This is a genomic window from Paenibacillus sp. XY044 (assembly GCF_002257645.1).
In the GTDB taxonomy this organism is placed as follows: Bacteria; Bacillota; Bacilli; order Paenibacillales; family Paenibacillaceae; genus Paenibacillus_AQ.
In genome coordinates this window covers 57672-115342 of the sequence record NZ_NQMO01000004.1, presented here as the reverse complement: position 1 = coordinate 115342, position 57671 = coordinate 57672, and the positions used below count along the sequence as shown (strand labels likewise).

Sequence of the window (57671 nt, the reverse complement as noted above, 5' to 3'; positions counted from 1 at the left end):
TACTTTTTCATCATCGTACGGCGGGATGAATTCGATCGTACCTTTATCACTCTTCTTCCAGTGCTGACCTTCCACGCCGAAGTTCATCAGCTCATACTTAGCCGGATCAAACTCCGTAGCTTCAAATACCTGCATATATTTGATCAGCTTGTTTTGATCCTGTGCCAGCTGCTTGCCGAACATGATGCCGGAAGCGTAAGCCGGATTGTATTGCGAAATACCGTAGCTGCCATTTGGACCCTTGACGCCGCCCACCGTTTCAAAATTAAAATCCGGGTGCTTCTTTTTGAGCTTGTCATACCATTGTTCGCCGCCCAGGAAAGCATTGCCCGGAAGGAATGACCACCAGTAGAATTCTATGGCGCCGATCTTGTCGGCCAGCACTTTATCCTCAACGTTACTCCCTTTGTTAACGACAAATTCAGGGTCGATCAATTCATTTTTATACCAGCGGTTCAGCACGGTAAGCGCCTCTTTGGCCCCCGGCTCAATCTCGCCGCGGACAATCTTGCCGTCTTTTTCCCGGAAAATATTCGGATACGCATCAAAGGCGCCAAATACGGAACTGAACATCGATTCGACATTATCTGCCGAAGCGGTGATGCCATAGGTGTCCTTTTTGCCATTGCCGTCCGGGTCGTCATTTCGGAATTTGGTAAGCGCTGTTTCCATTTCTTCCAGCGTTTCCGGCGTTTTGGCGAAACCGACCTTCTTCATCCAGTCACTGCGGAAAGCAAGCTGGATCCCGTCGATTCCGATATCCCATATAACCGGCAGTCCATAGATTTTGTCGTCTCTTCTTACATATTTGAAGGGATCGTCGCCAAGATATCTTTTCAACCATGCAACGTATTTGGGCATATACTGCTCTATTAGATTCTGCGGGATCTCAGTCGCAACCCCTTGCTCTATCAGCTTGTCGTAATCCGGAAAGTTCGGTTCCTTCCACCAATCGGGGATCTCGTTGGAAGCGATCATCAGGTTCAGTTTTTCTTTCATTGCATCTCTTGATGAACTAATAAAATCAATATCGATGTTGTACTCCTGTTTCAGCTTCTCAACAATGGGTGAATTCGTGGTTGTCGCATCATCCAAATTCCAGAATGTCAGCTTCATCTTCTCCTCGGCCTTGGTTCCATTCTCCGAGGAGCTGCCGGGATCGGCTCCCTTGGTGGATTCCGTCTTGCTGCAGGCCGACAGGACCGAGATAAGCAGGGCGCCTGCCAATATTCCGTTCAACCAGCTTCTCTTCAATTTAATCATCCCTTTCTTGAAATCGCTTTCAAGCATGATTATTCAACCTTTAACCGCGCCGATCATAACGCCTTTAACGAAATATTTCTGAATAAACGGATATACCACGAGCATCGGAATAATGGAAAGCATGACGACCGTCGCCTGCAGCTGCCTACCGGAGAAGACAGTCTCCTTCCCTATGTTCTGGATCACATTATTGATATCTGTCATATCGTTCTGAATGATGATTTTGCGCAATACAATTTGCAGCACCTGCTTGTGCGGATCTGAAATATAGATCATGCTGTCGAACCAGGCATTCCAGTGCCCGACTCCGACCCACAGAGCAATGGTGGCAAGTACGGGTTTTGAGAGAGGAATGACGATTTGAACGAATATTCGAAGATAGCCGGCGCCATCGACTCGGGCCGATTCTTCCAGTTCATGTGGAATGGATCTGAAGAAATTTCGCATAATCAGTACGTTGAATGATCCGATCATACCGGGGATGACAAGTACCCATAGCGTGTTCAGCATATGAAGTTCTTTGATGATGAGGTAAGTAGGGATCAAGCCGCCGCCGAAGAGCATCGTGAAAAGGATGAAGCTGGTCAGCGTCCGATTGAACGGAAGGTCTTTTTTGGCCAGCGGGTAAGAGGACAGCGCCGTAAAGAATACGGATACAACGACACCTACGGTCGTACGAACAATGGTATTCCAGTACCCTCTCCACAGTTCATCGAACTCCATGGCCAGTTTGTAGCTTCCGAATGTCCATTGCTTGGGGAAGAGAACCAGGCCCGTGGCATAAGCGGCTCCTTCCGTATCCGCTCCGTCAAGCGAAATGACAATTTGCGTCCAGAACGGGTACAGTGTAGCGATCATGATCAGCAGCATAATCAGATACAGCAGGGCGTCCACCACTTTGTCTCCCGTCGTCTTCTTGATGTTCATCATACCGACCGCTCCTTCGTTAGAAACTCTACCATAATGCGTGCTCCTTCCCGCCTAGCCGCTTCACTACAGTATTGACGGTAACAATCAAGAGCAAAGCGATGACCGATTTGAACAATCCTACGGCTGTAGCATAACTGTAGTCCATTTCAACCAGGCCTTTACGGTACACATAAGTGTCGATAATGTCCGCGACGTTATACACTTTGACATTGTACATATTGAAGATTTGATCGAATCCGGCATCCAGTATGCCCGACATGGACAGAATGAGCATGATAGCGATTACAGGAGCAAGCATAGGGATGGAGATGTGGAACATCCGTTGAAAGCGTCCGGCGCCATCCATGACAGCCGCTTCATGCAGTTGGGGATCAATATTCGATAATGCAGCGAAATAAATGATCGAGCCCCAACCAAAGCCCTGAAAGATGGACGTAACAACCAGAATCGTCCGAAAATATCGTTCATCTGCCAGAAAGAGCGCTTTATCGCCGCCAAACAGGTGGACAATCATATTGACCGGACCATCAAGCGAGAAAATCGTAAAGAAAATCCCCCCTAATACAACCCAAGAGATGAAATGCGGCAAATACGATACCGTCTGTACCACCCTTTTGAATTTCGTACTGGTAATCTCGCTTAGCATTAAGGCAAACAGAATCGGAACGGGGAAACCAAAGAGAAGCTTGTATACACTGATAATGAGCGTGTTGCGTAGTACCGTGTAGAAGTAGGGATCTTCAAAAATCATTTCAAAATGCTTGAACCCGACCCAAGGACTCCCTAAAATTCCCTGCGTAATCTTGAAATTCTTAAAAGCCAGCAGCACACCATACATCGGAGCATAGTTGAAAATGATGTAATAAATGACCGCTGGGACCATCATCAGCAGCAGGACACGGTACTGCTTGATCTTTTTCCTGGTATCTTTTGTCAGCATGCGTTATGTACCTTGGATGTACACGATTCTTTCATTGTCATCACCCCTTTCTATAGTGAAAACTATAGCAGAGGCTCAAAGTAAAGAAATTATCAAATATTTTCGAAATGATTCAGTTTTTTACGGACTTCATGGGGCTTGTCAGCTGCCAAAATTCGTATCATCCATCCATGGTATTTTGATGATATTGCGGGACGGTGATGGTCATGATCGTGCCTTGCCCGAGCTGGCTGCTGACGGAAATCCCGTACTCCGGCCCGTATAGAAGCTGTATTCGGTCATTCACATTTTTTAGCCCGTAGCCGGTGGAATACACCGTCAAAATTCTCTCGGCCGTATCCGGCGGCATTCCCGGCCCGTTATCTTCCACGTCAAAGGCAATCGCGTTGTCACATATTCTCGCCCTCACTGTCAGCAGACCGCGTCCCGCCTCCTTCTGGTCAATGCCATGGAGGATCGCATTCTCGACAAGCGGCTGAAGGATCAGATGGATCGTGTGGCAAACGTATACCGCTTCCTCAATTTCATATTCAACGTCAAAGCTGTAGTCACGCATGATCTGGATAATTTCCACATAGGACTTCATATTTTCGAGCTCATCCCTGACGGAGGTAATATTGTTCCCCCGGTTGAGCGCCGTCCGGTAAAACTTCGAAAGAGAGGTCACCACGTGGCTGATCTCATGAGAGTCGCTTTTTATCGCCTGCCAGTTGATGAAAGATAGCGTGTTGTACAAAAAATGCGGGTTGATTTGCCACTGCAGCGCTCTCAGCTCCGCCTCCTTCTGCACAATTTTGCTGCGGTAGGATTCGTCAATCAATTCATTAAGCCTGATCAGCATTCGTCCGAACCGGTTTGTCATCTCTCCGATCTCGTCTCTGGACGTGCTTGCCACCCGAAGGCTCAAATCCCCCATCTCTACCCGCTTCATCATAGAGTTGAGCGCATAAATGCGCCGAATCATCGTTCGGGAGAAAATATAAATAATAACGAGCAGCGCAGCAATGCAGATCAGAATCAAACCCAGGGTAACCCTGATAATTGAGCCGGCTCCATCTGTTAATTTCTTCGTTGGGACAAAGCAATAGAAGGTCCAGTTCGTCTGCTGGATTTCCTTCTTGACCAGAAAAAATGAAGTTTGCCCGTCCCTGATCATACTACCGTCTTCATTCGACAAATCCCCGGACAGCAGGTGTTGATGCCGCTTAGCGTTCGGATTGGCATAGATTAATCGCTGATTCTCATCTGCGATGAAAATAGCATTATCCTGCAGTGTATTCGATAAATTAAACAAATCCTTCGAATTGATCCTCATATAGACGAGGTTCGTATTTCCTTTCGTATAAAAGTTGGGGAACTGCGCAGTCACGATCAATCCGTCGTCGAAAAACCATTGATTCCGGTTCGGAGCCGCCAGAAGGGCATCATGGTACCACCGCTCCTCGCTAACCCGTGATGCGGAGAGAAGAGCATCTCCATATTCCGGAACGGAGCTTTGAGTGTAGAACGTGATCTGTTCAATGTTCTGGTCCATGTTTTTCATCATGTTAAAATACGGCATCAAGTAGCCGTTCAGATCGCGGGACAAATTAACGAGGTCGATATAGTCGTTCGTCACAATTTTCTCAAAGGTCGCATTATAAATAATAGATTGTATCGTATGATTGTACCGTTCCAGAGACTTCTCAATGCTCTCCGTGATCGTGCCCGCGTTCTTTTCAATTCCCTGCAGCGCCTGATACTCCAACATTTGCTTGGACTGATGATAGGCGTATAGCCCGAGCACCAGAATGGGGATAATGATCACCGTCAAATAGGATATGAACAGCTTGTGCTTGAAACGCATCCGGTCAAATAGCCACAGACGCTCCCTCATCATGGCTCACACATCTCCCCGGTATTGTGACGGTGATACGCCGTAATGACTTTTGAACAGCGAACTGAAATAGGGAAAATTGCTGTATCCCACATCTTGGCTGATATCGATAATCTTGCGGTTCGTCGTCAGCAGCAGCTCCTTGGCCTTCTCCATTCGGTACATGGTAATGAATTTGTTGATACTGATCCCTTTTTCCCTTTTGAACAAATAACTTAAGTAGCTTGGAGACAAATAGACCTGCTTCGCCAGCCATTCCAGCGACAGATCGGTTTGGTACTTGGTATGTATCATTCGAACGACTTCCTCGATTGCCTTCGGCATCCCGTCCCTGTAACTTTCGCCAGAGGGGATATGCTCATCCAAAATAGCCTGCACCACTCTGCGCAAATCGTGTAATCTGGCAGCGTTATTAATTTTCTCAAGCTCTTTCTTGAACAAGCCGGGTTGATTGCTCGAAGTTACGTCAGAGATCGATCTGACGATCTCCATGCATACATATTTGATGTAGACGACGGAGAGCTGCTTGCAGTTCTGCACGGTGTCGAACAATTGCTCGAACCTCAGTCTGACAATACTCCAGCGGCTTAGCTGGATATACTGCTTGATTTCCTCCATGGCATCATTGACGGAAGCCATCATATCGCCCTCCCCCGTCAGGAACGTCCGGTTTGCCTGCAGCACGGCTCCTTCCTCCAGAAAAAAAGAAATCTCCAGAAGGGGCTCCAGCTCCTGGTACGCTTGATACAGCTGTTTGGCCTCGTCAATCGGACCGCTAACAGCAACCATCATGTTCTGGCCGTAATCTTCCTTAACCCGATTGATGATTTCCTGACCCAGCTCTGTAAACACCTCCACCGACTCATCAGCAGCAGCTTCAACGAGAAGCAGCCCCTGAAACTCATTCAAATGAATCAATTCAGATCCACGGCCTACCTCCTCCGCTAGCTTCACTTCAAAATCCTCCCGGTCAAACAGACGGCTACGCGAAGTCAGCATCAGCATACGGATCAAGGAATAGTCGCATATGCTGGTGATCGGCATCGGCACCTGGTCCTTCAGGGTTTGCCCTAGAATGAGATTGGTGAGTACCTTCTGCTTCTCATAACGGACCTCCTTCAAATAGGCTTCCTGCATCCGCTCCTGCTTTTCTTTCTGCAGCCGTTCCTGGTCACACTGCCGAATCACATTGGACAATACCTTTATGAACTCCCCAATCTGAACCGGCTTCAGCAAATAGCGTACCGCCTCCAGGCTGATGGCGCGCTGTGCATATTCGAATTCGCCGTAGGCGCTCATGAAAATAACCTTGATAGGCCGTCCGGATTCCCGTACTTTCTCTGCAAGCTGCAGTCCGTCCATTCCCTTCATACGGATATCGGACAGCAAAATATCGACGTCATGGTGATCCAGATAAGAAATCGCCCCTTCGCCGCTTCCCGTTTCGGCAATTTCCAGATCAAATCCATATTTCTCTACCAAAAAACGGACACCATCCCGTTCAAACTTGTCGTCGTCAACAATGAGCATCTTCAGCACATCTTGCACCACCTTATACCCAATCATAATGAATTTAAATGGATGGCATGTACGACCAACTCTGCACGCTCACTCAGCAAAAATCTTCGCGCACAAAGGGCAAAATATAAAGCGTTTACAATTTGAAACAATTCTAACACAAATGTATAGGTTGAATAAGATCCTCGATTATCATTTTGTGCCCTTTTCCCGGAACGAGTGTTCAATCAATTTTAACCCTTGTGTTTGGACTATGTACGCTTTCCGCTAGTTCCCGAACGGTTTGTATGATTGCCCCGTTCTCCGGCCTCCCCTCTCACTTGTGTTGTCATATTTGGTAAGGAAAACCAACGAAAAATGTTGATGCATCAAGGCGTGTTTACATCGATTTTGGAATCAAGTCTCGGCTCGCCAAAAGCGATCTTCTCCTTCCTTAAAACGCTCCGAATCCAGATCCAGAAAGGTCATCCCAGTACCAATTTTCTTGAATACGAAGGAGTTCATCCGTGTCGGACTTTGTTGATAAAGTATACCGGATATCCGCTGGAGTTTCGCATGCTTCTGCCCCATCAATTTCGATTTCGATCCTCGCTCCTCCGAAAGAGGCATATACCAATAAATATACATTTCATGTTTATTCATCCCCAAATCTCGTCATCTTCTGTATACAGAAGACGACGAAAATAACAGAAACTATATTCTGTTTACGAAAGAAGTGTTAAGAAAAAAACCTTCATTCCCTCACAGTAGGAGGTTGAAGGTTTTTACGCGGCTGCATTTTTTATTATTCAACTATCGTTCTCCGTTAGCTTAATCCCCCATTGGTTTCTTTAGAAACTAATTGTTCGAGAGAAGTTGGGTAAATTGATTTGATTATTTCTAAGACAGCCTTTGTGTAGTCCTGTCTTCTTTTTGAGCATCAAACTCTAATCGTTGTACCAAAAAATGAGCAACCGATTGAACGGATGCGGTCCAAGCCATACATCCACCTATCTTATAAACGAACTTTTGAGACGTAACATCAAAAGACAGATAGCACCGCTTTACCAGCAATTCGTCGGTTCAAAAGGCTCTTGGTAACCTCTGCAATTTCGGTCCATGGTGCCTCTAGATCGATTTGCGGATGCAATAATCCCTCGGCAACCATTTGAGCCAATCGTCCAAGATCTTTTGACACACCTTCTGATGGAATTCCATCAAGAACGATCACTCCATCCGGTACCGATTCAAGTCTAGCCTGGAGCGTCATTTCCGGTTCTGTTGCAGCTCCAACGTTAATACAGCTGCCACCTTTTACAAGAAATGTCGAAACGATGTTTAGCGATTTGCCACCCAACGTATCGACGATAACGTCATAAGGGCCGAACGATTGAGCTGCAACAACGTCTTCTCCAACAACTACCTTGTGTACCCCTATCTCTTGAAGACAAGCCGCACGCTCTTCGCGTCGCACAAGTGCGGTAACTATAGCGCCTGCTTGCTTTGCCAGCTGGCAGGCAAAATGGCCCACACCGCCGGATGCTCCAGTAACTAACACCTTTCGATGAAGCAGAACGCCGCCTCTCTCCAATGCAAATAAAGCAGTGAGTCCAGCCACGGGCAAAGTTGCAGCCTGAGCAAAAGTAACATTTTCGGGAATTTCTAATAAGAAATTCGTTGGAACGGCGACAAGTTCCGCCCATGAACCTGAATGAACCATTCCGAAGACTCTAGCCCCGACTGGAGGCCCCGACCCATCGGCAGCCGATTGTTCTACTACACCGGATAGGTCCCACCCCGGGCGCCACCCTGCATTTGCTCTTATTGTAGTACGCACCTCGCCAAGATTGAGCGAGATCGCATAAACGCGAACCAATGCTTCCGACGAGGCTGGATGGGGGGCTTCAACTTCGTCGACCTTTAGAAGTCCTTGTACAGCGGGATCAACAACAATTGCGCGAATCGTACTCATCATGTGTCTCCTTCTTTCCGAGTTTTTCGTCTAAATCATTTATTATGCTTTGACATAGTGTCGCTCGACGTTTAGAGTATAAACTATAAAGTTCACTTGAAGGTCAAGAACATTTTGAGGAGATTTTTATGAAAATCCAAGTATTGGCACAAAGGACCGGTTTAACGCCGCCTGCCATTCGCTTTTATGAAAAAGAAGGACTTCTGGATGCCCGCCATGTTCGACGGGAAGAAAACAATTATCGCGACTATTACGAAGAGGCAGTCGATCATCTTCTGATGATGAAAAAGGTTCAAGCCGTAGGATTTACGTTAGCGGAACTCAAAGAAGTGATCCAAGCTTATGAGGTAAATGATCTTCCCCTTTCAAAGAAAATTGAGCTTCTTAGTCAAAAGATGCAGGAGATCGAAAGAAAAAAAGATGAATTGGAGCAAGTTCAAACACATCTGGCACGGATGCTGGCAAACAAGATGGCATTGTTGGAATCTGCGGAAAAAGAGAGTTAACAAGAATTACATATTGAAAAGCTATTCCTTAGAATAGTTTAGCGAACAGGAGCAGGTCGCCGCGGCGCCTGCTCCTGATAAATTGATCTCACTAACCTGCCCGTTAACTTGGAGTCCAACAAATATGAGCTTCAAGCCCTCTATTTAATCGCGCCGCATGTACGCACACTACATTATTCCCCCATTACGGGTGCTAAACTAGCAGCAACGACCACCAAAACTTCTCTCGCCATGTCTTCCGCCGATCTAAATTCCGGATGTCTGCTCCACTCGAGGGCTGATCCAAATATGCCCCAGCTTGCAATCCGGGCGGCAGTCTCCACCGTCTCTCGTGACACGGATGGTTCCGATTGTTCACTTAACCAGGTAAATAATAGGTCATATAGCTCCTTTTGCATCGCGACCTCGAATAACGGTTCATACTGACGATCAGCTAAAGTCATATACGGACGCGTACAGAAAAGAAAATCGAAAACGATCAAAATAAGCGTTCGCAGGCTCCCTATATCGGATAAAGCAGCGTTAGGCAGCTCATCCTTCAGCTTCTCTAGAAATTTTTCCCTCATCCAGCTCTCAAGAAATGCGAATTTGTCTTCAAAATGCGCATAGAACGTGGAGCGATTTACGGTCGCGTAAGCCGTAATATCTTGTACGGTAATAGAAGAGACATTCTTCTTCTGCTCAAGCAATTCCATAAAAGCTTGCATCATTAATTGACGCGTCCGTTTCACACGGGGATCGTTTGTGTTAGGCAGCATGCTATGCTCCTCCCTCTTTCTTTTGGAAATATTGGTTAGCGTACGTTTTAGGAAAGTTTAAGTCCAACAAATGAGTAGGTGTGTTGGATAAGCCACGAATACGGTTTTTTACTGGTTGTATAACCCAAACCGCTTAGATAAGATTAGCACAGACAGTGTTGTTTTTACTACACTGTTGGGTAATCGTGGGTACAAAGTAAAGGCTTCTTAACCAGCATTTGACCGTTCGTTTAGCAGGATAAACCAAGGGAGGACGATGAAGATGGACAACAATACAGCAAGCAAATACGCAGGCAAAAATGTAGTGATCACGGGAGGCAGCAGCGGGATCGGCCTCGTGACAGCGAAGCTGCTGGCGGATGAAGGAGCACGCGTTCTGATTACCGGTCGTACCCAGGCTAAGCTTGACTCGGCTCGTGAAGAAATTGGCAACAACGCGGTCGCGGTGCTGAGCGACGCCGCATCGTTAACGGATATCGACGAGTTGGCCGACCGGGTAAAGGCCGAGTTTGGAACGATCGATGCCCTGTTCATAAACGCCGGCATCACGCGCTTTATCCCCTTCGAGTCGATGACCGAGGAAGTGTACGACGAGTTACTAACAATCAACACCAAAGGCCCGTACTTCACCGTGCAGAGACTGACCCCGTTGCTAAACGCAGGAAGCAGCGTGGTGTTCACCACTTCGATCGCGAACACAGTGGGCATCCCGATGCTCAATGCGTATGCGGCCAGTAAAGCAGCGCTGCGCTCAATGACTCGCAGTCTGGCCCGTGAGCTGTTGCCGCAGAAGATTCGCGTCAACGCGGTCAGCCCCGGCCCTATCGACACCGGTATCATGGACAGATCGATGCCAGCCGAAGCTGCAGAACAGACCAAGGCTCAGATGAGTCAGCAGATCCCCATGCTGCGTTTCGGTGAACCCCTCGAGGTTGCCAAAGCAGCCGCATTCCTTGCGTTCGACGCGACTTACACAACCGGAGCCGAATTCCCTGTGGACGGAGGCGGCTCTCAGATCTAAGTTCGTGTCCAAGCTCGCAGCTGGTTAAACACTCTGTACCTGAGCACATACCGGACTCATCGCCGACCTTGAGGAGGACCACTACATGACGCAGCAAATTCACCTGGATAAGGTCACCATTGAGTAAGCGTTGTCGTCGGTCTGCTGGGATGCTATGAAACGCTAGTCTTTTACTTAGCATTTGAAATGAACACTCACTCTAGTTTTTCGGATTGAACAGAGGAAGGACGAAACCGCATGACAACAACATGGACAGAAGACCACATGCCAGATCAGACCGGACGAGTGGCCATTGTAACCGGATCAAACAGCGGGATTGGTTGGGAGGCGGCGCGGGCGCTAGCCAACCAAGGGGCGACGGTCATTATGGCCTGCCGCAGTATCGCCAAAGCCAACTCTGCCGTGGACCAGATCAAGGCACTTAAGCCGCCGGGCAAGGTCGTAGTAAGGGCGCTCGATCTAGGCGATCTGGCGAGCGTCCACGCTTTTGCGACGGCCTTTCGCCAGAACTACGATCGGCTTGATCTCCTGATCAACAATGCCGGCGTGGCGAAGCCGCCTTACAGGAAGACAGCGCAGGGCTTCGAGCAGCAATTTGGGATCAATCACCTGGGACACTTTGCCCTGACCGGTTTGCTGCTGGATATGCTGGATGCAACGCCAGGCGCACGCATTGTGACAGTAAGCAGTTTGTCGCATCGGTCGGGAATAATTCAATTTGATGATCTAAACTCGGAGCGGAATTACAAGCCAGCGCGTGCCTATGCTCAGAGCAAGCTGGCGAATCTGCTGTTCACCTATGAGCTGCAGCGTCGGCTTATTACAGCAGGCCAATCAACGCTGGCAGTATCTGCGCATCCAGGCTGGTCAGCGACCAATGCGCTGCGGCACTCCAACATGATGCGACGACTGAATCCGATTTTCGCGCAGGCCCCGAAAATGGGTGTTTTGCCGACCCTTTATGCAGCCACTGCGCCAGACGTCCGAGGTGGAGATTACTTTGGGCCAACGAGTCTCGAATTGCGCGGCTACCCCAAGAAGGTCGTTTCGAGTGCCAGCTCGCATGACGAAGCAGTCGCGCGGCGGTTATGGACGGTTTCCGAGGAGCTGACACAAGTAAAATATGCGCTCGCGCCAGCCGCGGTATTATGAAGATTTACCGTGAGGAATGCTTCCTGATTCCGATCACCAGACCAAGTCGCACCTATGATGGGTGTTCCATACCGCATGGCGTGCATTGAAGATATACCTTAAACATAAATCAGCAATTTTTATATAGCGAGCTGTCCCGTTCCTCAAATAAAACTAATGGCTTCGTCCCTCGTTGGGACGAAGCCATTAACTCAGTTAGGCGCTGTTAGGTTTCCTCCGCCTTACCCCCTGTTCTCTTTTTCTCTTGGAAATCCATGATTTCCAAAGAAACGGTGGGTTCTATTAATTATTTAATCGACCGGGGAATGGGTGTAACCTGATTGTTCTCCCAGTCTACCCTAATCACCACGTAACCGACGGAGTCGAACAATAGCCCTGCTTGTCTCCAAGATTTACGATGATATGCTTCCAACACAAACAACGATTTAGCAAACAGAGCCCGCATAGCCGTGTTATCTACTCCGGTATGTCCTTCAATGCGGATCGCTTCCGGATATTCAGAGAACACATGCGAAACTATCCAACTCAAAGCCATATCCAGGTCCACTACCAACTTCCAATACACTCATACCATTTTGCAATCCGTACCACTGTAAGGTTCGAAACTCTTTCTGCCAACCCATCGTTGCTTGTACTTTCAACCGCTCTATTTCATCTTAAAAATTAAGATAGCATTTTGGATATTGTAAGTCGAACGCTGATCTTTCATACTTTTCCTCCAAATCTTGTTTTGTTGCAGGATTTTAGTTTATTTTTGAATAAGAATGTTGATTAATCCGTTACTCTTTGTATAATGAACTGTATTCCCGTAAGCCTCTGCAATTTCTCTGATTGGCAAATACACACGGCCATTATCCAAAACCGCTTCTTGACGAAGCTCAAAGATCTTGCCGTTATCTATAAATTCTTTTTCCCCGATCTTTATCGCAAATCGCTTCTTTATGTAATCATCCGAATCGGTAAAAGCAATTATCAAAGTTTTCTTCGTATTGTCCCACCAGATCCCTTTACCTGGCACAATAAAAGGGAGTACGCCCGTTATATAAGCGGGATTCACCAAGGTACTTCCATTATTTATCGTGTAATCTCCATTGCTTAATGTCGCCTTACTTCCATCAGGATACCCTACTTGTACAGAATCGGGAAAAGGTACCGCGTTAACGGGAACGTTAAGTGCGATCAAGCCTATTGACAACAAAACAACGGTGAGAATCCCCCGCATTTTCATTAACCAAACTCCTTTTTTATCTTTTTAAGATTACCTATATTAGAACGATAATGTTTGGATATTGTTGCGTTATCCTGCCCGTTAGCTTAATGAAAAAAGCAGCCGATCAGAAAGTCTGCTGAGGTAATAAAAACCGACTGGTATACAAAAATTCAGGTTCGTTACCCCCTAAGGTTTCGAATGATTGATAGCGGTCTCGATGTAAGATCTCAAAGTCTTGATGAACGTGCGCATGGCGTATCCGACATATCTGTCGTTGCGGTAGATCAGACAAAAGTCCTGAGATGGCGTAGGATGCCTCAGGTGTAAAACTTTGATGTCTGAATTATGAAGATTGTCCAGCAGCATTTTCGGCAGAATGCAGGAGCCAACTCCGCTCTGTACCATCTGGAGGAGGGAGGATAACGTTGTCGACACCATATGCGGCTGCAAAGTAAACCCTTGGTCCATGCAAAAGCGGTCAATCAGCATGCGGTATTGATGATCGGGCGGGAACATGACCATCTTAAAGGTATGCAGTTTGTTTAAGGGGATGAAGCACTCCGTGGCAAGAGGATCATTCTTACTTACCGCCAATGAGAACTCCTCGTGATACAGGGGAATTGACGTGATACGTGTATCGATAACAGGGCCAACGGTTACGCCGAAATCGATGCTTCGGTCCAGAACTTGTTCTGTTATTTCCATGGTTTCCAGAAGGGACAGGGAGATGGTGGGATAGGTCTGATGGAAGTTCAGTATAAAGGCTTTAAACATGAATTCCGCGTCACCGGGCAAAACGCCGATGGATAACGCTCCGCCTTGCATATGCTTCAAATCAACAATAGCGTCGGTCGCTTGTTGTAGATGCCCGAACATGGCAGCAGCATGTTTTTGAAGAATCGCTCCGGCTTCAGTTAGTACTATTTTTTTCCCCACGCGATCGAATAACAGCACCCCTAACTCTTCTTCCAATCTCCTGATCTGCTGGCTGATGTTGGGTGGGCTGACTCCCATCTTTTCGGCTGCTCTCGTGAAGTGAAGCTCTTCACAAATCGCCATAAAATACTGTAGTTGTTTTAACTCCATGACTAACACCCGCTCTCCACATTGCATAGCTGAATGAATGTTCAATGATTATTGTCATGCCATCTTATTTGTCTGTCAATGAATCATCGTTAACTCATACTTAACGTTTCGGTAATGCCCACTGAATTGATGGTAAACTCCGTGAGACCTACACTGGGAACGTATCAATCGTTCTCATTATAAAGGAGGGAATCGACGTGTCTGAAATGATTATCAACACGGCAAAAACCGGACGTCAATTGGTGCTGCAGCAGGTAAAAGCTATCCCTGAGGAATTGTTCGACATTCAAGCGGATGGTTTCAACAATACAATCCGTTGGAATCTCGGCCATATGATTTATTGGATGGATAAGTATTCTCCTTTAATTTTTGGCTCCCCGTCGGTCATACCGGACTCGTATGAAACGCTGTTTAACACAGGAACAAAACCCTTGGACTGGACGTTTGATCCTCCATCGAAGGAAGAGTTGATCGAAATGTTAACAGCGCAGCTGTCCCGCATATCTGATCTGACACCTGAAATGCTGGGCGAGAAGCTTTCTGCTCCGTTTTCCTTGGGATCGTTCCAATTCAGCACCCCAGGCGAGTTGTTAAACTTCACTCTGATTCACGAAGCTTTTCACCTTGGAACGATATCGAGCCAGTTAAAGGTCCTGTCGCGCTAACCAAGGAATTTTTCCGTCATTGTTATCCCGAATTTTGGAATCCCCCACCTCTTTACTAACCTATAGGTTGTTGATTGAAAAAAATGTAAGGAGCACTTCACCGTAGCGAAATGCTCCTTACAGATTGAACCATCGTGTTCCGTTAGTTGAATAAAGTAATCAACATTCCCTTTCGACTAATACACCTCTAAACCGACCGTAATAAATACCACTACGGTTGCACCAATTATATGTAAACCGCGGAGTAATATCAGGGCGAGAACAGCTTCCAAAGCCCTTCGGAGACAACTTCGACTGCTCCGTCAATCACTTTGATGGCGGTCTGGTCATCCATCGCATACGATGGCCCTTGCATCCCGGCGGCCCATCTCTCTGCAGCAGCCATAGTGTTGCCCGGCAGCATCACGTGATCCAGGTGCGGAAACATTGCAAAATCAACCAGTCCCAGCGTTTCATCGCCACCGTTGGGTGGAGTCCAGCCAACGAAGTCTTCCCCAATGTTAGGGGACATCACCATGCTCCCCGCACTCATTCCCACATAGACTGCGTGCAGCGACGGCAAGAGGTCTGCCAGCCCGGATTGCCGCATCCAGTGGCACAGGTAGAGGGCGTCGCCGCCCGCCACTAGCAGTACGTCCGTCTCCCGGACCAGCGGCACCCAGCGGTCTTCGGCGATGCTTGGCAGTGCTGTGAGCTCCAGCACGCCGACGGACTTCCAGCCCAGGTCGACCATGGGATTCTCGGAATTCCCGCTGATGAACTGCCAGGCTTTGACGCCGGGGCCGACCCAGGGGTGTCCGTACATCGCGGTGGGAATGCAGAGGGCGCTAGACTCGGCAATGGGTTTGCCCAGCATGTCAACCAGCGCATCGTGTATGCTTTTATTATTGATGCCTGCAGATGTGAGCAGAAATTTCATAACTCCACTCCTTTGTGTATCATCTCACCCCATGCTGCCAAAAGACGGTTCTCCCGCAAGCGCGTAGCGCAATAGAACCGTGCCTTTGGAGAACGTTCTGGATTCAAGCAATTGCAGAGCCGTCGGTATCGTTCCATCGCCGAAGAATCGTTTTCCCTCTCCGAGTATTACTGGAAACTGCCAGATGTTCATTCGGTCAATCAGTTCGTGATGCAATAATGTCTGGACCAGGTCGCTGCTGCCGACGACATGCACCTCCTCGTAACGCTCCTTCAACAAAGGCACACTTGTGGTCACATCCGCGTCGAGCAGTTTTGTATTATTCCAATCGACGCTGGTCAATGTCCGGGATGCGACATATTTCGGTTTCTCGTTCATCAGTTTGGTGAACGGGTTGGTGTCTGGCGCCTGCGGCCAGTACGACGCAAAGATTTCGTACGTTTTACGTCCGATCAACATAGCGTCGAGGCTCGCATAATCAGCTGCGATCAGTTGTCCTGTCACCGGATCTCGATAAGGTTCCTGCCATCCGCCGTAGCCGAAACCGCCTTCACGATCTTCATTGGGCGACCCGGGAGATTGAACTACGCCATCCAAGGTCATGAACATATGCACAACAAGATTTCCCATTTAGCTTTTCATTCCTTTCCAATTAAATTTGTTCATAAGCGTTTTCTATATAAACTACATTTTAGGGCATTTCAGTTCGGGTTGTTTCTTACAGATTGCTAATCTAAACTGCCCGTTAGCTTGATAAAAAATGGAGAAGTTGTATAGCTTTATTTTCATTGAACAACTACTAATGAGGAGCTGCCGAGCAGATCCTTTCATCTATTTCATTTAGCCTAATTTCAACATGTTATTCATCATTTTATCAATCTCAGCTTGTAAATGTATTGGTGCGGAAAATGCATATGTCAATCTATTTAAAGTGAATACATAAGCAATTGAATCATCGCTCCGGTAATAATCAACTCTTTGTTTCCATCTCTGTGGTGGCTTCTGTTTAACAAATTCATGTGTAAAGGTAAATGACGCGCTACTAGTGAGTCGGACCGTTACTCCATTTTTATAACTGACAATAACTATGGGACTTATAAATCCATCATCATACTTCTTGATGGATTCTAGTTCCCATTCTTGAGGCATGTCAGGCAAATCAATTGTTCGTAACACTCCTGGAATTTGTTTAATTGTTATTTGGGAAGTATACTGGTTTTCATTATGTACAAATAAAATCCAACAACTAAGCCCTATTACAGAGAGAATAAGCACGATTACTAAAAGGATTCTAACCCTCAAGGAATCCCCCCTTAGACATCCTTGTATCTTTGCTCTTCGTTAGGAAATAACGCTTTGTAAATCAATTGGTTGCATGTTCCTGTCTGTTATCTCGTAATGTTATCGTGTCCCATTACTTCAAGCGTATTGGAGAACCCACTCTTTGATCTGAGAGGCAACCTCGGTTACATCAGTATCTGTTGTATCAATCGTAGGCATAGGCGGGTTATAGACCTCATCAGCAATTTCAAGCAATCGTTTAGCAAAGTTTTTGTGGTTTTGAATCTCTTCCTCTGACCAATTTCTATCACGTAGACGTTTCTCGCGAGTTTCTTCATTACAATGCAGGTTTAGGTAATATACATGCTTAAAAAAAGGATAATCCGCACATTTTTCAATATCCCAAGGCATCATGGTTCCGCATATTATAGTCATGCGTCCACTTTGAGCGATATTCCGTGCAACCCGAAGCCAAATATTTCGGATTTTCTCCCAATCATGCCCAAGAAATTCAATAAGATGATCAGGGTCAAATATATCAAAATCAGGCATCATTCTCCGTAGCTCCTTGATGACATATGTTTTCCCTGATCCACTTGCACCTGTTACGATAAATAAAGGAATTTTATGATCCATTAGTTGTCCCACCACCCATTTGCCTATTTCTATAATTATTGAATTTCAATTCGTTCGCGACATGAAACCGCCGTTTAGAAGATACGACTCTCACCCGATAACCTTGAGGAGAAATTCACCAAAATCACTCCATTATCCTGCCCGTAAAATTAACGACGCCAGCCGATTATTTGGTCCCGGCTGCCGTCGTGCATGATATAGCTTTTGTTTCCCGTTAACGTTCGTAATAAGAAAAAATGTGGCCTTATGGATTTGTATCACTGATCGTCGTCAAAAAACCGTTCCGTCCGGCAGTTTCAATGAACTGATCAATCGATTGGACTGCTGAATAGGTAAATAAATACCATTGGTTTTCAGTCGCATCATATAACCTAACATCGGGATTGCCCTCGGAATGAGATAAAGTATAGAGATCAAATTGTTTGATGCTGTTCCCTTTTTGATCCAAAAAATCAAACTTTCCACTCATGTAATAGTCCCCCGTTGTAAGCTCTATAACACTCGATGTGTACGCAGCAGGGGCATTCGCCTTACTTCCTTTGTTGTCAAAAAGATGATAAATCGCTTCGTGATAGGCACTCCCATCAATTTGTTCTACTGTGCTGCCCATTGTATAGTAAACTTCGTAATTCAATGCCTTCACTTTCACACCGTCTAGAACAAATGGAGCAGGTTCAACATTTACTGTCGAATTTCTGAATTCGACGCTACAGTCAAACGTTTCGGCAATAAAGCGAAGCGGAACCATGATGCGATTATTCTTGATATATGGTTTTGCATCGAGCAGCGCGGGTTTACCATTTTTCACGGCTGTATTGCTCTTCAATTTTAAGATTACCCGCATATCGCTTTTTGCGAGTGTAACTTCCGAACCCGACCAGTTGACCTTGGCTCCCAAATTTTCACTGATAAAACGCAAAGGCACCATTGTTCGATTGTTCTTAATTTCGGCCTTCACATCGGAGGCAATAGTAATACCTCCAACTTTTATTTGCATATCTGCCGCGTATGCAGGTGAAGAGATAGATAAAATGAATGCAGCGAAAATTCCTGTGAGAACCTTTTTCATAATATTCTATTCCTTTCTTGGAATATTTTAGTGAACTAATATTATGACGAGAAGTGTGAAGTAATGTTGCGCTAAACTGCCCGTTAGTTGAATAAAGCCAGCCGGTCAAAGTAATCGGCTGGCTTCTTGTCTTTATTGAGCTATCGTTCCCAGTTAGCTTAACGAAACAAAGAGCAGTTGCAACTTGAAAACTACTCTATCTGATTTGAATATAATCAAAGAAGATGTTTTTAGACAATTACACCTAAGTTATTTTCCTTACTGCAAACCATAGCTCAACAAAATTAAATCCGTCTTTAACTCCTGTAACTTCAAATTCCATTCCATCGACCTGTTCGTATCCAGCAGTAGGAAGCCACTCGGAGAAGAATCGTTTATATAATGTCTCAATTGTTTCATCAAATTTGTCCCATGTGAACGGATCAGAGGGGAAAATTGCCCATGTTTGAGCGGGTATTGTTACACTTGTGTACCCATCAGTTTTGCTTGAATCTCCTTCAAATGCGGACAGCATATACGGAAAACTACCTTCTTCTGTTTTTTTGTAGCTACAAACAGCATGTACTTTATGATAGTCCTGATTTAAAAAAGCTGGTAGATCGCCTGCATTGTCCGTAAGCCTTTCAACCTCGCCGTTAGCATGGCTTTGCTTCCATAATTCTGCTGGAGTATCTACTCCGTTTAATTGAAACACTTTTTCGATTCCGAATACTTGAAAGGGTTCTTTTGTCTCGATACGATAGTTCATAGCCTTTTCTCCTTTAATTGAAATAAGGAAGGAAAGCCGAGGATAGGCTTTGAGGTCAGTCCCTTCTTCTCGAGCCATTGCTGGATTAACACCATGCAACAATTGAAAAGCCCTTGCGAATGAAACCGGAGATTCATAACCATACTTTATAGCAATGTCAACAACTCTCATATCACTATTCTGCAATTCAATCGCAGCAAGAGTAAGCCGTCTTCTCCTTATGTATTCCGCAAGAGACACATCTGTAATGAATGAGAACATTTTCTGGAACTGATGTGAAGAACAACAGGCACATTGAGCAACTTCCTTCAATTCGATCTTGCCGGTTAGATTCAATTCGATGTAATCCATCGCTCGATGCATCCTCGTGAGCCAATCCATCTGATCCCTCCTCTTAACAGAAGTATAGTTATGCTACGTTTTCATATCGCAACTATTTGTGTACAATTAAGTTTCCTTGGAGAATTCATGTCGTTTCTAATAATTAATTATATAGCGCAAAGATCTACTTATTGATGTAAGTTTTTTCGGAACGCTGAGATAGTCTTTTATAACTAACCTGCCTGTTAACGTAATGAATAAGAGCAGTGAGAACTTGTACCGATAAAATAAAAAAGCCGCTTTAGTAGCGACTTCAATGGGTCAAAGTTTTTGTCCTCCGGCAACATTGTGTAACAAGAAACAATCTACTTCTATATATCTGTTTGGAGTTTGATTAGGAACTCGGGGTTCGTTACATACTCTATGTAATTTACCGATCCGTTAAAGTCAATATAAGCCTGATAGCGAGTGCGAATAGCTGGATGTGTAATGAAATCAAGAACTCTTTCCTTCGCCACCCAACGGCTATCGGTTGTTTCTTCAGAAACAGCTAACTCCCCACCACCAGGGTAAACCCAAGCACCGTCATGAGTTTTTACTAAAAGGATATTTCCTTGCTCATCTTCCACAAATCCACCTGCGGCTACGATGTGCGTTGGAAAAGGCATATTACGACCTCCTTATGCGGAATAAGTCCTCCTTTGGGCCCCCACTTTGTATAGATCTCAATGCAGGCACTTGGCAAAGCGTTCCGTTATTTGTATGCCTCTGTCCCAATCCGTTCCTCCGTTTTCAATCGTCCAGCACGCCTCAAGCACGCCTCGCGCCACACCCCACATTGCGATTCGGCGAGGGTCCAGGCCGAGACGATCGGCTATGATCGCAATCCGGTTCCGCAGAACCTGTTCGCAGTCACCGCCTCGATCCTCATAATTTAGCAGATACTGGATAGTATCAAAATGGATGTCACCAATGATGCCTTTGGGATCAATGACAGCCCAATCTTCTTCGCCATGGCGTAGGATGTTTTCATGATGCAGATCGCCATGCAGTAGGAGATTCTCACTCGTGGTCGTTATGAGATACGACAGACATTCTTCGGCATTTTCCACCCAGTTATTAGGCAGTGGCGCGGCAATATTCACATCCTCGAATCGCTCGCGGTATCGCTCGATTGCCGCAAAATGCTGCCTCATGGACGGGTACCGACTACCGGTTGGTGCAGGAAGGTGAAGGCGGCGAAATACTTCGCAAAAGAGACCCGTCGCACGCGCATCATCCTCAATTGATGACAACGGTGTGCCAGGGTCGGCACCTTCTAGCAGGGCCACGCCCCACTCCTCGTCTGCATCTAGGACATGAATCGCCCCCCGGCCCGCATAAGCACGAAGCACACTAACTTCCCTAGAAAGCTCGTCTTTCATGAAAGATGACTTGAGGACGGCGGGCTTCCCATTGCTGCGCTTTGCACGAATCACGAAGTTATAGGATAAATCGGAAAACGGAGCTTCTGGGATAAAGTCGAAACGGCTTGCACAGTCGGCAATCAACGCAGGCAACGCTTCCGCCCATGTTACGCCTTGCTTACCGTGGAGTTCGTGCATTCTTTCAATAAAAGTATCAGGGATTACAATCATACCAAATGACTCCTTTCAGAAAGTAGTCTACTTCCTCTTTTCTTCGACATAAGGTGTTATAAAATCCTGTTTCGCCATCTATTGATAAATGATGAAAAAGCCAACATTTATAAATGTTGACTTATCTCGCCAATATTTTCTCAACTAAATGTTACCCGTTACTTCAATTAGGAATTAAGCTAGAATGTGCACAATATCGTCCGGGTGTTTAACAACAAAGAGCAACATTAACTGTTGCCTCAACGTATTTATCCCATTTGACTATTATTTTTTATATATTTCATTTTCTAAAATGATTACTTTTTCCTCATTAGAGGACTTCGCTGTTTGTTTCGTATTTTCAACCAACTGAAAAATATTATCGCAGCACTGTTTTGCACCCATAATTAATAACGGAACACCTATGAAATCGATTTTTAATCCTCTTGAAAAGAACCCCCCAATGGACATGACGAACGGTACAGTCGGTGACGTATTAGAGAATATTATTTTTTCTTGAAAATGATGTTTCCTTTGTAGTAACAAGCTTAAGTCTTCTAATGCCGGAACAACAAGTTTGGAGGATTTTCGTCCTATTGTATATACTGAATCTCCATTTTCGTCCATCCCGTGAAAAATGATTTTTCCAGAATCATCTTTAGTTAATTTATTGAAATAGTTAACATTTAATATTTCTTCTTTAGTTAGTTTTCGTTCTGATTGGGTGATTTCTTTTAAATGATAAGCAGCTGCAAGAGCTGTTGTATGTGTCCCACCATAGTCATTATAGATATAAATCATGATATCATCCTTTATATTTTTATCTATTAGCTATTATTGTCATTAATTTTAGTTTCAATTCGGATGATTATCTTAGCTCTTGTTACACAGTATCGCCCGGATACGACAGAAAAAGCCAACATTAATAAAAATGTTGACTTACTCTTCAATAATTTTTCAACTAATGTTACCCGATAGCTTAATTCCGAAATCCCTCGGGCAGACCGAGGCGCGATAGCCCCGATGCTTGAATGGTGTTATCTAATGGAAACGCCTTCTAAGGAACCACTAATATCTCTTTTACTTAATTTCTTAAATGCCGAGTAATGCTGATCGGACTTCATAAAACTTAATATCTTTTCGGCACATTCTGTTGGATTCATCTCTTCAGTATTTACTTCGAGGTCGTATTCATCAATGCTATATACTTTGCTGAACTGTGAAGCTGCTAGTCCAATATTTCGATCTCCCCTTATTTGCTCTCTTCTAATGAGTTCTTCTTTCGAGCATATTACACCTATAAATAATGTAGGCTGATTGAAAAATAGATCAAGACACTCATTAAACGACTTGTCATTCTCGATTACAGTATCTACTATTACATTCAAACCCATTTCTGATAACAATTTAATTGTCGAATAGTACATTGAGATTAAGGGATCAAACATGATTTGTGCGATAACTTGCTCATCTACTTCTCTTGTAGGTTCAATATCTGAAAATTTATGATTAAAAAAATCCTTGATAAAATCATCTACTGATAAATGATGAAAAAGAATCTCTTTCTGATTCATCAGTTCCATAGAAATACTCGTCTTTCCTGCACTTGAAGTTCCGTTCATCAACACAATGAGTCCTTGCTTCAAACGAATCACCCTCACCTATAAGATTTGCGTATCTTTCAGATAACGTTATATTCACAAAGTTCATAAAATGACCAAACTCAGAAAATATTCGAGAAACGATTGAACGATCCTGCCCGTTAGCTTAAAGAAAAGGCGCAGCTGCCAACCGCAAACTGTTCCATGTTGAGTGGTTGCCGTAGCACTTCCCCATGATTTCACCCAATTATCGTTCTCCACTATTTATTAGTTTTCCTCTTGTAGAGCCTATCTATAAAATGAATTAAAATATGTATTATTGTAATAAGAGATGCCATCTGTATGGACTTTATAAAGCTAACCCCTACAAAGTAATAACTCATAAGCAAAGTTGCAAAAAAATAAACTCCCACTCCTAATATAAACTTAAACATATTTACACCCCCTACCTTCCCAATATTAACATCTATCACACTTTCTATATTGGGTTTAACTGCCCGTTAGCTTAACGAAAAATGAAGCAGTTGCCAACGGCAAGTTAGTTTCGATAATTTCATTAGCTGTAATGCGCTCTTTTTCCGATACAATCCGTGAAGCTCGGTTGTTCTGCCTTACTGTAGTTTTGTCACTCCATTCGGAAGTTCGGAAGCCGGCGGCCAGACGATCGCTCCGCTGCGGTTCACGTACCCTCTGATTTCCTCGCGCGAATTCGGAACGAGCAAGCTGATCACCGCCAATTCGCCGTTAAAAGCGTCTGCCCAATAGAATTGCGACTTGATCACAAAGCGGCCGGATGTATTGATATAACCGTACCTCTGCCCCTGGCTGGCCGGAGCCAGGCCGCCCTTGAACAAACCTCCGGCTGTAAAGCCCTGGATGACTTTGGTGCCCTTCTTGTTGATATAGAAGGTGACTCCATTACGCTCGACAAAAGCCAGTCCTTCCGAGAACGGCTGCGCCATGCTGAACTGCGGTGTTAGCAGGTAATTGCCGTTTTTGTCGATGTACCCGTATTTTCCGTTCACGTAAACTACTGCCGCCCCGTTTGAAAACGGTGTGGCGTGATCATACCGGGGTGTAATGCGGAGCTTGCCAGTGGTGTCGATATAGCCGTATTTGCCGCCGAAAACAAGCATTACGGCTGCCATACCTTCGGAGAAATCGGACGTCGAGCTATACAGGTATGGAATGACCAGCTCGCCCTTCGTGTTGATGTACCCCGATGCTTTGCCCACATTGACCCGAGCCAGACCTTCGGATAAATTAGACGCCTGGGCGTAGATGGGCTGTATGCTCAACCTTGCCATGGCTGTCTATATATCCGTACCGTGTCACCGTACCTCCGTCAGTGTTCTGAACCTGCGTCGTATACAGCGCACGGTCATTATAAAGAATGCCGGCATCTCTCAGCTTGTATTCGAACAGTTCGCTGCCCGCCGAACTGAAATAATATTGCTTTTTAGCCGCATGGTCCTCGACATACACCGTCCCTCCGGATACTCCTGAATACCCGTATCCGTCGTACACCGCCTCGATGATCTCCTTGCCTTTGCCGTTGATGATACCGTATTTTCCGTTAACTTCAATCGGATACAGTTGATCGCCTGTCTGCGCCTGCATAGCGGTCGCACTGGCAGCTTGAGATTGCCCCGCCACGTTTGTACTGAATACCATCGTCGTAAATATAAGAGTAACAGCCATCTTTTTAAGCAACTGTTGTCCACGCTCCTCAGAAACTATTTTCCATTCTTTAGTATTGACGACGCTTGTACCGGTTTTGTTGTGAGTGATTGAGAATAAATCACACAAACATTCGCTTAATCCCACATTTCGCCCGCCCAAATACTGCTGATCAAAAAAATGCTGTTTCGTTCCGCAGTCTTACGGACACAGGAGCTGCTTTTGGTGAAATATGATTATTCCCTACTTATCGGACCCAGTTCTCTTAGCTGTAATTCATGTATTCATCGAATTGCCTATTTTTCATCGCCATAATCTATTCACCAAGCTTTCGGGTATGGTAAATTAGTTAAACTTATTATAGAAAAGATGTTCGCCTAATACCCACTAACATCTTTATCAATCTAAGTTTTCCACACTATACTGCCCGTTAGTTTAATACCCCGCGGCCATCAGCTTTGTATAAAAAATCTAGTCTTGAGCAAGAGATAAGAACCTCTATACATAAAATAAAAAGCCGCAGTTTATGCGACTTTCTTTGTATTGATGTACTTGTCGTCCGACACATACTTATGCCCCAACGTAATACTGAGCCTGCGCATTCCAAAGCTCAGCGTATTTCCCGTCCCGGACGGCTACGAGCTCGTCATGGGAGCCACGTTGAATAAGCCGACCCTCGTGAAACACGGCGATGTCATGACAGAATCGGCAGGACGAGAGCCGGTGTGAGACGAAGATTGCCGTTTTACCGCCGATTAATTCATTAAATCGGGAATAAATCTCGAACTCTGCGATCGGGTCCAGCGCCGCCGTAGGTTCGTCTAATATCACGAAAGGCGAGTTCTTGTACAGCGCCCTTGCGAGAGCCACCTTCTGCGCTTCGCCTCCTGAAATCTCCACGCCGTCGTCAGAGAAATCCTTATGCAGGTAGGTCTGAAGCCCTTCCGGCATGTTCTTGACCTTTTCTCCAAGCCCCGCCAGGATAAGTGACTCCTCCGCCAATGCTGCGTCATAACTTTCGGATGCGGCAACGTTATGGCCAAGTGAGAACGAATATAGTTTAAAATCTTGAAACACAACGCTGAATACGCCCATATATGCCGAATAGTCGTACTCCCTAATATCGATGCCGTTTAACGTAACAACGCCCTCCGTAGGTTCATAAAGCCGGCATAGCAGCTTAATCATAGTCGTCTTGCCGCTGCCATTCAACCCCACGACGGCAAGCCGTTCGCCGATATTAAATTTCATGCTAAGGTTCTTGATGGCGTAATTGTCGGACCCAGGATACTTAAACGAGACGTCACGAAACTCAAATTCTAGTCCTTCTTGCGGAATTTGTCTGCTGCTAGCGCTATTTTGCATGTTGTCCGGCAGGTCGAGATACTCGAACACGAGAGTTAGATAAGGGTTGTTTGTTATAAAATTGCCCACAACCGAGACCAGCTTGGCCAGCGCACCTACAGCGCCCGTCACTGCGCCGATGTACTGAACCACGCTGCCTATGGGATACATGCCATATAGCGCCCGCAGACCGATAAAGAGATACACGCAGCCGCCTAGTACGGCCTGCATTGCCGCTGCCAATGCGTTGTTTTTTCCGATCAAGTCAAAAATGCGGTACCAGTACTCCGCTCCAACCGATTTATTGTAGTGATCCTCTATCGCGGGCGCCTGTTTATATAGTCGAATGTCCTTGGCGGCATTCTTTGCCTGCATATATTCGTTAAAAAAATGCACATAGGTGTTTGACTTCGGGTTATCCTCAAACACTTTCTTCTGAATCCTCTCCTCCTTCTTCTTGAGTAAATAAGTAAAGGGAATCATAGACAGGATGAGAAGAATCAGCAAACCGGTAGCATACGGTGATGTTATAAACGTCTGCTCGAAGGAAGAAGCGGATGTGAACATCCCGATAACCAGTATGATAGATAATATCAGTTCAAAAAGGGGCTGTAATAATTCCGGCAGACTGTAGTGCAGGCGCAGAATGCCAAGTCCGTTTCCGTTCGTCTTCGCTTCAATATCCGCTAACCTTTCATTATTCATCGTATCTTCCACTTGATCGTAGTTCAGCTGCATATATCGATTGCCCAGGAAAAAGTAGAAACGCGCCCACAACGTACTGTTTAAGGTCGTTATCCGGCGATTAACTGCGGCATTGATAGCGGAACCGGCAAACGCAAGCCCTACAGTAAGTGCGGCATACAGCGTAATGCGCCCGGTGTCGCGGTCGCCGGCCAGCTCGTTTATGATCTGGGCAGACAGGAAGAGCACCATTAAAGGCTGAACCGCTTTAATAAAAGATGAGGCGATGGTAAGCGGAATGTAGGTTGGCGTTAAGCGATTTACGATGCCGTATCCGCGGCACAAGTTACGCCAGATGGAACGCTCCTTCATGATCGGTCACCTCCCCATCCTTATAGTAGTGAGACTGCACGTTAAACATCTCGGCATATTTTCCGCCATATCTCATGAGCTCGTCGTGCGTGCCGCACTCGGCGATGCCGCCGCCGTCGATTAATAGAATCCTGTCACAGAAACGCGTGCTTGCCAGCCTATGGGAGATGTAGATCGATGTTCGCCCTGCAGTCAGTTCTGCATATTGCTGGTAAATCTCGCTTTCAGCGATCGGGTCAAGCGCAGCCGTAGGTTCATCTAAAATGATAACCGGCGCGTCTTTGTACAGCGCGCGAGCCAGTGCCAGCTTCTGCCTCTCGCCGCCCGAGAGTTCGATAGCGTCGGTGTGCACCCGACGTACAAGAAGCGTTGATGCACCTTTCTCAAGCCCTTTTACCTTATCCATAAGTCCGGACATGACGAGGCATTTCTCTACCTTCTCGTAGTCAGTCTGATCCGGGGACTGCTGCGAGATATTGCCGGCAATATCACTACAGAAGAGATGAATATCCTGAAATACCGTTGAGAATAGCGAAAAATATTCGTCTCTGTTATATCGAGTGATGTCGACGCCGCCGAGCGTAATCTCCCCGCATGTTGGCTTATAAAGTCCGCATAAAAGCTTAATAAGCGTCGTCTTGCCCGCTCCGTTCGCCCCGACAATGGCGATACGCTCTCCCGGCTTGATCTCAAAATCGATGCTGCAAAGGGTCGGTTCCTTGGCCTCCGGATAGGTATATCCAACGTTTCTTAATGTAATCGTGGGAGGAAGGAGATCGCCGGACGGCAGCGCATGGCCGGCGCCAGTATTTGAAAGATCGGGGACATCCAGATAATCTCGTATATCTGACAGCTCACTTAAGGAACGGATCAGCTCGCTTGAGCTGGTCAAAATACCCGACAACCAGCCCGCAAACGCGCCAATGGCGGCAAATACCAGCACGAAGCTGCCCAATGTCATCTCGCCGTTCATCAGCAAGTAAATAAGAAACGCGTACGAGGCACCATCACGAATCAGACTGAGCACCGCATCTGATAACTGAGCCCTCATATCGCCAGTCGCTACCTTTTTCTCTTTTTCGCTTGAGGAACCGAGTACATTTTGAAATATACCGCGGATTAAGCTGCTGAGGTCATATAGACGTACGTCTTTGCCCCCGGACGGCTCTTTCGATACCTTCTGGAGATACCAGAGTTTTCCTTGAAGCTTTGACCGCTCTTCTCGCGTGTCCCTCTCCACTTTTCGGGCGCGAGAGAGCGCAAGCCAATTGATCCCGGCCGAAATGGCTAGAAAGAGAATAATAAGGGGATGTACCGATACGATAACTGTTCCATATACAAGAAAACCCAATACGTTCATGAGAAACTGTGATAGGTTTCTCGGTATGTTGGAGGCGGGAGAGTGATTGCTTTGCATGGCACGCCACGCCTTTTCGCCCAGTTTTGCGTATCCGGGGCTTTCTAGCACCTCGTAGTCCATATTTAGATGCTTATGCATGATGGTTTGGAGGTGCTTCAATATGCTGATGGTACCTACAGATTCATGGGTGATGAGATCGGCGTAGCTTTTAGCGCTGTTTAGCGCTGCCAGGAGAAGCGCCATGATGCCCACCGACAGTATAAACTCGCTTGGCGTGACTCCAGCAGTAATGTTGTCGATGACAATTTTAGGCATATAGATGCTTACAAAAGGCACACCGACGCCAACAAGCACCGAGACGGCACAGCAAATCAACGTAAGCGGCCTCGCCCGCCAATGCAACTGCATGGAGTACATGATGTTTGACCACGCGGAGTGCGCAGCTTTTTTCTCTGTTGACACTCTAAAACCTCCTTATTAAATATGGATGAAGAGTCCTGTCGAAATGAGCATAGCATACCCGTGGATATCAACCTATCAAGCAGTAGTTGAGATTGGAGATTCAACTGTCGATAAAATGAACTATATGGTGCATAACTCAAACGACGCCCCAAAGTGACCAATTCTGAATAATTCGTGATGGAGTAAAATTCTCCTGCCGTTACTCCAACAAGTTGAAGGCCAGGCGGCTGCTCGTCGGCAATTGGACAATGTTGTTATCATCCGACATTCGTCGGCTGCTCCGTCGTCTTTTAGAATATTGCCTATTGGATCCTTTAATGTTGATTTATGACCAAAAAAACCGCCTTGGGTGAAAGGCAGTCGACTAGAAAGCCGGCTCTTTGCCAGTTCCGCCCTCAGCCGCGCGGTTCCTCTTAGGCCGTGTCTTTTGCATTTATTCCCTCCATCATCAAACGGGAAAATACATTTTACCCGGGTAATATTGATTTTTTATTTTTACCCGGGTATAATTAACACAAGCAGAAAGGAGGTCATCATGAGTAATACCCTAACACGCTTTTACTGCACGGCATTTTTGGGTGTGGGGGTCGTCGCCAGTGGTTCGTTACAGCACGTTATTACTACAGTTAAGGATGTTCTGAGTGACAGAGACTTCACACAGCTGCTTATATTTGACGATTCCACGGGGAAGCCAATAGATGTTGATTTTCGTGGGAAGACAGATGATGTGCTTAAACGATTAGGAGAACAGTTTGGTGACTCATCCGGTACAGAAGTGAATCACCAGACTACACGGCGGGTCGGTCGACCCAAGCTGGGTGTTGTGTCCGGTGAGGTTACGTTATTGCCTCGGCATTGGGAATGGCTCAAGAGTCAACCAGGAGGGGCGTCGGTAACATTACGAAAACTCATTGATGAAGCTCGCCGTGCTGGAGAACAACAGAGCACAATCCGAGAGTCGCAAGAAGCAACATATAACTTTATGACAGCTATGGCCGGGGACTTCCATCAATACGAAGAAGCTCTGCGGGCACTGTATGCTGGTGATTTGGATCGTTTTAACCACTTCATCGATGACTGGGCACCTGATATCAGAAACCATGTCAAGAGATTAGCCGCCAATGCATTCCCTGAAGAGATTGAAGGAGAACATGACCATGAACATTCTGAAAGTTAACGGTGTTGAGTTGGCCTATGATGGTTTCGGTAACGAAACTGACGAGGCTATTATCCTAATCGCCGGGCTCGGAACCCAGATGATCCGCTGGACGGTTCCGTTTTGTGAACGATTGGCAGCGCGGGGCTTTCGGGTGATCCGCTTTGACAATCGCGACGTAGGTTGCTCAACACACTTTAGCCATTATCGGACGCTGGATTTTGACGCATTAGCAACTGCTCTCATGTCGGGACAGCGACCGGACATCCCTTACACTCTCGATGACATGGCAAACGACGCTATCGGACTGCTCGACGCCCTTTCAATTGACCGGGCGCATTTCGTTGGCAGGTCGATGGGCGGAATGATCGCCCAGATTGCAGCCAGTGAGTACCCTGAACGGGTGTTATCACTCACATCCATTATGTCTAGTTCCGGTAATCCCGCCCTTCCGCAAGCTTCCCAGGAAGTCATGGCGATGATGACTACACCGGCGCCGAACCCCTTTGAGGATGAAGCAGGATTTTTGGCGCACAGCCTCTCCTTTGCCAAACGCATCGCCGGCACTGGCTATCCGTTTGAAGAGGACGCTTATCGTGCGCTCATTCTGGAAGAAGTCCAGCGAGCCTACGATCCAGGCAGTGTCGGACGACAAATTGCTGCGATCGCTGTCTCCGGTGACCGCCGTCCGCGGCTGGCGACCATTAAAGTACCCGCCCTTGTCATTCATGGGATGGACGATCCCTTGTTCGTCCCGGCGTGTGGCGAGGACACGGCTTCTGCCATCCCGGGCGCCGAGTTGATGCTGGTTGACGGCATGGGACACGACCTGCCGCACCAACTGTACAAAGTAACCGCCGATGGCATAGAGCGAACGGCTCGTCGCAATTGACACGCGCTTCCTGAATAGCAACCAGCCGGAGTCCCGCGGTGCCCAATGCGACGAGTAGCGTTGATCAATTTGCACCCTTGGGGGTGGAAACGGTGGTGCTCTTGGAACGGTTGTTGAAACAGCTCCATTTGAACGTATATGTGGAAACGATCGAATAAGCGCCGGGTTCACGATAACATCGTGAGCCGGCGCTTATTTTGTCTTCGTCAGGCCATACGATTAATCTCGTCAGCTTTAAACTATCCTGCCCGTTAGCTTAATAAAATAAGCAGGCTGTGACAACCTGCTCAACAATGTGTAGCATGGGCGCCGCCGTATCTTTACTGTATATTATGCTCTTATTTTCTAAGGTAGTAGAAGTTCTGTCCGCATCATTCTACTATTCAAATTTTAACTGGAGCGAATCACAAATTGGCATATAGCCTATCTTTTGATAGATGCTATTAGATGTGGGATTTGCTAAGTCCGTATATAAGACGCACTTAGTAAACCCTTTATCCAATGCAAGTTGGCTTATTTGCGCCACAATTGAAGTAGCGTAACCCTTCCTGCGCTCATATGGAGGTGTATATACAAATGCCACGCCAATTGCCGTCTGCATTTCCCTTGTATATCCTGCCATAGAAACGGGTATCCCGTTGTCCTCTAAAATATAGAGTTTTTTCGATGCTATTCGGTAGAGGTAAGGGTCTGCATCTTGCGGGATGGACATTTCTGTTTTGCCATAACTCCCCGCTGCATAAAATGCCTCAGCCCAGTATGGGAAAAAGTGAATATCCTTTTCATCTAGCAATCGAACGATACCAACCTTTTGAATGTCTGGGTTTACTGCCTTAAGTTCATATATACGTTGGCTCATGGTTATTTTAAAGGTTATTCCCTTGCGCAAGGTATATTCTTTGGCAAAATACTCTGCCAAAGTTTTTTCGGTTATCACACCTGGAATTTCACGGTCTTTCAGCCCATCTATCAGACAGTTTATAGCTTCTGGGTTAATTATGTTGTCTGTCGCATAAAGCGTAATATTGTGTGGCGGTGTCATTATGGATGTAAGTTGTATGCCCTTAGCATCCAAAATAGTTGCCATAAGCCAATTTACAGGGTCACGCCAGTCTGTTTTGTCTTTTCCTTCATGCCCAATTATGATATTGCCAAGAGGAATCAAATTTTGTGCTTCATGACGCATCAGCACATCATAGGTATCATTGTAAAATTCATGCACATCCGTATACAACTTGAATTGCATCGCAATATCACCCTTTCATCTGCTCAACGTTTAAAAAAATAGCCGTATAACCGTCAGAACAGGTTTTTTGATTGGCTGCTTTTTTTTCATTAAGCTAACGCGACAGTAGACCCCAAATCAAATATTCGATGCCTGCTTGCGAAGAATCAATACGATTGTATAAATCTCTCCTTGATCAAGCAAATTAAACAAATGGTTAAAGGGCAATGAGACTTTAGGAGGATAAATCTACATGGATACATTTAATGATACCGAAGACCGGAAAGACTGGGTTAATAAGGATGTTTATGGGATTCTAAGGAAGGAGACGGAAGTTGATTCTGACGTTAATGAGGACAGCAATCGGGAACAGCAATTGGACGACTCTTTTCAGGATTGGTACCTCAATATCGGGTATTGGGTTCAGCAAAAAGAAAATATGACCCAGGTGCCAAAGTCGAACGTCTTTGATGATATACCTGAGTTAGAAACCGAATAAATGTACGATGAATGTGAAAAAGGATGATGATTTTTGTGTTTGGGGACCAAGCTCTTGTGATATGGAACTAGATCCCAAGTTTCACTTATACTTATTTATTATTTAGTTTCTTATAACCATCGGCATCTTTTTTTCTTTCTTCGTTAACTTTCTTCTCTGACTTGTAAACCAATAAATTTTCTACTTTTGGATATCATAAGCCCAAGGTGGTGTATTAGAATGTGGATTATAAAGACCGAACATAAAAGAGATGCAGACGGCGGAATTGCAGCGCTAGAACTCGAAACAGAAGATAAGCGTTTTGATGTAAATATTAGATGGGATGGTTGCGCTGAGATCCATGTATATTCAATTGAGGAAAATCGCGATATCAATGACACCTTTCATACATGTGATTTAAAAGGAATTATCGATGTGTTGCAGTCACTCAACAACGTATGTAAAGATTACTTTGGTAAAGGAAGCTATTGGGAGGACACTGACGATGTTAAATCTGTCTGAACTCGGAAATCTTCACGCCGATATCCAAGCCGTTCACGAGATTGTCCGAACACTAAAGGTTATAATCGATGGTAAAGAAATTGAAATTGATATCCTAAGAAATCAGAACGGCCATTATTTTTATGAGCTAAGCCATTACTATAAAGACGCGGACAAAACCGATCCTCACGATCCATCGGAAAATAGATATTCATCTGTTGAAGAAGCGGCACGAGGAGCACTCCGCTACGCTACGATGTTTTACCGGAGTACGGATGAAGGTGGAGCTTGGGTCAGAAAGGAGTCTTTCACTCCATAGAAAAATACGGCTGCGGAATATCACGAGACACCATAATAGGTGTCTTATTTACACATCAGGGACGCAAACAGGCCATTTATTTCGCTTATACAGCAGCCAATTACTTGCCGGCTGTTGTTTTTTGTTTTGAACTATTGTTTCCCGTTAGGTTAACAACTTTACTGTTGAACCTGATTAATTAAGTCTATTAGATCGGATTGAGCTAATTTATTACTACCTAATCGCTCAGTATTACCGTCGATGTAATAAACAAATCTAGCTAGAAAACCATTTTCACTGTCCCAAAATATGAATTGGCTGGTATCGTCTTCTTTGTAATAGGCTTGTTTCCCATTTTTTAGTTTAACAGGATGATTGCTTTGTTTAGATGCTTCTTCTGGATTACCAATAACTTTACTTAAAATGTAGTTTATTTCTTGTTTAGTCTGCTTGTTTTTATAATGAAATACGTATTGTTGGAGATAATCTGGATTATCAATTGCGATCTCTGTACGAACATCATTAACTTCAAATGGGAATTTATAAGGCTCAGTGAAATCATAACGCATTGATCTATCGATTTGAGTGCCACCACTACATCCACTTATTAGAAAACACAGGATTAGAAAAACAAAAGAAAAACTCCTCATTACTTCGTGCCCCCTTCTAATAATACTAACCCAAGAGGTTGCAAGAAGTTACAGTATATTGCGTTAAACAGCCCGTTAGTTGAGAAAATTTTTAATGCAAATATATATATGTTCTTGTCGTCTTACAATATTTATCACTAATGGAACAGACTCCTTGGAAAAGTAAAAAAAGCGGCTGAGGAATCATATCCTTAGCCGCAAACCAAGCTTCAATTCCGCTCACGCAACACAACATATACCCCGGTATCGTCGGTTTCCACCGGATAACCACGCAGCTTCGCGTCGCTGCCTGGAGCCAGGTGATGACCGCTCTTCAGGTCGAATTCCCAGCCATGCCATGGGCATCGCAGCACTCGATCTTCCAATCCGTAACAATAATCGTAAACATCGGAAGGAAGCCGGGTCCCTCGAATCGCTCCCGCGCATACCGGCGCCGCCGCATGCGGGCAAACGTTACGCCACGCATAGTATTTACCTTCGATCCGAAACAGGCCGATTTCCATCTCTTTCACTTTTACGATAAGTTTGCCGCCGTCGATGATCGCATCTGGCTCCGCCACTTTCACTCTCATGCGGGACCCGCCTCCTTAGGCGCCTTCGGGATCGGGAAGCCGTACAGCTCTGCCGCGTTATACCCTAGAATACGCTCTTTCAACTTCTGAGGGAGATTTCTCAGCACGACTTTCGGGTTGTCGAAGTCCCAATGCGGGTAGTCGGATGAGAACATGGCGATCTGTTCAGCATGCATCATCTGAAAGATTTGCAGCAGATGTTCCGGCTGCTTCGGTTCTTCGATCGGTTGCGTTGTTAACCGCACATGCTCCACGATATACTCCGATGGTAGACGCTTGAGCCACGGCGTGGTATCGCGCAGCGCTTTATAGTTTTTGTCCATGCGCCACATCAAATGGGGCAGCCAGGCTATCCCGCCTTCGATCGCTACAAACTTAAGCTTCGGGTATTTTTCGAACACCCCTTCGCATACCAGGCTATTGATATGAGTCATAAAATTCGCAGGTAGAATATTGTGCCATTCCATATACCGGGTCGGGTACCCGGCAGGTGTCGGGGCGCCGGATATTCCCTTTCCTTCCGTGCCCGGATGAATGGCGACCGGCAGTCCATTCCGTTCTGCTGCTTCGTAGATCGGATGGTAGAAGCGGTTGCCGTACGGCATACGCGCTCCACTTCCCATAACGACCTGCACCATGCCCGGATGCGGCCCCATCCTGTCGATCTCTTTGACGGCTTCGGCCGGATCGGAATGGTTAATCTGAATGGAGCCTTTGAATTTGGGGCTGACGCTAAGCCAATGATCCGCCAGCCAATCGTTGAAGGCGGCAGCTACGGCATTCGCATAGTCCGGATCGGCGTGAAGAGAAAGGCCCTGTTCTCCCCCACCCGTTAGTATGCCGTAATCGATTCCGAACGGTTCCATATAATGCTGCAGGACAAACTGCGGATCGCTTCCGGGCGTGGCGCCATTGTCGGGCTTTGCATCCTGACGCAATACACCTACGGGCGAATAATACTGCCCGTGCACACCGATACCACTTTCGAGCCATTGTTGGTGCCATACTTTCGGTAAATAAGGCAACAAGTCCTGCAGTTTGTCGATCGCATTGTGGATGTCAGTATCAACGATAAACGATGCGGATCGCATTCCATGCCCTCCTTTGATTTGAATCTTACGGCTTACTTAGAACCATACGTGCGCGTGTATGCCGTATTGTACATATCCAACAGTTCATCGGAGCCGAGCTTCTTCAATTGATCCAAGAACTGCTGGTAGTTCGCGTCTGTAATCGGCGTCTTGCCTGTGACGAATTCCGTAATTTTCTGCTCCAGAAACTTGGTGAGCGGGGTCAGCTTTGATTTTTCCAGATCGAGCTCTTCCGTAGTCTTCACGAGTGCCTTAGGCGCGGGAATGATGAACTTTTCATAGCTGCTGTTGATCGCTTTGCTTTTGTCGTCGAGACCTCTCTCCCACGTTTGACGTGCCAATGCGTTGTTCAGCGAAATGTTGTCGTACCATACGCCGAAATCTCGGCGCAGCGGGACATACGGGCTAGCTCCGAATTCCTTCATGTAGACAGGATTTCCGTTCTCTAGGGTATACGATTTGCCTTCAATACCAAGCGACAAATAATTGGTGCCTTCTTCACTCACTAGATAGTCAAGAAATTTGACGGCTCTTTCCTTATCCTTGACTTTCGCCGAAATGGCCCGGCCCACCGATCCTACGACCGGACGGGAAAACTGGTAGGTCTTTACGCCATCTGCGGCAAACTCGGGAAGCGCATCCAGATCGTAATCCGACGTGCCGGCTTGCTTCGCTTTGTCGATCGTCGGGTTCACTTCCGCCTTCCAGTAGTAGGTTACGGACGACTTCCCTTTTAAGAACCGTTCCTCCCACTGATCCGGAGTCAACAAATAAAATTCGGGGTCGAGCAGCTGTTCCGTATACAGCTTATTCATAAATACAAGTGCATCTTTATATCCGCTGTTGTACGGCGCGAACTCGTACTTATCTTCCGTCGGACTTTGATTGAAAAAGCCTGTAATACCCGTGAAAATCCTTCCGAATACGGTATACATTCCGGTATCAGCCGTGACCGGAGTATTGAAGCTGAGCGGGTAGCTGTCCGGCTCTTTCGCCTTCAAGTCTTTCAGGAATTGATAAAATTCATTGAGATTTGTCGGGGCCTTCAAGTTGTATTTATCCATCAAATCTTTGCGCGCCATCCAAATATAATTGAAGCCTTTCCCTGCGGGGTCACCTTCGAGTACAGGTACGTCGTAGATGCCGCCATCCGCGCCAGTTGCCACCGCTTTCGCTTCGGGATAAGAATCGTAAAACTTTTTGAGATTGGGTGCGATATCCAAATAATCGTTCAAATTCAGGAACACTTTCTCCGGCCCGTTCTCCCTAGCCTCTTGATTTGTCGGCTGACTAAAATCAGTGACCGTGTTGGTAGCGATCATAATCTGCCGCTTCTCCGTCAGGCCTTCTTGGCTGACGACCTGCCAATCCACTTTGACGCCCGTGTTCGCTTCGATTTCCTTGAAAATCTCCCAATCATTCTTTACCTTTCCTTCCGGGCGATCGTAAACCAGCCAAGAGAACGAAATTGGCTTTTGCGAATCTGTCCCTCCTCCATTTGCCCCTTCTTGCTTCCCGCCTTTTCCACTGCAGCCTGCGGTCAGAACGCTCAGCATAACGGCAGAAAGTATGATGGCCCTCATTCTTTTACTCACTTGTTTATACCCTCCTTATATTGACATCGGATATATAGGAATAGATTCCGGTGGAATTTACATTTACCCTTTGATTCCGCCGATCATGGTGCCTTGTACGAAATATTTTTGAATGAACGGATACACGCACAATATCGGCACCGTAGCGATTGTGATCATGGCGTATTTCAGCGTCTCGATATAGTCCGTGTTGCCTTCGCCCTGGACATTCGAGCCGGCGATAATAATGTTGCGCAGCATGATCTGCAAAGGGTACATGCTCCGATCGTTCAAATAGATCAATGCATCGAAGAACGAGTTCCATTGATTGACGGCGGTGAACAGACCAATGGAGACGAGTACCGGAAGCGAAAGCGGCAGTACAATTCGCAGGAACACCTGCATCGTGCCGCAGCCATCAATGGTGGCGGCATCTTCAAGCTCTTCCGGCAATCCCTCGAAAAAGGTGCGCATGATGAACAGATACCAAGTGCTGACTAGCGACGGCAGCACGATCGCCCACATCGTATCAAGCAGTCCCAGATTCTGCACCACAAGGAAGGTCGGGATCATCCCTCCTCCGAACATCAGCGTGAAGGCCGCCAGAAACAATATCAGCGGACGGCCAGGGAGACCCTTTTTGGCCAGCGGATAAGCCATGGCAGATGTAACGGCGAGCGATAAGAAGGTTTGAACGGCGGTATAGCGAATCGTGTTCCAATAGCTGATCCATAGATCCGGATTGCTAAGGAGCCGTTCATAAGCAATCAAGTTGATCGCTTTGGGCCAGAGAACGACCTGCCCGCTCATGACCATGGCGTTATCACTGATGGAAGCGGAAAACACATATACGAGTGGATATACCATGACGATAATAAGGACGGCCATGAGGAAGATGTTAACTGCGTCAAACAGCTTCGAGCCGAAGCTTTCCTTGATTTTCATTTCCCGGCCCCCTTCACCAGAGACTTGTGTCCGAAAATTTCTTGACGACACGGTTCGCTGAGACGACTAGCACGAATCCGATAACCGACTGGAACAAACCGACAGCCGTAGCGAAGCTGAAGTCGGCGGACAGGATCCCGCGCCGGTAAATGTATGTATTGAGGACGTCCGCGGTTTCATATGTCATCGGATTGTACAACAAAATAATTTTTTGAAAGCCGGTTTCCATAAAGTGGCTAAGCGTCAGGACAAACAGGACGATCATAACCGGTATCATGCCGATAAAGGTCACATGACGCATTTGTTGAAACCGATTGGCGCCATCGATTTTAGCAGCCTCATACAAGGTCGGATCGACGCCGGCAATAGCCGCCAAGTACAAGATTGTGCCCCAACCGATCGTCTGCCAAATTTCTGAGCCTACGTAGATCGTACGGAACCATCCGGGCTCCCCGAGAAACATGATTCGCCCGAAGCCGAGCCAGTCGAGTATATGATTGACGATTCCGGTCTGCTGCGACAAAAAGGTAACCATTATGCCGGCGATCACGACGGTAGATAAAAAGTGAGGCATGTAGCTGACGCTCTGCACGAACCATTTGAACTTCCGGATTCGAATTTCATGGAACAGCAAGGCAAGGATGATCGGCGCCGGAAAACGAAATATCAGGTCGTACACATTCAACATGACCGTATTCCGGATCAGCTTCCAGGCATCCGGCGTGTTGACGAAAAAATCAATGAAATGCTGCAGGCCGACAAACTTGCTGCCCATGATACCACGGCCGATCGAGAAATCCTGAAACGCGATGATCACCCCGTACATCGGCGCGTACTTGAAGAGGATGTAATACAGGATGCCGGGCAGCATCAGCAAATATAACGTTCTGTACTTCTTCAGCTTGAATCGGAGAGAAGTGCCCTTTCCACGTTGGTCTCGGGCTGGGATTTGTGCGTTCGCGGCATCGCTTCGATCCAATGACAACGGTTTCACCTCCTTTGGCAGGCGTTTGAACGCGAGCCGAATCTTCGCTCTGACTATATGTTGTGACACGCCGCGGGTAAAGCACCATGTTTTCGGGATGTCTCCATTTTTACAAACCGCATGACAACGCCACTCGCATGATAAGCAGGTGAAAAAAATGAGACTTCTGAAAAAAAGAAGACTCATGATTGATGGATCGTGCGATATTTAGCCGGGGTAATTCCTTCATAACGGCGAAAGTTACGGATGAACGAGTTCCTTCCCCAATAGCCAATATGTCCGGCAATATCGTCGATTTTCATATCCGTTTCGAGCAAAAATTGCTTCGCTTTCGAAATCCTGTACTTGGCGATGTATTCCACATACTTCTCACCCACCTCTTCCTTGAACATGCGGCTGAAATGCCCGGCGGACATGTTCATTTGCTCCGCGAAATGTTCAATGGAGAGCTCTTCGTTATAATGGGTCCGGATATAGTCCAAAATTTCGGCAAACTGTTGTTTACGATCCGACGCTTCGATCGTCCGGAACAATACGCCGTGTATTTCCCGGAACGTTTGCCTCATTTCTTCCCAGGTTACACAGCGGTTGATAGCGGCAAACAACTCGGAATATGCCGAGATGTCAAAATCGTTTCGCTGACTTTCGATGGCGCGAGCCCAAGTATTCAGTACATCGGTGCCCAAGTTCTTCATCTGATCTGCGTTCGCATTGCTTCGCATTCCAGCGTCCAGCAAGTCGAACACGGACTGAAGCAAGTTTTTGCAATCGCCGGCTTTATACCTATTGAAGATCCGGTTCACTTCTTGAGAAGACAAGAAACCGTCTCCTGATGATCGCTCCTTCCACACCCTTTGTTCGCTGCAAATTTCGGCACCCGCGTGCAAACTCTTATAATGGAGCATCGAAAGCGCATGGTTGTAAGACTGATGGAGGGCGGCGACGGAATGGACCGTTTCCCCGATTCCAATGGAAGCTTTGTAATAAGGATGCTCCAGGAGCAGCTTTATAGCATACGCTGTTTCCTTGGGGGCACAAAGCCGATTTTCTTCGTGATGCAATACGCAGGACAATTGTTCGGAACGTGTTTGACATACCCAAATCATCGCCGGGGACAGCTTGCGAATTTTCTCCTTCAGTTCGGCAAGCATAAATGATTTGGACGTTTTAGACAGCTGTTCCGCGAACGGCGAATAGTATTGGATATCAATGCAGAGGACGGTTGCGGCTGTTACCGGCTTGTATGGGAAGGCAATTTCTTTCGCGTAATATTCGATGGATAGGCTGTCGCGGTATTCACCAAACAACACTCGAACAATAAATTGCTCCTGGACGATCGGGAACATGCCGTTTACCGTCTGTATCAGCTCTTTGTTCTTAGAGATTAGCAAATGCGAAAACCGTTTTATCGTATCGAACTCGTTGCCGCTGTGGGAGCCGGGTGCGTCGTCCAGATGCGGATGCTGCGATTCCAGCCCCGTTTTAATTTCGCGAATCGGGTTGTACAATCTTCGGCTCAAATCATAAGAAACCAAGCCGCCTACGACGATAAACATGCCAAGCAGTACGAACGTCATCGCGCGGATCGTTCTTGCCGGCTTCATTAGGGTGGGCAGATCGATCATGCTCACATAATACCAATTATCGTTGAACCGGGATTTGGCGAATGATAGCGCTTTCTTATTTTGGTTTAAAAATAAAGTCTGTTCCGGATTCATACGGATCATCGCTGCAAATGAATCAGGCTGGAGCTCGGACGATCCGTTCGAGATCAGGACGGAGCCGGACGAGTTGACCAGCATCGTATCCGTTACCCACTTCTCCTGAATGCCCAATCGCTCGCGAAGCTTATTTAGATCAAGATTCACGACCAAATAGACTTCGGGATTGCTATTGTTGAATGGATAGCTCATCAGCACGGCGGTGTTCGAGTGGGTTGAAACGATGTCCCGAGTGAATGGCGGCCTTTCAAATACCGTATGCGGTTTTGTAAAAACCATCGATTTCTTGCCAGTAAAATTGGCAAAGTAGGATGGTATATCCGTATTTTTGATCAGATACTGTTCCTGGAAATACTCGTCTTTGTTGTTGTATGTATTGCCGTCGATGACAAGATCCTCGCTCGCAAAGTACAGGAACGATTTGTACACCAGATTTTCCGAATCCAGTTTATTCATTTGTTGCATGAGCGAGTGGATCCATTCATAGTGCTGTGTGAGTTCGGCCGGATCGCCGGACGTTCTGGGAAAGTTCTTGATGCTTGCAGTTGACAGCATGTTCACCATATCACGTTCGAGAGAGGCGAAGGTGTCATCGGTTTGCTCCGAGAAATGCTGCATGATGGTATTGTTCAATCTTTCCGCATCATGCTCAATCAACCGGACGACAAAAAAATTGGTCAGTACGGCGGCTACGATGACCGGGATAAGAATCAGCGCGAAGTAGTTAGCGAACAACCGACAGAACAGCACAGTGCGATACGTTTGCCAGAAACGGTTCACCATGACAACCCTCCTAATAAAATTTCATAAATTAAAATAAATTACAAAATATTATTTCATCCCTATTTTAAACTATTTTCACTAAATTTGTATTTGTTTACTTTGCAAAATGTCACCGATGATCAGAGCCTTATATTTGGAATCGGGATTATCTTGGCCGGTGGCTGTGCAACGGGTCCATGGTACCGTGCCGGGAAGGTCTGATTGGCAGCTGGATCGCGCTTGTTGGTTACATGGCCATGAGTGCAACAATATAGACTGGAGCACTTGCCCCAGTCTACGATGGAATCCAAGAAATATGTGTATTACCACACCATCTGCAAATCTGTTGCAGTATATCGTTCAATCACGCTTCCTGCTCGTTAGTTTAGAGATGTGCACAGTAGGTCCGGATATGACAGAAAAAGCCAACGTTTATAAAACGTTGACTTACTCGCCAATACTTTTTCAACTAACAATAACGGCTGCAATTGTAAAACAATTCCCCAAAAAGTTTTAAAGATAACAATTGTTCATTGCACAATTTATTAACAGAGATAAAACATTATTTTTTATACATTTCATTTTCTAATATGATGACTTTTTCCTCATTAGAGGACTTCGCTGTTCGCTTCGTATTTTCAACCAACTGAAAAATATGATCGCAGCACTGTTTAGTACCCATAATTAATAACGGAACACCTATGAAATCGATTTTTAATCCTCTTGAAAAGAAACCCCCAATTGACATGACGATCGGTACAGTCGGTGACGTATTAGAGAATATTATTTTTTCTTGAAAATGATGTTTGCTTTGTAGTAACAAGCTTAAGTCTTTTAATGCCGGAACAACAAGTTTGGAGGATTTTCGTCCTATTGTATATACTGAATCTCCATTTTCGTCTATCCCGTGAAAGATGATTTTCCCAAAATCATCTTTGGTTAATTTATTGAAATAGTTAACATCTAATATTTCTTCTTTAGTTAGTTTTCGTTCTGATTGGGTAATTTCATTTAAATGATAAGCAGCTGCAAGAGCTGTTGTATGTGTCCCGCCATAGTCATTATAGATATAAATCATGATATCATCCTTTATACTTTTATCTATAGATATTATTGTCAGTAATATTAGTTTCAATTCGGATGATGATCTTTTAGCTCTTATTACACAGTATCGTCCGGATACGACAGAAAAAGCCAACATTTATTTTTGAATAAGAATGTTGATTACTCCATTACTTTTTGTATAACGAACTACATTCCCGTAAGCCTCTGCAATTCCTCTGATCGGCAAATAAACACGCCCATTTGCCAAAACCGCTCCTTGACGAAGCTCAAAGATTTTGCCATTATCTTTACTTCTTTTTACCCGATCTTTATTGTAAATCTCTCCTTTATGTAATCATCCGAGTGTTATTATTTGAGACGACGATGAGATTAATCTGTTCAAGTCCCTCACAATGTTTCGCCTTAATAACCAATTCTTGAACCAAGGATTTACCTATTCCATTTCTTCGAAATTCAGTAGTCTAAACGTAGTAATTTACTTTAATATCACTTAACAGGCACGATTCATTCTTTCGTAGTAAGCCCCGGTCATCTTTCATAGTCGAAAACAGTATCCAGGAAAACCTGCTCGTTTGGAGCTAAATGAACAAGTCGTTTGAGCTTTTCAGCAAAGTATTCTCGCCGGGTTCCAGTTATACTAAAAGTATAAGTGTTGAAAAGTTTGTTAAGAAACATGGAGGATGGTTCGTTTGAACATTGGGCAAAGCACATCGTTATCAGGTACCGTCCAAACGGCTTCTAATTATTCTACAGGTAAGCGCAGACGGGCATATCCGAAAGGATGATTATGAAATGGAAACTAGAGCAATCGCAGGAACAAGTAAGGCGGGGACGTCCACGACTATGAGATCAAGCAAAATGGTCAGGGTGCCTCATGAACTGGTAAAGTCTCCGAATAAAAAAGGAAGCTTGAAGCTGGATGGGATGTCCGTTATCGAATTCTGTTTTTACACGCAAGGCATAAAAGGAAAGTTTTTTTTGCAGGATCATCTTCTGCTAATCGTCAAGTCGGGTGTCTATACCATTCGCTTCGGTGATCGAGAATACACGATACGGAGCAACGAAATGATGTTTATTCATAAATCAACGGGAGTCGAGTACGAGAAAGCAGGTGAACCCGATTCCGATTATATCCTCGACTATACGATGTTTTTCCTGAACGAGAAGATCGTAGATGAATTCCTCAAATTCGCCGGTTTAAAACCAATTCATCTCGTGAATGATGTTGTTCCGATAACCGTCTTTCCGATCAATGACCGCATTGGAAGCTATATCCAGTCGTTAAAACCCTTTTTCGAGAACCCTGACGAAGTCAAAGAAGGACTCGTTCGTGTAAAGCTGATGGAATTGCTGTTTCATATCGCAGATTCGAATGATCGTTTGTTGCATCAAATGATGCAACCCATAAGCAAGGAAAGAGGCAGCATTGCAAAGATCATGGAGGAGAACTTCATGAATCCCGTTTCCCTTAACGACCTAGCCTATTTGTCCGGCAGAAGCCTGGCGGCGTTCAAAAGGGATTTTCAAGCGATATACAACACCTCCCCGCTCAAATGGGTTCGCAATCGAAGGCTGGATAAAGCCAAGGAACTGTTAGCGGAAACCGTGTTATCTGTTACGGATGTCTGTTTTTCGACCGGATTTGAAAATATCGCTCACTTTTCCAAAGTATTCAAGGAAAAATTCGGACTCCCGCCGTCAGAGTTTAGACGACAGCTGAGGTTGAAGGAGGATGCCTAAAGGGGCTAAAAAATGGCTGCACATGCACCTGCACCTGATTTGAAGATACCGTTTCGCGGAACGGTATTTTGTTATGTACAGAAACCAAAATGAGCTAAATAAACAAATAGAAATGAGCTTGTAGGCAAAGAAATTCATTCGTCTCCTTGATATTCTTATCTCATGCAGTGAACGCTTCACTAATATAGAAAGGTGTTGAAACCAATGAAAAAGGTAAAATTGCAAAATGAAATGATTCCTCCGATCGCTCTTGGCACCTGGTCATGGGGAACCGGTCAAGGCGGCGGGGATGCTATTTTCGGGAATCATCTTACCGCGGAAGACTTAAAACCGGTTTTTGATGCGGCGATGAAAGCCGGACTCCATTTATGGGACACTGCGACTGTGTACGGAATGGGAGCCTCCGAAAACATTCTGGGCGAGTTTACCAAAGGCCGCGACGATGTGCTGCTCTCAACGAAATTCACTCCGCAGCTTGGCGGGCCTGTTGAAGACCGCTTGAACAGCAGCCTGAACCGGCTCGGCGCAGACCAGACGGATATCTATTGGATCCATAATCCTCTTGATGTAAAAAGATGGACTCCAGAGCTGATTCCGCTCATGAAAAGCGGAAAAGTAAAATATGCAGGCGTCTCCAACCACACTCTGGAGGAAATCCAGCTAGCGCAAAGTATTTTGGCTGAAGAAGGGCTGGAAATCTCTGCTGTACAAAATCATTACAGCCTACTTTACCGTTCGTCCGAAGAAGCCGGAATTATTGATTACTGCAACGAAAACAACATTGTGTTTTTCTCCTATATGGTATTGGAACAGGGCGCATTAACTGACAAATACAATGCGAAAAATCCTCTCCCCAGCGGCACCAGAAGAGGAGCGGCGTTTGATGAAGACGTGCTTGCGAAACTGGAAGGCCTGATCCATGTTATGAAGGAAGTCGGCAATCATCACAATGCGAATTCTGCACAAGTTGCCATCGCCTGGGCCATTGCGAAAGGAACCGTTCCGATCATCGGCGTTACGAGAACTTCCCAAATTGCTGATGCTGTAAAAGCCGCCGAAATCACGCTGACAGCACAGGAAGTCCATGATCTTGAAGCAGCGGCGAAGGAGACAGGAATAGTAATCAAAGGTGAATGGGAAAAGCCGATGCATTAATCACTATAATCCGTCTTTTGCCGGCCTTACCAGGTCCAAACGAAGGTTCTAGGGTCTCTCAGCTTACTTTCAGGATGATGTCCTTTAGTTCAATCAGCGTCTTGATTCGATAGTTGGCCTGTGAGAAGTCATGTGTTTTGGTGAAGTCGTTATGGACAATAGCACAGTCAATACCAGCTGCCACGGCTGAGTTCAGCCCTCTGTTTGAGTCCTCTACAACCAGGGTCTCTTCTTTGGTAGCTCCGAAGCGCTTTAGGCCGGTCAAGTATGGTTCCGGGTGCGGCTTGGTGTGCTCGTAGTCTTCACGAACAAGGACGAATTCCATGAATTGTATGATCTGGCGCTTTTCATGTATAAGCTGAAAATCCGCACGTTTTGCAGTTGTCACGATAGCCATGCGGACGTACTTTGACAATTCGGCTAGAGTTTCAACTACACCTTCAATCTCAATGGCTTCTGTTCTAAGATATTCCTGATAATAGACGTTGCGGACCTCACGCTGCTTGCTGATGGTCTGTTCATCAATACCTGCCGCCCTAGCTTGCGACCAAGTGCCCAATGACTGGGTCATGTCGCGGAGGTATTGATCTTTATCCAAGGTAAATCCAATGTCGGCCAGAGCGCGTTCTCCCGCTTTGTAATACCAAAATTCAGTATCTACCAAAACACCATCATGATCGAAAAGTATGTACTTCTTCATTGTTTGGTTCTCCTTTGTCAGCTGTGGTAACCATTCGTGCCATCACGCGCTGTTGATCACCCTAAATAGACAGGCCTGATGTGTTACTGAAGAAATAAGTTATTAAATAATTTCGGTTCTACAATGACTCTATCCTTCCCGTTAGTTGAATAAAGCCAGCCGATCAAAGTAATCTGCTGGCTTCTTGTTCATTATTGAACTATCGTCTTCGTTAGCGTAACATCGTCTATGAATTTTTATATTACAAGCCTCAAGGCGTACGGGGCCACGGTGCTCAGTCCTGTTTACTGGCCGGCTCGACCGCGTCAGCCGACCCGGCCTGCCCGCCGCCGAACACCTCCTCGACGAGCCTCGGAATCGCCTTCTGGAACGCCGCTGCCAGGGACATGGCGGCGTCGTCCACATAATTCACGGAGGCGGTCAGGGTCTTGCTGCCGTCTGGCGTGCTGTACATCAATGCCGCGTAGCCCGAAATGCCGCCGTTGTGGGTGATGATGGTAATGTCGCCGTTCGGACCGGCGTTCTGCACGAACACCCCCAAACCATAGCCGATTTTGGGATACGGCTTGCACATCTCGGCCAGCAGCGGGGCCGGGAGGAGCTTGCCGCCCATCAGCGCGGAGATAAACGTGTGGAGATCCTGGGTGGTCGAGATCATATCACCACCGGTGGAGATCCAGGAGGGGTTCTGGCGGGTGATGTCGACCGTCTTCTGCTCGCCGGCGTCCTCGTACCGGTAGTAGGCGTGGGCATGCGGTTCGGGAATCTCCGGCTGGGTGTCTGGTACCACGGTACCCGACAGCCCAAGCGGCCCCAGTATTAGCCGCTGCATCTCCTCGGCGAGCGAGCTGCCGGTGACCTTCTCGATCAGCAACCTGGCCAGCACGTAGTTGGTGTTGGAATAGCTCCAGTCCGTTCCCGGCTCGAATCGCGCCGACTTGGATAATGCCAGCTGTACCAGTTCCTCCGGCCGGTAGGTCTTGAACCGGTTGTCTACCCACTCCTGGCCCTGCCAGGGGATCCCCGGCACGACCGTCCCGTCTTCGTAGTACTCGCCGGTGAAGTTGAACACCCCGCTGGTGTGTTGCAGCAGCATCCGCACCGTGATCCGCGGGTCCAGCCCGAACTCAGTCAGGTAGTCAACCACCGGGTCGTCCAGCCCGATCCTGCCCTCGGCAACCAATTGCAGCACCACGGTCGCGGTGAAGGTCTTGGTGTTGCTGCCTATCCGGAAGTGCCCGTTTGTAGGCGGCTTCGCCTCCTCGCCCAATCTGCTCACCCCGGCGCTGCCGACCCACTCGCCCTGCTCATCGTGCACGCGCAGCTGCACTCCGAGGAAACCGGAATCGACGATCTCCTGGATGGCCTTCTGCAGCTCCGGGCGATCCTGCCCGGCAGCGAATCCTTTTTCCTTCATATTTTCTGACGAACTAAAATTTTCTGTTGTTTTCTTTTCCATTTCGTTTCCCTCACTTTACTTTTTTATCAGTCCAATTGGTTTAAACTACAAACTCTCTCCCAGCTTGGCGTTCTCCTTTATCATAGGATCCGCTTGTGTTCTTTCACTATAGAAGGCTCCGAAACGTCACCTTTCAGCACTTGGAGCTGCTTGTTGGATTTTTGCAGTCCTTTGCTTGAATGATCTTGGTTTTCATCGGATCCCCTCCCTTAAATGACGGTGACTTTTGACAAATTGGCATCCATGCCTTTGAGAGCAGCAAATGTCAGTTTATCCATTGTCGCGCCGTCAAAGCAGATCGTTTTGATCATGCGATAGTACTTCTTAGTAAAGGTAAACCCCGGTTGGAAAGAAACATTATTTAATGTAGCGCCCTTGAACGAAGCGTTGCTTAAATCCGCTCTGTCAAACTTCACACCGATAAACGTCTGTCCGTCGAAACGCTGCCCGCTCAGATCGGAGTACTTGAAGTCAACCCCGTCAAACCAACAGTCCTCAAATATCGTTGTTTTCAGATCGGTCGCCGTTAACGTGACGTCGGTCATCCTTACACCCGTGAATTTGGCTCCGTTAAGATTCGCGCTGCTGAAGTTGGTTCGTACAAGAATTGACTTATTGAAGCTTGCATTTGTCAGGTCAAGCGCAGACAGGCTGCAGTCCGTCAGATTCGTGCCGTCAAAGTTGGCTTCGCGTACGTCGCTTCTATTAAACGTACTGCCGGTCAAATCCGAGCCCGAAAAGTCGGAACCGGCGAGCGCGCTGCCCTTAAACTGTCCTTTATGGGCCGTAACGCCCGCTAAGTCACTCTTCGCCAGGTTGCTTCCGCTAAAATTGGTCACGACTTGCTGTTCCAGCGAGCGGGTGCTCATTGTCAATTTCTGATTCATTACATTCACGTCTCCTTATAATTAAGTTTTCTAACAAGCACTTTGAATCCGGATCACCTATTCATACCAACCGTTGGTATGAATAGACTTAAAAATAAGCTGCCTCTCGGCAGTTTAGTTTTCTTTGCTGACTTCTCTAGCTGACATACGCAACAGTTCCTCGTACCGTTGAATCATTTGCTCATCGAACAGGTCAAGCCCCAGGCCTTTCAATATTTCATCGAAAAGCTTTACCTTGCGTAACACTACCTCGGGCGAAGCTGGAATGATCGCCGGGTTTAGCCAAATGTTGGTGAGTACCATCAGCACTTCGCTAAGCTCCCTAGGATAGTCGGTTCGGATCGATCCGTCTCGCATACCCTGTTCGATGATGGGCTGGATATAGATGGGTACGGCTTTATCGATGATGTTCTCGATCAGTGCCGCCAGCATCTTCGGATTGCGCAAGAGGTTCGGTGCCACCGATGCCAATTCGTCTTGGGCGGGATTGTCGAGAGAGACGAGGGAAATCTTGCGAAGCTTTTCCCGTCCGTTCAGCTCCTTGTCGTCCCGGACACTGGACAGCATATCATCAACACCTTGGAACAAATGATCGGTGACAGCCTGCAGGATCTCCTCCTTCGACTTGAAGTGATGGTAAATTGCCCCTTTTGTCAGCCCGCCCAGCTCGTTGATGATATCCTGAACGGAAGTCTGCTCGTATCCCTTTTGAATGAACAGGTTAAGAGCCACGGTTAAGATCTGGTTGATTGTTTCTTCAGGATATTTATTCCTTGCCATACGTCTCCTCTTTTCATACATTCGGTTGGTATGTAACAAATATATCCGATCATCCTTTTAATGTCAACACCAAAAAAAAATCATTTGACTACTTATTTACAACTTTATTTTTTCGGTCTAACATCATGCTTCGGCAGCGTTGTCGAATAGCCCTTTTGAGTCATATTCAGAAAAGGTCGGGTCAGCTATTATGATAATGTAACGACATGCGTTATCCGGATATAAACTCTGCCTGGACCTAAGTCGGGGAAAATAACCGTCTTCGGATGGTTTTTCAATTTTTCTTTTCTTAGTATCCTTTAATTGGGAAAGTTAATAACAAATATTTACTTACTGATTAAAGGAGAGAGAAAATGAAGAAAGTATGGCGTTTCGTTGTATATGCATGCGTTACGATTCTCGTAGTAGGAGGAACCGGAGCGGTCGGTTACATGCGTACGATGCAGGAGTCTATGTCGGTTTACGATAAGCCGGTTCCTACTTCTTTACAAAGCGTCCAAGCCCCTGCCTATGATTCGAAAAAGCCGACAGTAGCCGTGATGTTGGCGAATGAAGTGACCGAGGTGTTTGATTTCCTTGTACCTTACGAAATGTTCTCCATGACAGGCTCATACAATGTGTTTGCGGCTGCGCCCGACAAAAACGTCAAATCGTTGACAGGCGGTCTTGATATCGTGCCCCATTATACTTTTGATGAATTAGATCAATTGACGAGTAAAGGTCCGGATATTATCGTCATCCCTTTCATGCCGATTTTGGATGAAGCGAAATACAAGCCTGTCCGCGATTGGATAAGGAAGCACTCGGGCAAAGAAACGACATTACTGTCCATTTGCAATGGTGCCGAGAATTTGGCCGATACCGGCCTGCTGGATGGAAAATCTGCAGCAACGCACTGGGGAGATATCGGCAGGTTAGAAAAGAAATATAGCGAGGTTACTTGGAAGAGAGACCAGCGTTATGTGGCTGACAGCAATTTGGTCTCGTCTGCCGGGTTGACATCGGGGATCGATGCAACCCTGTACGTAATCTCCCAGCAAATGGGTGAGCCGACTGCTGAGAAAGTGGCGAAGGATATGAATTACCCTTCCTACCATTTTGTTCAACATCCTCAAATGAAGCCTTTCACAGCCGGATTGAGCGATGTCGTATATATTCTGAACAACGCCTTTCAATGGAGCAAGAAAAAAGACGGGATCCTACTGTATGACGGTGCCGACGAACTCATGTTATCCTCTGCTTTTGACACTTATGGGGCTTCCGGAACGACGACAACAATAACGGTATCAAGTAAACGCGATCCGGTAGTGACCCGGCATGGTCTCAATCTCATCGCCCGATATCAAATTGCAGATGCTCCGAAACTCGACAGAATGATTTTCGTAGGCCCGAACGTAAAGACGGTCGCTGCGGGCGATATACGAAACTGGAACGAAAACGGTGGAAAGGCTGAACAGCTTTACCTGCACACCGATTCGCCCGAGCGGTTCGCGATGGAACCAGCGTTTGAAGATCTGGCAAGGCAGGAAGATGTCCGGACGGCCAAATTCGCCGCTAAGCGGCTCGAGTACCGTGCCACGAGCCACTTAAAACTTGAAGGAGCTCCTTTTTCATATGAAGCGTTCGGCATTCCGATCGGTGTCGCCATGGTGTCTCTTTTCGTTCTTTATTTAGCAGACAGACGTTTCGTAAGAAGAAAGAAACTTTCCGCATAAATTGGGATGCGAAAGAAGCATTTAAGACGTCAGGTCTGGATGCTTCTTTTGCGTTAAAGAGATTAGATTAACTTCATATGGATATTGGGCAGAAAGTTAAGTACATCCATCGGGGTATGGGCAAACATTGTTGGACATATCGGCTTAAGTCGTTCATAATTGCCGTCTCCCCAAAGCGCCGCAATACTCCTCATTCGTGCTGCATGAGCTGCTCTTATATCTGAGGGTTGGTCTCCGATATACAGACAATTTTCAGGGAGTGAATTAAAGTGACTTGCAGCGAGAACTAGAGGATCAGGATGAGGTTTATGTTGTAGGGTGTCTTCCTGGGCTACGATAACGTCAAACAAGATGTCCAATGATTTGTCTTGTAATTCTTTTAAGACATGAAACCGCCGTTTAGAAGATACGATTCCCATCCGATAACCTCTCTGCTTCAATTCGTCCAGAAGCTCGGGTACATCTGGGTAGCAAGGGATCTGTTCCGCACGTTCTTGGTAGTAACGTGTTCCCGTATCTAGAATTTGTTTTGCCAAATTGTCATCGAACCATTCTTTATAGACTACAGGAACGGGGCGTCCAACCAGCTGAGAAAATTCGTCGTCTGTCGGCTCCCTTCCAAGCACCTGTTTAAATCCATAACGTGTACCTTCCTTTGCCAACGAATCACTATCTTGAATTGTCCCATCCAAGTCCCACAGAACCACTCTGATCAAAAGTGCCACCACCTCAACTCGATTCCTTCGCAAAATCACTCCATTATCCTGCCCGTTAACTTAACGACGACAGCCTATTATTTTGTCCGGCTGACGTCATGATTGAGCCATTGTTTATTCCAAATCCCCCGCCAGACAGGGGCAATAGCCCCCATCTTGAATATGTTGTTATCTGATGGATTCGCCTTCTATGAAACACTGACCTCTCTTTTACTTAATTTCTTAAATGCAGCATAATCCTGATCGGACTTAATCAAACTTAAAATTTTATCGGCACATTCTGTCGGACTCAACTCTTCAGTATTTACTTCAAGGTCATATTCATTAAAGGAATATACTTTGTCGAATTGGGAAGCTGCTAGTCCAATCCTTCGATCTCCCCTGATTTGCTCTCTTCTTGCGAGTTCTTCTTTCGAGCATATGACACCTACAAACAATGTAGGATAATCAAAAAGTACATCAAGATAATCATTAAACCACTTGTCATTTTCGATTACGGTATCGACGATTACATTCAGTCCCATTTCGGAAAACAATTTAATTGTCGCGTAGTACATGGAGATTATGGGATCAAATATGATTTGTCCGATAACTTCATCATCCAATTTTCTTACAGGTTTAGAATCTGGAAATTTATTATTAATAAAATCATTGTAATTATGATAAAAATCATCAATGGATAAATGATGAAAAAGAATCTCTTTCTGGTTGGTCAGTTCCATGGAAATACTCGTCTTTCCTGCACTTGAAGTTCCGTTCAACAACACAATAAGTCCTTGCTCCAAACGAACCACCCTTACCTATAAGATTTGCGTATCTTTCAGATAAACGTTATCTTCACAAAGTTCAATAAATTATCCAGCTGATAAAATATTCGAGAAACAATTGAATGATCCTGGCCTCTAGGCTAATGAAAATAACGTTTCCCGTTACCTTAATTGCTAATGAAATAAATTGGATTCCATCAATTATTTTATCGACCAAGGAATAGGTGTAACCTGATTGTTCTCCCAGTCTTCCCTAATCACCGCGTAACCGACGGAGTCAAACAATAGCCCGGCTTGTCTCCAAGATTTACGATGATACGCTTCCAACACGAACAACGATTTAGCAAACAGAGCTTGCATAGCCGTGTTATCCATTCGGGTATGTCCTTCAATGCGGATCGCTTCCGGGTATTCAGAGAACACGTGCGAGACGATCCAACTCAAAGCTGACTTTCCGATACCTTTGCCCCGATACTCGCTTCGGATTCTCAGATCGAACATAACAATCGGATCTGAGACGTCAAACAATCGGATCAGCCCGATTTTCTGATGGCCGCCTTTATCAATGATCCAGAACGTTCGGGTATTCTCATTGTGATAGGCGCCATTTTCATAAGCCTTTCTGATATCGGATTCAGCAGGGCTCTCAACTCCATGATAAGGCCAGCTATCTGATGTGAGGAACTGTACGAGCTCCTCAACTTCCTGTTTAACAGATTCAAAAGTGATACTCACGGTCATGACCCCTTTCTGTGGCTATGTGAATATTCCACAATTTCAAAAAAATTTCTCTTATGCCGTCCGCTGCAAAGAGGCTCATTTCATATCACTCAATCATTTACTTCCTAACGGACTCATCTTCAGCTTTCCCAGTAATTCACTTCATTCTCCAGCTGGTCTCCCCATGCCTCATACACTTGATTAAAACCAAAAGATCTTAGTAATTTTTCGGTAGCTCTAAACAATATGATCTGATCCTTGGGGTTAGCGGATTTGGATATTGCTGCAAACCGTTCACTTAAAGCTGTCTTCTGCATTGGAAGATGCTCCAAACGATCGAGTAGGATATCGACTCTATCCAAATAAGGGGGAATAAGCTTATTAATACTAAACAAGCAATTGATTAAGCATATGATAGACGATGAAGCCTGCAGTAAAGATCCAAGTTCATTATTTCTTCTTACTGCCTTCATAGATCGGTAAAAAGCATTCAGATAGGCATCCAACCATCTCGTGGCATGTCTTTCAAATTCTTGATCAGATAGTGTACAGATTTCATGAATAACCGATGGCAGCCATGTGGTATGGTCAACGATGATTTGAGCAGTTAAAAAGGCGTTCGCTCGCCAATCCGATAATTTTTGAAGCCCTTTAATCTCCTCTTCGCTTATGTAGGATACATCCCATTTCCAAGCCGCGTTGGGAAGATGCAACACGGGCTCGGACTGTTGATAGACGACAAGTAAATCGACATCCGAGTGCTGGTCATGAGCGTCAGCTGAAACTGAACCCATTAAAAGTACACCTAATACATTGGGCTGACTACAATTTTCATATACTAGCTGTTTGATTTGATCAATCATACGAACACCCCCACGATTGTATACTTTTTTTTGTCACTATGAATACAAGTTCTTTTACACTCCTTGCGCCTACATTTCCCGAAGCAGTGAAGTATTCAGCTCCGCTCTTCCCAGGTAACCGCTGCAGATGACAGGGCGGTTAATGATTTCATATAATTTTTTAAGATCCGTAATGTACTCTTGGCTCCAGGTTTCAAACGATTCGAATTCTTCCTTGGAAATTTGGTGGTACTCCGGGGTGTCGGCGATCCCCGTTAAGACCTCATACGCATAGATATCGTCGCCAAACTTTCCTACAGATTGGTATCTGCCTGTTTTCAGACGGATGTAATCGGTGTATCTCAAGGTCATCACTCCATATGGATCATGATTATCGTACAATTATCATAATCTGCCTTTCAGTACAGCACAACCGCAGCCAATAAGGTTAATACCTCCATCGTAGAACGCAAAAAAACTCCATCCCCTCAGGGACGGAGTTACTCCGCATACCTTATTTAACTGTCCCCGCCCTCATCCATACGCTGTGCAAATTCGTCCAAAAGCGCACGCACTTCATCGGTAGACTCCGTGCTCATCAATTGATTTCTGAGTTCACTTGCGCCTCTAAACCCTTTGACATAAATCTTGAAAAAACGATGTAGGGCTTTGAATGGACGGGTCTCTAATTGTTGGGAATACTGATCATGGAGATCCAGCTGCAATCTTAAAAGATCAAGATATTCGGCGCTGCTATGCTCCCTCGGTTCTTTTTCAAAGGCAAACGGATTTTTAAAAATACCACGCCCGATCATGATGCCATCCACACCATATTGTTCAGCCAGCTTCAGGCCCGTTTGACGGTCAGGAATATCGCCATTAATCGTGAGCAGCGTATGTGGCGCCACACGATCCCGAAGTGCCTTAATTTCAGGAATCAGCTCCCAATGCGCATCAACTTGGCTCATTTCATCTCTTGTACGCAAATGGATCGAAAGATTAGCGATGTCCTGCTTCAAAATATGGGTCAGCCAGTCCTGCCATTCATCCACCCTGGTGAAACCAAGTCTGGTCTTTACACTTACAGGCAGTCCTCCTGCTTTGGCGGCTTGGATAATTTCAGCTGCAACCTCTGGACGGAGAATCAATCCGCTTCCCTTCCCATTGGATGCCACATTAGGAACAGGACAACCCATATTGATGTCGATCCCTTTATATCCTAACTTCGCCATACCGATACTCATCTTTTCAAAATACTCCGGCTTATCGCCCCATATATGTGCAACCATCGGTTGTTCATCCTCGGTAAATAGCAAACGGCCGCGCACACTATGATTGCCTTCTGGATGACAGTAGCTCTCCGTATTCGCAAACTCGGTAAAAAACACATCCGGTCTTCCTGCTTTACTCACGACATGACGAAAAACAACATGCGTCACATCTTCCATTGGTGCAAGTATAAAAAAAGGCCGGGGTAAATCAAGCCAAAAATTATCGTTCACTTCAAACTCAATCCTCTCGTAATAATAAAGCTTCAGCCGTTATCCAAAAATATAACGCCTCATATTTGACTTCTTATCCACTTATATCATGCTTCATAACATAATGATTAAATCAAAGTACACTCGGATTTCCAACCCTTCTGATCATATTATATATCAAATTACTCCGAAATTTTTATATTGTCAGATATAAGAAAAACTCTATCGACGTACCTTCCAAGAAGACAGACCGCGTTTAAAGGAAGTTTTTCTTGCAATATCAGGAAGCCATGGCTCTGGAGTTTATACTTTCTGATATTATAAGAAAAAGAACGATCTCCCCAATCAGAGAAATTCGTTCTTTATTCCAATCATTTAATCATGCCATTCCTATGAAACATAGAAGTATAGCGCAATTATTATCGTAGGGTTTACAGCTTTCTCAATTCATGCAAAATATTCTCCGGATCCAACCGCTGCATAAAGTCCGGATTCACGTAGGCAGAACGGATGATGCCGGATTCGTCGATCATAAAGGTGGAAGGAATCGGCAGGATCCAGCGGTTCGTCGCGTTATATTCTGCCAGGTCCATGCCCATTTGTTTCATCATGTTCTGGATGTAATCCGGAACGTCGTAAAGGATGTTATAGAAAGCAGCCACAAGACCGTTGGTGTCGCTCAGTACTTGGAAGGTCAGCTCTTCTTTCTCCTGCTGGGAAAGCGTGTTGTCGGGGCTTTGCGGGCTGACCGCGATCAACTGGCCCCCAAGAGCTTCGATGTCCGGCAGTAACTTCTGATAGGCTTTCAGCTGACTGTTGCAGAACGGGCACCATCCGCCCCGGTAGAAAGTGAGGACAACAGGTCCTCTGGACAGTTCATCATAAAGGTTCACTGTTTCACCCAAGGCATTCTTGAGTGTAAAATCTTTGGCCTTCTCCCCCTCCTGTCGGCCGTAAGGAATACCGGATTCCTGCTGCTCCCGGATCTGACGGAACATCTCTGTTTGAATCTCTATAGGGGTATGCGCGATAAATTGCTGTTTGGTTTCCGCTAAAGCTTGAGTTAATGACATATTTTGCTCTCCTTTTTAATTAAAACTTTCTCATAGAAGCTGCTATAAATCAGATAGACTTGCTGGTTATTGTCAGGCTAAATCTCAATTCATGAAGCTTCATTCGGCAGAAATCTCGGCTGGTGAGGCGAATGCCGCGCGCTTGCCTTGCCTGCGCAAATGGATGATTTGGGCTGTCAAGCCAACAATGAGAATGACGAAGAGACTGGCTTGAGCGCCGAGGAGAATGGGCGAACTCAGATCGGTGACGAAGGGATGGCCGTTAGGAACACGGGTCAGGGTTTCGGTAATGGTCGGCAACATCAGCAGAAACGTCGTCAGGCTCAGGAAGATGGTTTCGAGGTACTTCCCCGCACGCCCAAAGCTCGAAACACGCCCGATGCCGTATCCGGCGAGCAGCAGCAGGAGCGTTGCGGTACCAATGGCATAGCTAGCCGACTGATGTGCGATGGGGAATACTGTGATCGCGCCAATCAGCATCGAAATGAAATAGACGACACCGGGCTTTGACCGGGGCACAATCCGTCCGTAGCGAGCAAACATATAGATAGCCAGCGGAATGGCGGGCAAGCTGCTGAGTGTATGCACCCAGCCGAGTGATGAAATTCCAAACATAATTGTCTCCTTCCAGTCCATAAGGACAAGGTTGATTTGTTTTGTCTTGGCGCGAGCCGATACTAGCGGCTGACAGCATTTCTGATCAAAAATTCATTTGATTGTTATTCGCTACCTACTAATAGGTAGGTTAAAAA

Annotated in this window: 58 protein-coding genes and 2 pseudogenes (1 of these 60 only partly in view); 13 read left to right on the top strand and 47 right to left on the bottom strand. The window is 46.0% G+C overall.

Annotated features, from left to right (window positions below; translation table 11 throughout):
- The 7 genes from CJP46_RS18060 to CJP46_RS18030 all read right to left on the bottom strand — a co-directional run.
- Positions 1 to 1290 carry the 5' portion of an extracellular solute-binding protein gene (locus CJP46_RS18060; RefSeq protein ID WP_094597029.1) on the bottom strand. Its footprint begins 339 nt before the window's first position, so only the first 1290 of its 1629 coding nucleotides appear in the window; it begins with the start codon at positions 1288 to 1290; its stop codon lies off the left edge, out of view.
- A 6-nt stretch (positions 1291 to 1296) separates the two neighbouring features.
- Positions 1297 to 2193 carry a carbohydrate ABC transporter permease gene (locus CJP46_RS18055; RefSeq protein WP_094597028.1) on the bottom strand — a complete coding sequence of 299 codons (897 nt, stop codon included), beginning with the start codon at positions 2191 to 2193 and terminating at the stop codon, positions 1297 to 1299.
- Positions 2194 to 2218: 25 nt separating this feature from the next.
- Complete coding sequence (locus CJP46_RS18050) at positions 2219 to 3133, bottom strand: ABC transporter permease (protein WP_094597027.1); 915 nt, start codon at positions 3131 to 3133, stop codon at positions 2219 to 2221.
- A gap of 160 nt (positions 3134 to 3293) precedes the next feature.
- Positions 3294 to 5012, bottom strand: a complete 1719-nt coding sequence (locus tag CJP46_RS18045; RefSeq protein ID WP_094597026.1) for a sensor histidine kinase — start codon at positions 5010 to 5012, stop codon at positions 3294 to 3296.
- Positions 5013 to 5015: 3 nt separating this feature from the next.
- On the bottom strand, positions 5016 to 6539 hold the full coding sequence (locus tag CJP46_RS18040) for a response regulator transcription factor (RefSeq protein WP_256992434.1): 1524 nt from the start codon (positions 6537 to 6539) through the stop codon (positions 5016 to 5018).
- Between the two features lie 384 nt (positions 6540 to 6923).
- Entirely contained in the window at positions 6924 to 7169 is a 246-nt protein-coding gene (locus CJP46_RS36570; RefSeq protein ID WP_179281209.1) for a hypothetical protein, read from the bottom strand.
- A 379-nt stretch (positions 7170 to 7548) separates the two neighbouring features.
- Positions 7549 to 8481, bottom strand: a complete 933-nt coding sequence (locus CJP46_RS18030) for a zinc-binding dehydrogenase (RefSeq protein WP_218831039.1) — start codon at positions 8479 to 8481, stop codon at positions 7549 to 7551.
- A gap of 125 nt (positions 8482 to 8606) precedes the next feature.
- On the opposite strand from CJP46_RS18030, the gene CJP46_RS18025 reads away from it, so the two are divergent.
- Positions 8607 to 8984 (top strand): MerR family transcriptional regulator, encoded by a 378-nt coding sequence (locus CJP46_RS18025; protein ID WP_094597022.1) that lies wholly within the window; start codon positions 8607 to 8609, stop codon positions 8982 to 8984.
- A gap of 173 nt (positions 8985 to 9157) precedes the next feature.
- Here CJP46_RS18025 and CJP46_RS18020 read toward each other — a convergent pair whose 3' ends face one another.
- On the bottom strand, positions 9158 to 9742 hold the full coding sequence (locus CJP46_RS18020; RefSeq protein ID WP_094597021.1) for a TetR/AcrR family transcriptional regulator: 585 nt from the start codon (positions 9740 to 9742) through the stop codon (positions 9158 to 9160).
- Between the two features lie 262 nt (positions 9743 to 10004).
- Here CJP46_RS18020 and CJP46_RS18015 point away from each other — a divergent pair, with 262 nt between their 5' ends.
- Both CJP46_RS18015 and CJP46_RS18010 read left to right on the top strand, forming a co-directional pair.
- The gene (locus CJP46_RS18015; RefSeq protein WP_094597020.1) at positions 10005 to 10763 is read left to right on the top strand and encodes an SDR family oxidoreductase; all 759 of its coding nucleotides are present in this window, start codon (positions 10005 to 10007) and stop codon (positions 10761 to 10763) included.
- A gap of 237 nt (positions 10764 to 11000) precedes the next feature.
- Positions 11001 to 11915 (top strand): oxidoreductase, encoded by a 915-nt coding sequence (locus CJP46_RS18010; RefSeq protein WP_094597019.1) that lies wholly within the window; start codon positions 11001 to 11003, stop codon positions 11913 to 11915.
- Positions 11916 to 12663: 748 nt separating this feature from the next.
- On the opposite strand, the gene CJP46_RS18000 is transcribed toward CJP46_RS18010, so the two are convergent.
- The gene (locus CJP46_RS18000) at positions 12664 to 13143 is read right to left on the bottom strand and encodes a stalk domain-containing protein (protein WP_094597017.1); all 480 of its coding nucleotides are present in this window, start codon (positions 13141 to 13143) and stop codon (positions 12664 to 12666) included.
- Positions 13144 to 13311: 168 nt separating this feature from the next.
- Positions 13312 to 14211 (bottom strand): LysR family transcriptional regulator, encoded by a 900-nt coding sequence (locus tag CJP46_RS17995; protein ID WP_094597016.1) that lies wholly within the window; start codon positions 14209 to 14211, stop codon positions 13312 to 13314.
- Between the two features lie 197 nt (positions 14212 to 14408).
- Between CJP46_RS17995 and CJP46_RS17990 the strand changes: the two genes are divergently transcribed.
- Positions 14409 to 14876, top strand: a complete 468-nt coding sequence (locus CJP46_RS17990; RefSeq protein ID WP_094597015.1) for a DinB family protein — start codon at positions 14409 to 14411, stop codon at positions 14874 to 14876.
- Between the two features lie 250 nt (positions 14877 to 15126).
- On the opposite strand, the gene CJP46_RS17985 is transcribed toward CJP46_RS17990, so the two are convergent.
- The 14 genes from CJP46_RS17985 to CJP46_RS17920 form a co-directional block, all read right to left on the bottom strand.
- Positions 15127 to 15795 carry a Type 1 glutamine amidotransferase-like domain-containing protein gene (locus CJP46_RS17985; protein WP_094597014.1) on the bottom strand — a complete coding sequence of 223 codons (669 nt, stop codon included), beginning with the start codon at positions 15793 to 15795 and terminating at the stop codon, positions 15127 to 15129.
- Between the two features lie 24 nt (positions 15796 to 15819).
- Complete coding sequence (locus CJP46_RS17980; RefSeq protein WP_094597013.1) at positions 15820 to 16425, bottom strand: dihydrofolate reductase family protein; 606 nt, start codon at positions 16423 to 16425, stop codon at positions 15820 to 15822.
- A gap of 210 nt (positions 16426 to 16635) precedes the next feature.
- Positions 16636 to 17097, bottom strand: coding sequence for a hypothetical protein (locus CJP46_RS17975; RefSeq protein ID WP_094597012.1), 462 nt, complete (start codon positions 17095 to 17097; stop codon positions 16636 to 16638).
- Between the two features lie 117 nt (positions 17098 to 17214).
- The gene (locus CJP46_RS17970) at positions 17215 to 17712 is read right to left on the bottom strand and encodes an AAA family ATPase (RefSeq protein WP_094597011.1); all 498 of its coding nucleotides are present in this window, start codon (positions 17710 to 17712) and stop codon (positions 17215 to 17217) included.
- A gap of 244 nt (positions 17713 to 17956) precedes the next feature.
- A complete protein-coding gene (locus CJP46_RS17965) occupies positions 17957 to 18781 on the bottom strand; it encodes a copper amine oxidase N-terminal domain-containing protein (RefSeq protein WP_094597010.1) in 825 nt (274 codons plus the stop codon).
- 244 nt (positions 18782 to 19025) lie between these two features.
- Entirely contained in the window at positions 19026 to 19880 is an 855-nt protein-coding gene (locus CJP46_RS17960; protein ID WP_256992413.1) for an AraC family transcriptional regulator, read from the bottom strand.
- 341 nt (positions 19881 to 20221) lie between these two features.
- Entirely contained in the window at positions 20222 to 20518 is a 297-nt protein-coding gene (locus CJP46_RS17955; protein WP_094597008.1) for an NUDIX hydrolase, read from the bottom strand.
- A gap of 57 nt (positions 20519 to 20575) precedes the next feature.
- A complete protein-coding gene (locus tag CJP46_RS17950; protein WP_094597007.1) occupies positions 20576 to 21487 on the bottom strand; it encodes an aminoglycoside phosphotransferase family protein in 912 nt (303 codons plus the stop codon).
- A 264-nt stretch (positions 21488 to 21751) separates the two neighbouring features.
- On the bottom strand, positions 21752 to 22267 hold the full coding sequence (locus CJP46_RS17945) for a DUF3189 family protein (RefSeq protein ID WP_094597006.1): 516 nt from the start codon (positions 22265 to 22267) through the stop codon (positions 21752 to 21754).
- Positions 22268 to 22503: 236 nt separating this feature from the next.
- Positions 22504 to 23112 (bottom strand): chloramphenicol phosphotransferase CPT family protein, encoded by a 609-nt coding sequence (locus CJP46_RS17940; RefSeq protein ID WP_094597005.1) that lies wholly within the window; start codon positions 23110 to 23112, stop codon positions 22504 to 22506.
- A gap of 566 nt (positions 23113 to 23678) precedes the next feature.
- Entirely contained in the window at positions 23679 to 24374 is a 696-nt protein-coding gene (locus CJP46_RS17935) for a WG repeat-containing protein (RefSeq protein WP_094597004.1), read from the bottom strand.
- Positions 24331 to 24780 (bottom strand): hypothetical protein, encoded by a 450-nt coding sequence (locus CJP46_RS17930; RefSeq protein WP_094597003.1) that lies wholly within the window; start codon positions 24778 to 24780, stop codon positions 24331 to 24333. The genes CJP46_RS17935 and CJP46_RS17930 overlap by 44 nt, the downstream gene beginning before the upstream one ends.
- Positions 24781 to 25317: 537 nt before the next feature.
- A complete protein-coding gene (locus CJP46_RS17925) occupies positions 25318 to 27147 on the bottom strand; it encodes an ABC transporter ATP-binding protein (protein WP_094597002.1) in 1830 nt (609 codons plus the stop codon).
- Positions 27122 to 28969: an ABC transporter ATP-binding protein gene (locus CJP46_RS17920; protein WP_094597001.1), complete on the bottom strand. Its 1848-nt coding sequence runs from the start codon at positions 28967 to 28969 to the stop codon at positions 27122 to 27124. The genes CJP46_RS17925 and CJP46_RS17920 overlap by 26 nt, the downstream gene beginning before the upstream one ends.
- Positions 28970 to 29504: 535 nt before the next feature.
- Between CJP46_RS17920 and CJP46_RS17915 the strand changes: the two genes are divergently transcribed.
- Complete coding sequence (locus CJP46_RS17915; RefSeq protein WP_094597000.1) at positions 29505 to 30146, top strand: DUF2239 family protein; 642 nt, start codon at positions 29505 to 29507, stop codon at positions 30144 to 30146.
- Entirely contained in the window at positions 30127 to 31017 is an 891-nt protein-coding gene (locus tag CJP46_RS17910) for an alpha/beta fold hydrolase (protein WP_094596999.1), read from the top strand. The genes CJP46_RS17915 and CJP46_RS17910 overlap by 20 nt, the downstream gene beginning before the upstream one ends.
- Before the next feature lie 379 nt (positions 31018 to 31396).
- Here the strand turns inward: CJP46_RS17910 and CJP46_RS17905 are convergent, their stop codons facing one another.
- Positions 31397 to 32263 (bottom strand): GNAT family N-acetyltransferase, encoded by an 867-nt coding sequence (locus tag CJP46_RS17905; RefSeq protein WP_094596998.1) that lies wholly within the window; start codon positions 32261 to 32263, stop codon positions 31397 to 31399.
- A gap of 232 nt (positions 32264 to 32495) precedes the next feature.
- Between CJP46_RS17905 and CJP46_RS17900 the strand changes: the two genes are divergently transcribed.
- The 3 genes from CJP46_RS17900 (at position 32496) to CJP46_RS17890 (ending at position 33540) form a co-directional block, all read left to right on the top strand.
- Positions 32496 to 32741 (top strand): hypothetical protein, encoded by a 246-nt coding sequence (locus CJP46_RS17900; protein ID WP_256992412.1) that lies wholly within the window; start codon positions 32496 to 32498, stop codon positions 32739 to 32741.
- A 219-nt stretch (positions 32742 to 32960) separates the two neighbouring features.
- The gene (locus CJP46_RS17895; protein ID WP_094596997.1) at positions 32961 to 33242 is read left to right on the top strand and encodes a hypothetical protein; all 282 of its coding nucleotides are present in this window, start codon (positions 32961 to 32963) and stop codon (positions 33240 to 33242) included.
- Positions 33226 to 33540: a hypothetical protein gene (locus CJP46_RS17890; protein ID WP_094596996.1), complete on the top strand. Its 315-nt coding sequence runs from the start codon at positions 33226 to 33228 to the stop codon at positions 33538 to 33540. Before CJP46_RS17895 ends, CJP46_RS17890 begins: the two co-directional genes overlap by 17 nt.
- Before the next feature lie 158 nt (positions 33541 to 33698).
- On the opposite strand, the gene CJP46_RS17885 is transcribed toward CJP46_RS17890, so the two are convergent.
- The 7 genes from CJP46_RS17885 to CJP46_RS17855 all read right to left on the bottom strand — a co-directional run bounded on the left by CJP46_RS17885 (position 33699) and on the right by CJP46_RS17855 (position 41840).
- Positions 33699 to 34169 carry a hypothetical protein gene (locus CJP46_RS17885; RefSeq protein WP_094596995.1) on the bottom strand — a complete coding sequence of 157 codons (471 nt, stop codon included), beginning with the start codon at positions 34167 to 34169 and terminating at the stop codon, positions 33699 to 33701.
- Between the two features lie 209 nt (positions 34170 to 34378).
- Positions 34379 to 34741, bottom strand: a complete 363-nt coding sequence (locus tag CJP46_RS17880; RefSeq protein ID WP_094596994.1) for a Rieske (2Fe-2S) protein — start codon at positions 34739 to 34741, stop codon at positions 34379 to 34381.
- A complete protein-coding gene (locus CJP46_RS17875) occupies positions 34738 to 35832 on the bottom strand; it encodes an amidohydrolase family protein (protein ID WP_094596993.1) in 1095 nt (364 codons plus the stop codon). Before CJP46_RS17875 ends, CJP46_RS17880 begins: the two co-directional genes overlap by 4 nt.
- A 32-nt stretch (positions 35833 to 35864) precedes the next feature.
- A complete protein-coding gene (locus CJP46_RS17870) occupies positions 35865 to 37415 on the bottom strand; it encodes an extracellular solute-binding protein (RefSeq protein ID WP_179281243.1) in 1551 nt (516 codons plus the stop codon).
- Positions 37416 to 37490: 75 nt separating this feature from the next.
- Positions 37491 to 38351 (bottom strand): carbohydrate ABC transporter permease, encoded by an 861-nt coding sequence (locus tag CJP46_RS17865; RefSeq protein ID WP_094596991.1) that lies wholly within the window; start codon positions 38349 to 38351, stop codon positions 37491 to 37493.
- Between the two features lie 13 nt (positions 38352 to 38364).
- Entirely contained in the window at positions 38365 to 39222 is an 858-nt protein-coding gene (locus CJP46_RS17860) for an ABC transporter permease (protein WP_094597369.1), read from the bottom strand.
- 296 nt (positions 39223 to 39518) lie between these two features.
- Positions 39519 to 41840 carry a helix-turn-helix domain-containing protein gene (locus tag CJP46_RS17855; RefSeq protein WP_094596990.1) on the bottom strand — a complete coding sequence of 774 codons (2322 nt, stop codon included), beginning with the start codon at positions 41838 to 41840 and terminating at the stop codon, positions 39519 to 39521.
- Positions 41841 to 41963: 123 nt separating this feature from the next.
- Here CJP46_RS17855 and CJP46_RS36850 point away from each other — a divergent pair.
- Positions 41964 to 42091 (top strand): annotated as a pseudogene (locus CJP46_RS36850) (YeeE/YedE thiosulfate transporter family protein); the annotation flags it as partial.
- Between the two features lie 290 nt (positions 42092 to 42381).
- Here CJP46_RS36850 and CJP46_RS17845 read toward each other — a convergent pair.
- The 3 genes and pseudogenes from CJP46_RS17845 to CJP46_RS17840 form a co-directional block, all read right to left on the bottom strand.
- On the bottom strand, positions 42382 to 42897 hold the full coding sequence (locus CJP46_RS17845; RefSeq protein ID WP_094596989.1) for a DUF3189 family protein: 516 nt from the start codon (positions 42895 to 42897) through the stop codon (positions 42382 to 42384).
- A 123-nt stretch (positions 42898 to 43020) separates the two neighbouring features.
- Positions 43021 to 43158 carry a stalk domain-containing protein gene (locus tag CJP46_RS37575; RefSeq protein ID WP_373558022.1) on the bottom strand — a complete coding sequence of 46 codons (138 nt, stop codon included), beginning with the start codon at positions 43156 to 43158 and terminating at the stop codon, positions 43021 to 43023.
- 52 nt (positions 43159 to 43210) lie between these two features.
- A pseudogene (locus CJP46_RS17840) lies at positions 43211 to 43327 on the bottom strand (hypothetical protein); the annotation flags it as partial.
- 349 nt (positions 43328 to 43676) lie between these two features.
- Here CJP46_RS17840 and CJP46_RS17835 point away from each other — a divergent pair.
- Both CJP46_RS17835 and CJP46_RS17830 read left to right on the top strand, forming a co-directional pair.
- On the top strand, positions 43677 to 44624 hold the full coding sequence (locus CJP46_RS17835; RefSeq protein WP_256992411.1) for a helix-turn-helix domain-containing protein: 948 nt from the start codon (positions 43677 to 43679) through the stop codon (positions 44622 to 44624).
- Between the two features lie 204 nt (positions 44625 to 44828).
- Complete coding sequence (locus CJP46_RS17830; RefSeq protein ID WP_094596986.1) at positions 44829 to 45779, top strand: aldo/keto reductase; 951 nt, start codon at positions 44829 to 44831, stop codon at positions 45777 to 45779.
- A 58-nt stretch (positions 45780 to 45837) separates the two neighbouring features.
- On the opposite strand, the gene CJP46_RS17825 is transcribed toward CJP46_RS17830, so the two are convergent.
- The 4 genes from CJP46_RS17825 to CJP46_RS17810 form a co-directional block, all read right to left on the bottom strand.
- Positions 45838 to 46479, bottom strand: a complete 642-nt coding sequence (locus tag CJP46_RS17825) for an HAD family hydrolase (RefSeq protein WP_094596985.1) — start codon at positions 46477 to 46479, stop codon at positions 45838 to 45840.
- A 274-nt stretch (positions 46480 to 46753) separates the two neighbouring features.
- Entirely contained in the window at positions 46754 to 47938 is a 1185-nt protein-coding gene (locus tag CJP46_RS17820) for a serine hydrolase domain-containing protein (RefSeq protein ID WP_218831038.1), read from the bottom strand.
- 209 nt (positions 47939 to 48147) lie between these two features.
- Complete coding sequence (locus tag CJP46_RS17815) at positions 48148 to 48825, bottom strand: pentapeptide repeat-containing protein (RefSeq protein WP_256992410.1); 678 nt, start codon at positions 48823 to 48825, stop codon at positions 48148 to 48150.
- A 114-nt stretch (positions 48826 to 48939) separates the two neighbouring features.
- Positions 48940 to 49605 (bottom strand): TetR/AcrR family transcriptional regulator, encoded by a 666-nt coding sequence (locus CJP46_RS17810; protein ID WP_094596983.1) that lies wholly within the window; start codon positions 49603 to 49605, stop codon positions 48940 to 48942.
- A gap of 353 nt (positions 49606 to 49958) precedes the next feature.
- Here CJP46_RS17810 and CJP46_RS17805 point away from each other — a divergent pair, with 353 nt between their 5' ends.
- Positions 49959 to 51320 carry a DJ-1/PfpI family protein gene (locus tag CJP46_RS17805; protein ID WP_094596982.1) on the top strand — a complete coding sequence of 454 codons (1362 nt, stop codon included), beginning with the start codon at positions 49959 to 49961 and terminating at the stop codon, positions 51318 to 51320.
- Between the two features lie 62 nt (positions 51321 to 51382).
- On the opposite strand, the gene CJP46_RS17800 is transcribed toward CJP46_RS17805, so the two are convergent.
- From CJP46_RS17800 to CJP46_RS17765, 8 genes are all read right to left on the bottom strand, one after another.
- Positions 51383 to 52027 (bottom strand): HAD family hydrolase, encoded by a 645-nt coding sequence (locus CJP46_RS17800; protein WP_256992433.1) that lies wholly within the window; start codon positions 52025 to 52027, stop codon positions 51383 to 51385.
- 197 nt (positions 52028 to 52224) lie between these two features.
- Positions 52225 to 52821, bottom strand: coding sequence for a chloramphenicol phosphotransferase CPT family protein (locus tag CJP46_RS17795; protein WP_094596980.1), 597 nt, complete (start codon positions 52819 to 52821; stop codon positions 52225 to 52227).
- Between the two features lie 183 nt (positions 52822 to 53004).
- Positions 53005 to 53544, bottom strand: a complete 540-nt coding sequence (locus CJP46_RS17790) for a GNAT family N-acetyltransferase (protein ID WP_094596979.1) — start codon at positions 53542 to 53544, stop codon at positions 53005 to 53007.
- A 119-nt stretch (positions 53545 to 53663) separates the two neighbouring features.
- A complete protein-coding gene (locus CJP46_RS17785) occupies positions 53664 to 54386 on the bottom strand; it encodes a nucleotidyltransferase domain-containing protein (RefSeq protein ID WP_094596978.1) in 723 nt (240 codons plus the stop codon).
- Positions 54387 to 54455: 69 nt separating this feature from the next.
- Entirely contained in the window at positions 54456 to 54731 is a 276-nt protein-coding gene (locus tag CJP46_RS17780) for a hypothetical protein (RefSeq protein WP_094596977.1), read from the bottom strand.
- A 152-nt stretch (positions 54732 to 54883) separates the two neighbouring features.
- Complete coding sequence (locus tag CJP46_RS17775) at positions 54884 to 55813, bottom strand: tRNA dihydrouridine synthase (RefSeq protein WP_373558021.1); 930 nt, start codon at positions 55811 to 55813, stop codon at positions 54884 to 54886.
- Between the two features lie 464 nt (positions 55814 to 56277).
- Entirely contained in the window at positions 56278 to 56919 is a 642-nt protein-coding gene (locus CJP46_RS17770; protein ID WP_076176774.1) for a peroxiredoxin-like family protein, read from the bottom strand.
- 99 nt (positions 56920 to 57018) lie between these two features.
- A complete protein-coding gene (locus tag CJP46_RS17765) occupies positions 57019 to 57534 on the bottom strand; it encodes a hypothetical protein (RefSeq protein ID WP_094596975.1) in 516 nt (171 codons plus the stop codon).
- Between the last annotated feature and the right edge of the window lie 137 nt (positions 57535 to 57671).

Bases quoted from the DNA above. Each gene is read 5' to 3' on its own strand.
- CJP46_RS18055 (WP_094597028.1), bottom strand. From the start codon at position 2,193: ATGATGAACATCAAGAAGACGACGGGAGACAAAGTGGTGGACGCCCTG.
- CJP46_RS18050 (WP_094597027.1), bottom strand. From the start codon at position 3,133: ATGCTGACAAAAGATACCAGGAAAAAGATCAAGCAGTACCGTGTCCTG.
- CJP46_RS18045 (WP_094597026.1), bottom strand. From the start codon at position 5,012: ATGATGAGGGAGCGTCTGTGGCTATTTGACCGGATGCGTTTCAAGCAC.
- CJP46_RS18040 (WP_256992434.1), bottom strand. From the start codon at position 6,539: ATGCTCATTGTTGACGACGACAAGTTTGAACGGGATGGTGTCCGTTTT.
- CJP46_RS36570 (WP_179281209.1), bottom strand. From the start codon at position 7,169: ATGAATAAACATGAAATGTATATTTATTGGTATATGCCTCTTTCGGAG.
- CJP46_RS18030 (WP_218831039.1), bottom strand. From the start codon at position 8,481: ATGATGAGTACGATTCGCGCAATTGTTGTTGATCCCGCTGTACAAGGA.
- CJP46_RS18025 (WP_094597022.1), top strand. From the start codon at position 8,607: ATGAAAATCCAAGTATTGGCACAAAGGACCGGTTTAACGCCGCCTGCC.
- CJP46_RS18020 (WP_094597021.1), bottom strand. From the start codon at position 9,742: ATGCTGCCTAACACAAACGATCCCCGTGTGAAACGGACGCGTCAATTA.
- CJP46_RS18015 (WP_094597020.1), top strand. From the start codon at position 10,005: ATGGACAACAATACAGCAAGCAAATACGCAGGCAAAAATGTAGTGATC.
- CJP46_RS18010 (WP_094597019.1), top strand. From the start codon at position 11,001: ATGACAACAACATGGACAGAAGACCACATGCCAGATCAGACCGGACGA.
- CJP46_RS18000 (WP_094597017.1), bottom strand. From the start codon at position 13,143: ATGAAAATGCGGGGGATTCTCACCGTTGTTTTGTTGTCAATAGGCTTG.
- CJP46_RS17995 (WP_094597016.1), bottom strand. From the start codon at position 14,211: ATGGAGTTAAAACAACTACAGTATTTTATGGCGATTTGTGAAGAGCTT.
- CJP46_RS17985 (WP_094597014.1), bottom strand. From the start codon at position 15,795: ATGAAATTTCTGCTCACATCTGCAGGCATCAATAATAAAAGCATACAC.
- CJP46_RS17980 (WP_094597013.1), bottom strand. From the start codon at position 16,425: ATGGGAAATCTTGTTGTGCATATGTTCATGACCTTGGATGGCGTAGTT.
- CJP46_RS17970 (WP_094597011.1), bottom strand. From the start codon at position 17,712: ATGGATCATAAAATTCCTTTATTTATCGTAACAGGTGCAAGTGGATCA.
- CJP46_RS17965 (WP_094597010.1), bottom strand. From the start codon at position 18,781: ATGAAAAAGGTTCTCACAGGAATTTTCGCTGCATTCATTTTATCTATC.
- CJP46_RS17960 (WP_256992413.1), bottom strand. From the start codon at position 19,880: ATGGATTACATCGAATTGAATCTAACCGGCAAGATCGAATTGAAGGAA.
- CJP46_RS17955 (WP_094597008.1), bottom strand. From the start codon at position 20,518: ATGCCTTTTCCAACGCACATCGTAGCCGCAGGTGGATTTGTGGAAGAT.
- CJP46_RS17950 (WP_094597007.1), bottom strand. From the start codon at position 21,487: ATGATTGTAATCCCTGATACTTTTATTGAAAGAATGCACGAACTCCAC.
- CJP46_RS17945 (WP_094597006.1), bottom strand. From the start codon at position 22,267: ATGATTTATATCTATAATGACTATGGTGGGACACATACAACAGCTCTT.
- CJP46_RS17935 (WP_094597004.1), bottom strand. From the start codon at position 24,374: ATGGCAAGGTTGAGCATACAGCCCATCTACGCCCAGGCGTCTAATTTA.
- CJP46_RS17925 (WP_094597002.1), bottom strand. From the start codon at position 27,147: ATGAAGGAGCGTTCCATCTGGCGTAACTTGTGCCGCGGATACGGCATC.
- CJP46_RS17915 (WP_094597000.1), top strand. From the start codon at position 29,505: ATGAGTAATACCCTAACACGCTTTTACTGCACGGCATTTTTGGGTGTG.
- CJP46_RS17910 (WP_094596999.1), top strand. From the start codon at position 30,127: ATGAACATTCTGAAAGTTAACGGTGTTGAGTTGGCCTATGATGGTTTC.
- CJP46_RS17905 (WP_094596998.1), bottom strand. From the start codon at position 32,263: ATGCAATTCAAGTTGTATACGGATGTGCATGAATTTTACAATGATACC.
- CJP46_RS17900 (WP_256992412.1), top strand. From the start codon at position 32,496: ATGGATACATTTAATGATACCGAAGACCGGAAAGACTGGGTTAATAAG.
- CJP46_RS17895 (WP_094596997.1), top strand. From the start codon at position 32,961: ATGTGGATTATAAAGACCGAACATAAAAGAGATGCAGACGGCGGAATT.
- CJP46_RS17890 (WP_094596996.1), top strand. From the start codon at position 33,226: ATGTTAAATCTGTCTGAACTCGGAAATCTTCACGCCGATATCCAAGCC.
- CJP46_RS17885 (WP_094596995.1), bottom strand. From the start codon at position 34,169: ATGAGGAGTTTTTCTTTTGTTTTTCTAATCCTGTGTTTTCTAATAAGT.
- CJP46_RS17880 (WP_094596994.1), bottom strand. From the start codon at position 34,741: ATGAGAGTGAAAGTGGCGGAGCCAGATGCGATCATCGACGGCGGCAAA.
- CJP46_RS17875 (WP_094596993.1), bottom strand. From the start codon at position 35,832: ATGCGATCCGCATCGTTTATCGTTGATACTGACATCCACAATGCGATC.
- CJP46_RS17870 (WP_179281243.1), bottom strand. From the start codon at position 37,415: ATGAGGGCCATCATACTTTCTGCCGTTATGCTGAGCGTTCTGACCGCA.
- CJP46_RS17865 (WP_094596991.1), bottom strand. From the start codon at position 38,351: ATGAAAATCAAGGAAAGCTTCGGCTCGAAGCTGTTTGACGCAGTTAAC.
- CJP46_RS17860 (WP_094597369.1), bottom strand. From the start codon at position 39,222: ATGCTGCCCGGCATCCTGTATTACATCCTCTTCAAGTACGCGCCGATG.
- CJP46_RS17855 (WP_094596990.1), bottom strand. From the start codon at position 41,840: ATGGTGAACCGTTTCTGGCAAACGTATCGCACTGTGCTGTTCTGTCGG.
- CJP46_RS17845 (WP_094596989.1), bottom strand. From the start codon at position 42,897: ATGATTTATATCTATAATGACTATGGCGGGACACATACAACAGCTCTT.
- CJP46_RS17835 (WP_256992411.1), top strand. From the start codon at position 43,677: ATGGAAACTAGAGCAATCGCAGGAACAAGTAAGGCGGGGACGTCCACG.
- CJP46_RS17830 (WP_094596986.1), top strand. From the start codon at position 44,829: ATGAAAAAGGTAAAATTGCAAAATGAAATGATTCCTCCGATCGCTCTT.
- CJP46_RS17825 (WP_094596985.1), bottom strand. From the start codon at position 46,479: ATGAAGAAGTACATACTTTTCGATCATGATGGTGTTTTGGTAGATACT.
- CJP46_RS17820 (WP_218831038.1), bottom strand. From the start codon at position 47,938: ATGGAAAAGAAAACAACAGAAAATTTTAGTTCGTCAGAAAATATGAAG.
- CJP46_RS17815 (WP_256992410.1), bottom strand. From the start codon at position 48,825: ATGAATCAGAAATTGACAATGAGCACCCGCTCGCTGGAACAGCAAGTC.
- CJP46_RS17810 (WP_094596983.1), bottom strand. From the start codon at position 49,605: ATGGCAAGGAATAAATATCCTGAAGAAACAATCAACCAGATCTTAACC.
- CJP46_RS17805 (WP_094596982.1), top strand. From the start codon at position 49,959: ATGAAGAAAGTATGGCGTTTCGTTGTATATGCATGCGTTACGATTCTC.
- CJP46_RS17790 (WP_094596979.1), bottom strand. From the start codon at position 53,544: ATGACCGTGAGTATCACTTTTGAATCTGTTAAACAGGAAGTTGAGGAG.
- CJP46_RS17785 (WP_094596978.1), bottom strand. From the start codon at position 54,386: ATGATTGATCAAATCAAACAGCTAGTATATGAAAATTGTAGTCAGCCC.
- CJP46_RS17775 (WP_373558021.1), bottom strand. From the start codon at position 55,813: ATGGAAGATGTGACGCATGTTGTTTTTCGTCATGTCGTGAGTAAAGCA.
- CJP46_RS17770 (WP_076176774.1), bottom strand. From the start codon at position 56,919: ATGTCATTAACTCAAGCTTTAGCGGAAACCAAACAGCAATTTATCGCG.
- CJP46_RS17765 (WP_094596975.1), bottom strand. From the start codon at position 57,534: ATGTTTGGAATTTCATCACTCGGCTGGGTGCATACACTCAGCAGCTTG.